Genomic DNA, 56,982 nt, shown 5'->3' with positions numbered 1-56,982 from the left:
CAGGCCGGTATTCTAACCAACTGAACTACCACTCCTGGCAGGAAGCTTTGCTAGCTATTATATAGCATAAAGTGCTTCAAACTTGGCGACCCTACGGGGATTCGAACCCCGGTACTCACCGTGAAAGGGTGATGTCCTAGGCCTCTAGACGATAGGGTCAATTCCTAGAACGATTCAGGTTTGGCAACCCGACGTCTTGTGTTTTGGTGGAGGTAAACGGGATCGAACCGATGACCTCTTGCATGCCATGCAAGCGCTCTCCCAGCTGAGCTATACCCCCGTATCTCAGAGCAGCTTTGCTTAGCAGTGCTGCTCATCGAAGACTTGAATTATAGATTGGATTTCAGCGCTTTTTGAGTCTTTCAATAATTTTTTCACGACCGAGCAATGCCAGCACGGCATCGACCGACGGCGTATGCGCCGTTCCCACCGCCAAAACGCGCACCGGCATGGCCAGCTGAGGCATTTTGATGCCGTGCGCCTTGAGCACTTGTTTGAAGGCGGCGCTGATGGCTTCCTTGCTCCAATCGCCCTGCTCCAGCACTTGCAGCAACTCGTCAATCACCGGCGTGATTTCAGGCGTGACGTGTTGCGCCAGTTCTTCAGCCGTGGGCTGTGGCTCGCGGTAGAACACCTGCGCCCAGTTGGCCAGATCAACCAGCGTATCGCAGCGGTCTTTGAACAGGCCGCAGATACGGGGCAGACGGCCGTCGCACACTGCCTTGGAATCCAGACCCAGCTTTTCCAGGAAGGGCTGCACCATGGCGGCCAGCTCGTCGTCGGCCGTCATCTTCATGTGCTGGGCGTTCACCCAGCGCAACTTGGCGTCGTCAAAACGACCAGCGCTGGCACCCAGGTGGTCCAGATTGAACCATTCCAGGAACTGCTGGCGCGTAAAGATTTCGTCATCGCCGTGGCTCCAGCCCAGGCGTGCCAGGTAGTTCACCATGGCGTCGGGCAGATAGCCTTCATCACGGTACTGCGTCACCGCCTTGGCGCCATGGCGCTTGCTCATCTTCTCGCCCTGCTCGTTCAGCACGGTGGGCAGGTGGGCGAACACCGGCACAGGAGCGCCCAGCGCTTCGAAGATATGGATCTGGCGCGGCGTATTGTTGACATGGTCGTCACCACGGATCACGTGGGTGATGTTCATGTCCATATCGTCCACGCAAACGCAGAAGTTGTAGGTGGGCGTGCCATCGGGGCGGGCGATCACCAGGTCGTCCAGCTCGGAGTTCTGGAACTCGATGTGGCCCTTGCACTTGTCGTCCCAGCCGACCACGCCGGTCAGCGGCGTCTTGAAACGCAGCACCGGCTTCACGCCTTCAGGCACGGGCGGCAGCACTTTGCCCGGCTCAGGGCGCCAGGTGCCGTCGTAGCGGGGCTTTTCCTTGTTGGCCATTTGCTTTTCGCGCAGCGCGTCCAGCTCTTCCATGCTCATATAGCAAGGGTAGACATAGCCTTTTTCTTGCAGCGTGGCCAGCACCTCTTTGTAGCGGTTCATGCGCTGCATCTGGTAGAACGGGCCTTCGTCGGGCGTCAGCTCCAGCCAGGCCATGCCTTCCAAGATAACGTCCACCGAGGCTTGCGTGGAACGCTCCAGATCGGTGTCTTCGATGCGCAGCACAAAATCGCCATGGTTGGCGCGCGCAAAAGCCCAGGGGTAGAGGGCCGAACGGATGTTGCCCAAATGGATAAAGCCCGTCGGCGATGGGGCAAATCGGGTGCGAATCTTATTAGTAGTCATATCAAATTCCTTGTTCGGAAGACTCCATGCCAGCTGGGACCGCGCTTGCAAAACACGGGCCGCGCCGGGGAGGCCCAGCCAGAGCCGCCTCTGAGCGAGAACGCCGCCCTGCGAGAGGACGGCGTGCGGCGGCTCAGCGGGCGGTCACTGGAGGCTGTCCAGTCCGCGGGACAAATCCGCCTTGAGGTCGTCCAAATGTTCGAGCCCCACGGAAATACGAATCAGACCTTGGCCCACGCCAGCGGCCTGGCGTTGCTCTTCGGTCAAACGGCCATGCGAGGTGCTGGCCGGGTGGGTGATGGTGGATTTCACATCGCCCAGGTTAGCAGTGATGCTGCACAACAAGGTGCTGTCGATCACATGGAAAGCATTGGCACGCAATTGCTCGGCGCCCTGCCCCACCACATCAAAAGACAGCACCGCGCCGCCCAAGCCGTTTTGCTGGCGCATGGCCAGCTCGTGCTGCGGGTGGCTCTTGAGGCCGGGGTAATACACGCGCGCCACCTTGGGGTGCGCTTCCAGCCAAGCGGCCAGCTCCAGCGCCGCAGCGCTTTCGGCTTTGACGCGCAGCGCCAAAGTCTCCAGGCCCTTGGTCACCACCCAAGCGTTGAAGGGCGACAGGTTCAGGCCGCCACTGCGCAAGAAGGTGCCCATGACCTTGTCGACCAAGGCGATGGTGCCGCAGACGGCGCCCGCCATCACGCGGCCCTGGCCGTCGAGGAATTTGGTGCCCGAGTGCACCACAATGTCGGCGCCCATTTTGGCGGGCTGCTGCAATACCGGCGTGGCAAAGCTGTTGTCCACGGCCAGCAAGGCGCCGGCTGCGTGGGCCATTTCGGCCAGCGCGGCGATGTCGCACAGGTCGGTCAGCGGGTTGGTGGGCGTTTCAGCAAACAGCAAGCGTGTATTGGGCTTGATGGCAGCCTGCCAGGCGGCCAGGTCGGTTTGCGGCACAAAGCTGGTTTCCACCCCAAAGCGCGCCATTTCCGTGCCCAGCAGCTTGATAGTGGAGCCAAACATGGACTGCGAGCAGATCACGTGGTCACCCGCCTTCAGCGCGGTCAGCGCCACCAGCAAAATGGCCGACATGCCGGTAGAAGTGGCCACCGCGCATTCGGTGCCTTCCATGGCCGCCAGGCGGCGCTCGAAGCTGGTCACCGAAGGGTTGCTGGTGCGCGTGTAGGTGTAGCCCTCTTCCTGCGCAGCAAAACGGCGAGCGGCCGTCTCGGCGCTGGGCTGGACAAAGCTGCTGGTCAGGTACAGGGCTTCGCTGTGTTCGCCCCACTGGCTGCGTTCCACAGCCTCACGGACCGCCAGGGTGTCTGGGTGCAGACCCGGCGGCAATTGCTTGCTAGTCATGAATTTTCCAATACGGCACAAGCCGTTTGATCAGGCCACATCGGCGGCGTTGTGCAAGGACAGGCGCGAGGTGTCGGCGTCGTCTTCTTCGGCCGACACGCGGCCTTCGTTGACTTTGGAGATGCCTTCGGCGGTGATGCCGGTGACGTAGACGCCGTCAAAGCACGAGGCCTCGAAGCCGTTGACGCCGGCATTGAGCTTGCCCACGGCCTTTTTCATGCCATCGACGTCTTGGTAGATCAGGGCGTCGCAGCCGATGTAGGCGCGGATTTCTTCCAGCGTGCGGTCATGCGCAACCAGCTCGCCCGCGGTAGGCATGTCAATGCCATACACGTTGGGGAAGCGCACCGGTGGCGCTGCGCTGGCCAGGTAGACCTTGTTGGCGCCGGCATCGCGGGCCATTTGCACGATTTCTTTCGACGTGGTGCCGCGCACGATCGAGTCGTCCACCAGCAGCACGTTGCGGCCCTTGAACTCGCTGCCGATGGCGTTGAGCTTCTGGCGTACCGATTTCTTGCGCGTGCCTTGGCCGGGCATGATGAAGGTACGGCCCACGTAGCGGTTCTTCACAAAACCTTCGCGGTAAGGTTTGCCCAGCAGTTGCGCCAGCTGCATGGCGCTGGGGCGGCTCGATTCAGGGATCGGGATGACCGCGTCGATCTCGTTAGGCGGCACCATCGAGACCACGCGCTTGGCCAGGGACTCGCCCAGGTTCAAGCGGGCCTGGTAGACCGACATGCCGTCGAGCACCGAATCCGGGCGGGCCAGGTAAACAAATTCAAAAATGCAGGGGTGCAGCTTGGGGTTCTCGGCGCACTGGGCAAAGGTGACCGAGCCGTCGTTGCCGATAAACACTGCTTCGCCGGGCGCAATATCGCGGTCCAGCTGTTGCATGGTGCCTTCGAGCGCTACCGATTCGCTGGCCACCATCACCGTGCCGTCAGCGCCCTTGCCGATGCACAGCGGGCGGATGCCGTTCGGATCGCGGAAAGCCACCACACCGTGGCCGGCGATCAGCGCGATCACGGCGTAGGAGCCCTGGATGCGCTTGTGCACAGCGCGCACGGCGTTGAACACGTCTTCCTTTTGCAGCGGCACACCGTGCGTGGCGCGCTCGAGCTCGTGCGCGAACACGTTCAGCAGCACTTCCGAATCGCTCTCGGTGTTGGTGTGGCGGTGGTCGGTGGAGAACAGCTCCTTGCGCAGCGCCACCGCGTTGGTCAGGTTGCCGTTGTGCACCAGCACAATGCCAAAAGGCGCATTCACGTAGAAAGGCTGTGCCTCTTCTTCGCTGAAAGCGTTGCCGGCCGTCGGGTAGCGCACCTGGCCCAGACCCACATTGCCCGGCAAGGCGCGCATATTGCGGGTACGGAACACGTCCTTGACCATACCCTTGGCCTTGTGCATGAAGAACTTGCGTCCCTGTTGCGTTGCGATGCCAGCCGCATCCTGTCCACGGTGTTGCAGCAGCAACAGCGCGTCATAGATCAACTGATTGACTGGCGTGCTACTGACGACTCCGACGATTCCACACATATTGAGCGTTCCAAAAACGTTAACGCGGCTCTACCGCGATGCGTGCCCCAGCCTCGGTGAGCTGGTCCACCAGTGAAGACCAATGTCTTCCCATTTCTTGCGGCATCCATGGCCGCAAAACTGACACTGCCGACACCAGGTACGGTGCCAGCACCGAAGTGTTCCAGATTTGCGATTCCCGCATCGGCGTCAGCAGAAAAACCAGAGCTAACAGTACAAGTAGTAACAGGCCGCGCAAGGCGCCGAACAGTGCGCCCAGCACCCGGTCAAAAGGCCGCAGCCCGACCGCCTGTATCAGTTTGCCGACCAGCCAGATGGCAATGCCCAGCGCAAACAAAGCAGCTACAAAGGTAATGACAAAGCCGGCGCCAGTGCGTAAGCCTTCGTCTACATCGTGCATCGGCAGCCAAGCACCCACCTGGGCACCCCAAAGCCGGGCAGCAAAAAAAGCCACCACCCAGCTGGCCAGCGACAGCACTTCAAACACCAGGCCGCGCCAGACGCCAATGAGCACCGACGCCACCAACACCACCACAAAAACCCAATCAAGCGCCGTCACAGACTGCCTTTGCCGGGGTTGTGCAGGAATGCATGGCAGCTATTTGGAGCCGGACAGCCACTTTGCAAGCCATGCCCGAGCTTACATGGGCACCAGTGCCGCAGGCAGACCCTGGGCCTTGACCTTGGCGGCAGCGCGGTCCGCCTCTTCCTTGCTGTTGAACGGGCCCACGCGTACGCGGACGCGGTTGCCCGAGCCCGTCTTGACGTTCTGCGTAAAGGCAGCCACGCCGGCCATCTGCAGCTTGGCGCGCACTTCGGAGGCTTTTTCTGCCTCGGCGAAAGCGCCTACCTGGATCATGTAACGCTGCGCGGCGGCGGGCGCCTCGGGCTTGGCGGCGGCTTCGGCCTTGGGCGCAGGTTCGGGTTTCGCAGCGGCAGCCGCGGCTGGGGCGGCGCGGCCTTCCATCATGGCGCGCACGCGCTCGGCCTCTTCGTCGCGCTTGGGCTTGGCCGCTTCCTTGGGTTTTTCTTCCTTTTTGGGCTCAGGCTTGGCGGCCGGCTTGGCTTCGGGCTTGGGCTCGGGTTTTGCTTCTGGCTTGGCCTCGGGTTTGGGCTCAGGCTTGGCCGCCGGTTTGTGCTCTTCCTTGGGCTTGTCTTCTTTTTTGGGCTCTGGTTTCTGCTCCGGTTTCGCCTCAGGTTTGGTTTCGGGCTTGGCCGCTGGCTTGGTTTCCGGTTTGGCAGGCGTAGCAGCGGCGGCTGCAGGCTTGTTGTCTGCGGGCTTGGCCGTGCTGTTGGCAACGCCGGCAACTACGGCGCCTGCAGCCGCAGCTGCGGCGGCCGTACGCGCTGCCGTACTGCCAGAGCTGCTGGAGCCGCCCGACACAATCTCTTCACCCGCCACCAGGCCGTTGTCGCCCGAGGTAGAACGCCCACCAGGCGGCGTGACCGGGGTGCTGCCCGTGGGCGGCACGGCCAGAGCGGCTACCTTCTCGCGGTCAGGAATCTCGATCGACGCGTTCACCGGCACCGGGCGGGGCTGGGTGTCAAACAGCATCGGGAAGCCGATGATGGCCAGCAGCACCAGCACGGTCGCGCCAATCAGGCGGTGGCGTGCCCGCCTGCGCATGGCCTCCACGCTCTCGGCAGGGTTGCTGCGCGGGGCACGGATCACGCGCTCCTGCTGCTCTGGTTCCTGCTTTTTACCGGGCCAACGAAGATTGAGAATTGCCATGGACGATTCGGGGTGGTCGCTGCTGCCGGCCTGCGCCAGCGGCGGTGTTTATTTCAGGTGCTTGGCTTCGAGCCGGGGAACACCGTCTTTCAGCACCCCACCCACCGTATAGAACGAGCCGAAAACCACGATTCTATCAGCGGGTTCTGCAGCTTCGATAGCAGCCTGCAAAGCGGCCATGGGGTCCGGGTGGCAGCTGGTGGTCACATCGTGGCGTTTGTCCGACAGCAGCTGCACCGCGTTCCACTTGGACTGCAGATCGCTCGCCTTCTCAGCCCGGGGCGTGGGCAGGTCGGTGAAGTACCAGCGGTCTACCAGCGGGCCGATCTTGCGCAGCATCGGCGTCAGGTCTTTGTCGTGCATGGCGCCAAAAATGGCGTGCGTGGTGGGGAAGTAGCCCATCGCATCCAGATTGGCTGCCAGCGCCGCAATAGCGTGCGGGTTGTGGCCCACGTCCAGCACCAGCGTGGGCTGGCCAGGCACGATCTGGAAGCGACCCGGCAGCTCTACCATGGCCAACCCGTTGCGCACGGCCTGCGCCGTGACCGGCAAGCGATGGCGCAGCGCCTCGTAGGCGGCCAGCACGCCCGAAGCGTTGACCAGCTGGTTGGCGCCACGCAGCGCCGGGTAAGCCATGCCCGAATAGCGGCGGCCACGGCCGGCCCAACCCCACTGCTGCTTGTCGCCTTCGTAGTTGAAATCGCGGCCAAAGCGCCACAAATCGGCACCGATCGACTCAGCGTAATCCACCACGCTTTGCGGCGGCATCGGATCGCTCACCACGGCGGGCTTGCCGGGGCGCATGATGCCGGCTTTCTCGCGGCCAATGCTTTCGCGGTCGGGGCCGAGCAGCTCCATATGGTCCAGATCGACGCTGGTGATGATGGCGCAGTCGGTGTCGATGATATTGGTGGCATCCAGGCGGCCGCCCAGGCCCACTTCCAAAATCGCCACATCCAGCTTGGCCAGGCTGAGCAGGCGCAAGATCGCCAAGGTGGTGAACTCAAAATACGTCAGCGAGATCTCGGGTGCCTGCAGGCGCGCCGCCTCTACTGCCTCGAAATGCGGCAGCAGATCGGCGGCCGACACAATCTCGCCGCGCACACGGCAGCGCTCTTCGAAATGCACCAGGTGCGGCGAAGTAAAAACACCCGGGCGATAACCGGATTCCAGCGCAATCGCCTCGGCCATGGCACAGGTCGAGCCCTTGCCGTTGGTACCGGCCACGGTGATCACCGGGCAGTCAAAACGCAGTTGCAGGCGCTCGGCCACAGCCTTGACGCGCGTCAGGCCCATGTCGATGCTGCTGGGGTGAATCTGCTCGCAGTGCGCGAGCCATGCCTCTAGGGTAGGGAAAGTGGTTTGCATACTGGCCTCTATTGTGGCCGAGCAGGCTTGCCCACGTGCCACTCAGGCTTGTTGCCGCGGGCGCACCGCCTTCTCTCCCCAAGCTGGGAACTTGCCGGCCTGGGGCTGCTTTTTCAACGCCAGCCGCCCCTGCGTCATGAATGCATGCACAGAGCAAACCCTCACTCGCCCCTGAGCCTGCGCCGCATGTGGCGGCGCTGCCACGCCCAAAACGCTACGCCCGCCCGATAATAAAACCCCGGTCATCAACCAGAAGGCTTTGTCATGAAGGCATTTCAACACTCTGCCGCAGCGTTGGCGTTCGTATGGATTGCAGGATGTGCTTCAAGCCCGTCTTCGACCAGTTTTCCAGATGGCGCCCGTACGCCGACCGCTGCAGAACTGCAGGCCGTGCTGACGGGGAAATCGTTCAGCTTCTCCACGCCACGGGGCAACGTTCGCTCCGACTATGCGGCGCAAGGCAATGGTTTGACCATTTTCTTCCCCGGTGGCTCGGACACTGGAACCTGGCGTACAGAAGACGGCAGAGTCTGCATGGACCTCCGAAAACAAGGGGCCGTCTGCAACGACATCCGCTTGGTTGGCAGCGAGCTGTATCAAAAACGCTCCACCGGCGATGTGGTCAAGAGCACACCAGTCAAATAGAAGCAGGCCGTCTGGCTAGGCGCAAGGCTCGGCGAGCATCGCCATTTTTTGCGGACAGGCAGAACGCGTAGCAAAGCACCCTGCCGCGCCAGCAACCGCGCCCAATAGCCTGCAGATGCAGCAAAAACCAGCTGCATCTGCATTATTTCGCCGTATTGGTTCTACGCCGTAGCGCTTTTGCCAATGGCAAATCAAGCAGTGCAATTGCGCTACATGCGCAGGCGGGTGCGCTGCGGCTGCAGTGCCAACGCCTTTCGCAGCAGCGCAAAGCGCCAGCAACGACCGCGCAGCCGGCGTCACCACTCGGCCACGCTGCCGTCGGCGTGGCGCCAGACCGGGTTGCGCCAGCGATGGCCCTCCTGGGCGCGCTCGGCCACATAGGCTTCGTTCACCTCAATGCCCAGGCCCGGACCGCTCGGCATGGCGACAAAGCCATCCTGGTAGTTGAAGGCTTCGCGGTTGTGCACGTAATCCAGCAAGTCGTTGCTCTGGTTGTAGTGGATGCCCAGGCTTTGCTCCTGGATAAAGGCGTTGTAAGACACCGCATCGATCTGCAAATTGGCCGCCAGCGCAATCGGCCCCAGCGGGCAGTGCAAGGCCAGCGCCACGTCGTGCGCCTCGGCCATGGCGGCGATCTTGCAGGTTTCGGTGATGCCGCCGGCATGCGAGGGATCGGGCTGGATGATATCTACCCCGCCCTGCGCCAGCACGCGCTTGAAATCCCAGCGCGAATACAGACGCTCGCCCAGCGCGATAGGCGCCGCGTTGATGGCCGCCAGCTCGGGAATCACCTCCAGGTACTCGCTCAGCACCGGCTCTTCGATGAACATCAGGTTGAACTCGCGCAGCTCGCGCATCAGCACCTTGGCCATGGGCTTGTGCACACGGCCATGGAAATCGACGCCAATGCCAATATCTTTGCCCACCGCCTCGCGGATCGCGGCCACATTGGCCACCGCTTGCTCCACCTTGGCGTTGCTGTCGATGTACTGCATCTCCTGCGTGCCGTTCATTTTGACGGCGGTAAAACCACGCGCCACGGCCGCTTGCGCCTGGGCAGCCGTATCGGCCGGCCGGTCGCCACCAATCCAGGAATAGACGCGAATGCGCTCGCGCACCGGGCCGCCCAGCAGCTCGTACACGGGCACGCCCAGGGCTTTGCCTTTGATGTCCCACAGCGCCTGGTCCACGCCAGCAATCGCGCTCATCATGACCGGGCCGCCGCGGTAAAAGCCGGCGCGGTACATCACGTTCCACAAATCCTGCACATGGCGCGGATCGCGGCCAATCAGGTAATCGGACAGCTCTTCCACGGCGGCAGCCACGGTCTGCGCCCGCCCTTCCACCACCGGCTCGCCCCAGCCGCAAATGCCGGCATCGGTCTCGATTTTCAGAAAGCACCAGCGCGGCGGCACCAGCCAGGTGCTCAGTTTTGTGATTTTCATAAACGGTTCTCTCCAGCGCCCGTCTCAGGCGTCAAAATTGAGCAAGACTTTCATGGCTTGCGAGCGATCGGCCGCCAGTGCAAAGGCACGCGCCGGATCGCGGAAGGACAAGGTGGCCGAGATCAGCGGCCGCACATCCACCAGGCGCTTGTTTAGCAGCTCCACCGCTATTGCGAACTCCTCGTGGAAGCGGAAAGTGCCGCGCCAGTCAAACTCCTTGGCCACCAGCGTGTTCACGGGCAACGTCATCTCACCAGCCGACAAGCCCAGTTGCACGATCACGCCACGCGGGCGCAGCACCTCAAAAGCACCGGCCAGCGCGGCCTGGTTGCCACTGGCTTCCAGCAACACGTCGAACTGGCCCTTGTCGGCGGCAAAGCGGGCCAGCGCCTGCGGATCGTCTGCCACATTGAGCGCCTCGTCGGCGCCCACCTGCAATGCCTTGGCGAGCGGGTGCGCGGCGCGGTCCGTCGCCACAATGTGCGCAGCACCAGCGCGCCGCGCAGCAATCACGGCCAGCGCACCAATCGGCCCGCAGCCAGTGACTAGCACTTTTTTGCCCAACAGCGGGCCCGCGCGCTGCACACCATGCAGGGCCACGGCCAGCGGCTCGGCCATGGCGCCTTCGGCGTCGCTCACATGGTCTGCCAGCACATGGGCTTGCTCGCGCTTGACCACGATCTGCTGGCGAAACGCGCCCTGCACATGCGGCATGCGCATGGCACTGCCGTAGTAGCGCATGTCCAAGCAATGGTTTTGCAACCCTTGCTGGCAAAACCGGCATGCTCCGCAAGGCCGGCTGGGGCTGATGGCCACGCGCTGGCCCACCATGGCAGCCAGCGCCTGCGAGCCCGCCGCCTCTACCACGCCCGACACCTCGTGGCCCAGCACCATCGGCTCCTGGATACGCACGGTGCCGAAGCCGCCGTGGCTGTAGTAATGCAGATCTGAGCCGCAGATGCCGCCGCAGCGCACCCGCACCAACAGCTCGTCCGGCCCGGCCTCGGGCGTGGGCAGGCTCTGCACCCGCAGATCGCCCGGCGCATGAATGACTAGCGCTTCCATATGGCAAAGATTCCTGTGTTGAATAAATGACAGCCCAACCGGCTCAGCGGGTCATCCACTGCAGCGGCCACATCACGATCTGCGGGAACAGCACCAGCAAAAACATCACGATCGTCTGCGCCACCATGAAGGGCACCACGCCCTTGATGGCGCCGCTCATCGGGATCTTGGCTACGCCGCAAACGACATTGAGTACCGTGCCCACCGGCGGGGTAACCAGGCCGATGGCGTTGTTCATGATGAACAGCACGCCGAAGTACACCGGGTCGATGCCGGCCTGCTTGAGCACGGGCATCAGCACCGGCGTCATGATCAGCACCGTGGGCGTGAAATCCAGCGCCGTGCCCACCAGCAGCACCAGCACCATCAGCGCAAAGGTGAGCAGCATCTTGTTGCCCATCAGCGGCTCCACCAGTTCGGCCAGCTGCTGCGGAATATTGGCCGTGGTGATGAGCCAGGCCGAGACGCCGGCCGCCGACACCAGGAACATGATGATGGCCGTGGTTTCCGCCGCGCGGTAGATCAGCCCGAACAACTGCTTGGGCTTGATTTCGCGGTAGACGAACATGCCCACCAGCAGCGAGTAGACGGCAGCAATCACGGCCGCCTCGGTAGGCGTGAACCAGCCGAATTTCAGGCCACCAATGATCACCAGCGGCAACACCATGGCCCACAGGGCCTGGCGCGTGGCCGTCAAGCGCTCGGCCGTGGTACGCCGGGGTTCGGTGACGATCGGGTCGCGCCCGATGCACCAGCGCCAGGCCACCAGAATCGCCACACCCATCAAGATGCCGGGCACGATGCCGGCGATGAACAGCTTGGTGATGGAGACACCGCCGGTCACGCCATACAAGATCATCGCGATCGATGGCGGGATCACCGGCGCGATGATGCCACCACAGGCGATCAGGCCGCAGGAGCGGTTCACGTCGTAACCGGCGCGCCGCATCATAGGCACCAGCACAGCGGCCAGCGCGGCGGTGTCGGCCACGGCCGAGCCCGAGAGCGAAGCCATGATGACGGCCGCGCCAACAGCCACATAACCTAGGCCGCCGCGGATATGGCCGATCCAGGCCATCGCCATCTGGATGATGCGCCGCGTCATGCCGCCCGCGTTCATGAACTCGCCCGCAAGCATGAAGAAGGGCACGGCCAGCAGCGGGAAGTTGTTGGCGCCGTCCCACATGTTCTGCACCACGATCTGCGGGTCGGTGAAGCCCATGTAGTACATCAGAGCCAGGCCGCAGCCGATCAGGGCAAAGGCCACGGGCATGCCCAAGGCCATGAGGCCGAGCAAGGAGCCGATGAAGATGAAGATGGTCATGCTTGGCCTCCTTGCTTGTGGTGTGCGGGCGTCTGGGTTTGCAGCTCGCGCTCGGCCTCCAGTGCTTCTTCCATGCCCTCTTCCTGCACGTCGATCAGTTCGTTATCGGCTACCTGGCCCAGTGCCAGACGCACCAGGTTCGACAGGCAGATCAGCGCAATCGCCGCGCCAGTGACATAGCTCACGCCATACACCCACAACATGCTCAGCTGCGTGACGGGCGAGGCATTGCCGCGAATGATGTCGTGCTGCAACCAGGTGCCGTAAACGATGTACAGGCAGCACACCAGCATGATGGCCTGGCTGATGCCCCAGCACACTTTGCGCCCGGCCGTTGGCAGCAGTTGCACCACCAGATCCACGCCCAGATGCGCGCGCCGGCGCATGCCAACGATGGCGCCCAAAAAAGTGAGCCAAATAAAGGCGAAGCGCGGTATTTCTTCGGCGAAATCAATGCCGGTGTTCCACACGAGGCGCAGCACCACGTTGGCAAACACCAGCACCAGCATGACCACCATGCAGGCGACCATGAGCCATTCGGTCAGGCGCGTGAGCGCGTCGGCCAGGTTTTTCAACAGTTTTCCCATGGCAACAGTTCTCCCTGCGGCGCTGCAGCGGCCGCATCACACTCAGGTTGGCTTGTCAGAACGCATGAACGCTCTCAGCCCAGGCCAGCGGCAACGCTGCCACCGGCCTGTGCGCCTGGCTTATTTGGCGCGGGCTTTGTCGATCTCGGCGAGGAAGCCCTTGACGAATTCGTCACCGATCTGTGGCGCGAACTTGGCGATCACCGGCTTCACCTTTTCCTGCATGCGTGCCAGTTCGGCCGCTGGCATGGCATCCACCGACACGCCAGCTTTCTTGAAGTTGGCGATAGCCGTTTCGTCCCCCTCATCGAGCAGCTTGCGCTGGTACAGACCGGCCTCGGTGGCAGCCTTTTGCACACCCGCCTGGTCGGCCGGCGAGAGCGAGGTCCAGAACTTCTTCGAGGCCACCAGGGCCGACGGCGTGTAGACGTGGTTGGTGATGGTGATGAACTTCTGCACTTCCTGCATCTTGTTCGCCCACATGTGCTGCAGCGGGTTCTCCTGCCCGTCGAGCGCCTTGATCTCCAGTGCCGGGAAAACCTCGGCAAAAGCCATCGGCGTGGCATTGGCACCCAGCGTCTTCCAGGTGTCGAGCGCCACCGGATTGGTCATGACGCGGATCTTCAGGCCCGACACCTCTTCGGGCTTGGCCACGCGGTGCTTGCTGTTGGAGAGGTTGCGGAAACCCATGCCCGTCCAGGTCAGGCCCACCAGGCCGGCGGGCTCGATTTTCTCGAAGATTTTTTTCGACGAAGCACCGTCGAGCACGGCATAGACCTCGCGCGAATCGCGGAACATGAAGGGCAGATCCCAGACCTGCACTTCCTTGACGCGCGAGGACAACGGCGCCAGCGTGCCGATATACATGTCTTGCGTGCCGGCCTGCACGGCTTGCAGTTGCTTCTCGTCGCTGCCCAGCACGGCGCTGTGGTAGGCCTGTACCTTGACGTTGCCGTTGGTGTAGGTACCCACCAGTTCGGCGAACTTGTTCATGGCCAGGGCCTGCGGGTGGCTCTCGGGCATGGCGTGGCCCACGCGCGCCTTGATCTCAGCGGCCGCCAGGCCCGGGCCCAGCGCCAAAGCCGCCAACAAGGCCATGGCCGAGCGACGCATTACCAATCGGGAAGTGTTTGCCATGTCTGTGTCTCCTTCTGTTGTGAATCGAACCTCAAGGTGTCTGCAAACTGCCGTCGAGCAGGCGCGTCTGCGTCCACCGCGTCACCCCGCTGTCACACGGGTACTTGGCCGCTTCGGCCTCGTTGATGTCCACGCCCAAACCTGGCGAGGCGTTGGCATAGACAAAGCCCTGGCGAAACTCGGGCATGCCGGGGAAAACGTCGAGCAAGGCATCGCGCGGGCCTTTGAGCTCCTGGATGACAAAGTTCGGTGGCTCGGTGCCCGACCACTCCTGCACACCAAAATTGCGCGCCGCCAGATCGAGATGGATATTGGCCGCATGCGCCAGCGGCGACATATCGCCCGGCCCATGCCAGGCGGTGCGCACACCGTATTGCTCGGCAAACAGCTGCAGCTTGCGTGCGGGCGTGATGCCGCCGACTTGGCTGAGGTGCACGCGAATGTAGTCGATCAGCTGCTCGGCGATGAGGCTGCGCCATTCCAGCGGGTGGTTGAACAGCTCACCCTGCGCCAACGGCGTACTGGTTTTCTCGCGCAATTGGCGCAGCCAGGCGCCGTCTTCCAGCGCAATCGCGTCTTCCAGAAAAAACAGCTCGTAAGGCTCCAGCGCTTGCGCCAAGCGGATGGCGTCGATGGGCTTGAGGCGCTCGTGCACGTCGTGGCACAGCTCCACCTCAAAACCCACGCGGCTGCGGATGGCGTCGAACATCTTCAGCGTCTCGCGCATGTAGCGGCGCTGGTCCAGATATATGCCAGGCAAGGCGCCCTGCGGCGCATTCGCGGGCGCCGCGCCAAAACTGCCGCCGCCATAACCACCGCTTTGGCAGCGGATATGGGTGATGCCCTGCTCGCGGTATTTCTGGATGTTGTCGCACAGCTCGGCAATGTCACGCCCATCGGCGTGGCGGTAAATCGGCACTGCCTCGCGCACCTTGCCGCCAAACAGTTGGTAGAGCGGCAGGTTGGCCTGCTTGCCCAGCAAATCCCACAGCGCCATGTCCACGCCCGAAATGGCGTTGTTCTCGATCGGGCCATTGCGCCAGTAGGCGTTCTGGTGCATCAACTGCCACAGCTCTTCGATCCGGTTCGCGTCGCGTCCCAGCAGCAAAGGGCGCAGATATTCCTCCACCAGGCATTTCACCGCCAAATGCCGGTAGGCAAAGGTGGCGCAGCCCAGGCCGTACAGGCCGGGCTGGTTGGTGTCGATGCGCACCACCATCAGGTTGATGCCTTCGGGTGCCGTCAGGATGACTTTGACGTCGGTGATCAGCGTGGCCATATGCTGCTTCTGCCTGTTCTTTTGCTAGAGCACGGCCAACATGCCGCCATCGACATAAATCGTCTGGCCGTTGACGTAGTTCGACGCGGCCGAGGCCAGAAACACGGCGGTGCCGCCCAGCTCCTCGGGCTGGCCCCAGCGGCGGGACGGCGTGCGCGCCTTGACCCAGCCGTCGAAGGCCGGGTTTTGCAGCAGCGCAGTGTTCATCTCGGTAGCCATATAGCCAGGGCCGATGGCGTTCACCTGAATGCCCTGCTCGGCCCATTCCGCCGTCATGGCCTGTGTCAGCGTTTTAATACCGCCCTTGGCCGCCGTATAAGGCGCCACCGTGGCGCGAGCCGCCGCACACATGAGCGAACCGATATTGATAACCTTGCCGCCGCGCTGGCGCGCAATCATGCGGCGCGCCGCTTGCTGGCCCACCAAAAACGCACTCGTCAAATTGGTGTTGAGCACCTGGTTCCACTCAGGTAGCGACAGCTCGACGATGGGCTTGCGCAGCTGAATGCCGGCGTTGTTCACCAGAATGTCGATCTCTACGTTTTGCGCATCCAGGCGGGCAAAAGCCTGGGCCACAGCGGCTTCATCGGTCACATCAAAAGCCTGTTCCAGCACCTGATGGCCTTGCTCGCGCAGGCTTTTCGCCGTTTGCGCCAGGCGCTGGGCATCCACGCCATTCAACACCACCCGGGCGCCAGCTTGGGCCAGCGCCTGGGCAATAGCCAAACCCAGGCCACGCGAAGAACCCGTCACCAAGGCGGTACGGCCAGTCAGATCAAACAGAGGGTGGGACATGTGGGAGCCAACTCAAACAACAAAGGTTGAGCAGCATCATCCCAAATTCATATGATCATTAAATCAGAGTAAACCCGAGAATTCGGGAAATCTCTAAGCCTGCCAACTAGGCCTGCCAGCGCGCAATGGTCTCGGCCAACAAGGCGCGCATCCACAAATCCGCATCGGCCGCACTTTGGCGCCGAATGGCCTGCAACACCTTCTCGTGCATCGGCAAACCGTCGTTGAAACCGCCCGCAGTCTGCGCATTCAAGGTCAGCAGCGACTCCAGCGCCGAAGCCACAATACCGCCCAGCGACACCAAGAGCGGGTTGCCCGAAGCCCGCAAAATGCTTTGGTGAAAGCGCAGGTCTGCCTGCACCCAATCCTGAATATTGGTGGCGGCCGCCATACCGTCATAAGCCTGCTGCAGCGTCTGCATCTGTTCTTCACTGCGCAAACTCGCTGCCAAAGAGGCGGCAGCCGGCTCCAGAATACCGCGCATTACCATCAGGTGGCGGCCCATCTCCCGGTCCACCCCCTGGGCGCAGAGCCAGCGCAACACATCAGCATCAAACAGGCTCCAAGCCTCGCGCGGCTTGATGCGGGTGCCGGTGCGCGGCCGCGTCTCCAGCATGCCTTTGGCGCTGAGCGCCTTGATCGCCTCGCGCACTGCAGTGCGGCTGACGCCCAGTAGCGCACACAGCTCGTCTTCATTGGGCAACTTGGCACCCGGGCCGTAAGCGGGGCTGACCACCAGCAAGCCCAGCTCATCCTGCACACGCTGGTGCTGACTGCTGCCAGTGGAAGAGGCAGCCGAGGCAGATGCAGACAAAACACGATCATTCATCACATGATTAAACCCAAATACGCCGCCCGCAGCAAGCCCGGGCTTTCCGCCAGACTGACCTACACTGCCCGGCATGGCAAGGCTTTTCCTTGCCGCTTATTGTCTGGCATATGAAAAACGCATCCACTCCCATCACCGTCTACGGCATCCCCAATTGCAGCACCGTCAAGAAAGCCCGCGTCTGGCTCGACGAGCACGGCCTGGCCTACCAGTTCCACGATTTCAAGAAAGCTGGCGTGCCCGCCAGCCAAGTGCCCCAGTGGATTGCGCAGGCCAGCTGGGAAAAACTGGTCAACCGCCAAGGCACCACCTGGCGCAAGCTCGATAGCGCTGTGCAACAAGCCGTGGTGGATGCCGCCAGCGCCACTGAGTTGATGCAGAGCAACCCCAGCGTTATCAAGCGCCCGGTGGTGGAATGGGCTGACGGCACGGTCACCGTCGGTTTTGACGAAGCCGTCTGGGCGAAAAAGGCCGGCTGAGCGCGCCTTCCGGGCACGCTGCCCCGGCAATCGGCGCCACCCCAGTCCATTTACCCAGGTTTACCTGCCGCTTACAAATGGGCATGTGCAGCGGCGTAGCATGGGGGTTTGAGCCTGGGTCAGCCACACACTGTCCGCCCCCTGCAAAGCCTTGTAAAGCTTGTCGGCACCACATGGCTCAGGCGCGTTGATCGCTCAGTCCCCTGTTTCGTATTTTTGGAGGCGTGTATGCCACGATTCCTGTCCGCCCTGCTCCCTGCCGCCGTTCTCAGCGCCGCTTGCGCTGGCGCCTGGGCGCAAAACAGCTATTCCTACCCCGCGCAGCCCGACCCGTTTCTGGACCAACCAGCCTCCAGCGGCCAGCCGCCCGTGCCTGCCGGCGAGCAAGCCTATGGCAAAGTGCTCTCGGCTACGCCCGCCTATCGCCAGGTGAGCGTGCCGCAACAAGTGTGCAACGACCAGCAGGTCTACACCGGCCAGCGCACCTCGGGCGCAGGCGCCTTGGCGGGTGCCGTGATCGGCGGCGTGTTGGGTAATGGTATCGGCCATGGCTTTGGCCGCGCTGCAGCCACCGGTGTTGGCGTGGTGGCAGGCTCGGCCATCGGCAACCAGCTGGAAGGCGGCGTGCCCAGCTACCAGAACGTGCGCCAATGCGCCACACAGTACGTAACGCAAGACCAGCCCGACGGCTACAACGTGGAATACGAATACGCCGGCCGCCGCTACCACACCCGAACCGACAGCGCGCCCGGCGCCTGGCTGCCGCTCAATGTGCAAGTGCAGCCCGCCATGGCGCAAGAGCAGTACCCCGCCCAGCCCTACGCCGATTACGCCCCTGGTTATGCCACGCCGCAGCCGGGCGTCGTGGTTGGCGCCATGCCCGCACCGGTTGCGGCACCCGTCATGGCCGCACCTGCCTATTACCCAGCGCCGGTCACCGTGCAACCCGTCATCCAACTAGGCATCGGCGGCTACTGGGGCGGCGGCCGCCGCCATTGGCGCTGAACCGGGCACCGAACCGCTCCCGCCCAACAAAAACAGCTGCACCCGCTTGGGTGCCAGCTGTTTTTTCATCTCCTTCAACCAAGGGCCTGTGCTCAGCCTTCTATATAAACACCGGCCAGCGCCGGGCCGACGCTTGTTTACGCCTGCGCCCCGCTCAACTGCCTTTACCGTATTCGGAATGCTGACAAAGCCCTGACCTACAATGGTGGTTTTCCTTTTTTCACTTCCGACCTCCATGACCACCGAGCGCATCGACGGCGTCAGCCTCACCACCAAGGCCAATGTTTATTTTGATGGCAAGTGCATCAGCCACAGCTACCAGTTGGCCGATGGCACCAAGCAATCGGTGGGTGTGGTGCTGCCCGCCACGCTGACCTTCGGCACGGCTGCGGCCGAGATCATGGAATGTGTTGCCGGCGCTTGCGAGTACAAGCTCGACGGCAGCGACGAGTGGAAAAAGTCCGGCCCGGGCGAGAAGTTCAGCATTCCCGCCAACAGCAAGTTCGACATCCGCGTGAGCGAGGCCTACCACTACATCTGCCACTACGCCTGAGCGGCCACGGCCGTGCTGGCCGGCTGGTAGTGAAATCATTCTTGTCTGCCAACGCCCGCTCCTCCAGCGTTGGCAGCTATTGTTTTTAGAGAATAGAACACCATGGAAACCATTCTGCAACATGTTCCCGTCGGCCAGAAGGTCGGCATCGCCTTCTCCGGCGGCCTGGACACCTCGGCCGCCCTGCGCTGGATGAAGAACAAGGGCGCGCTGCCCTACGCTTACACCGCCAACCTGGGCCAGCCTGACGAAGAAGACTACGATGCGATCCCCCGCAAGGCCATGGAATATGGCGCAGAGAAGGCCCGCCTGATCGACTGCCGCACCCAGCTGGCCAACGAAGGCATTGCCGCCATCCAGGCTGGCGCCTTCCACATCTCCACCGGTGGCATCACCTACTTCAACACCACGCCGCTGGGCCGCGCCGTGACCGGCACCATGCTGGTGGCTGCGATGAAGGAAGACGATGTCAACATCTGGGGCGACGGCTCGACCTTCAAGGGCAACGACATCGAGCGTTTCTACCGCTACGGCTTGCTGACCAACCCACAACTGAAGATCTACAAGCCCTGGCTGGACCAGCAGTTCATCGACGAGCTCGGCGGCCGCACCGAGATGTCCGAGTTCCTGATCAAGGAAGGTTTCGGCTACAAGATGTCGGTCGAAAAGGCCTACTCCACCGACTCCAACATGCTGGGCGCCACGCACGAAGCCAAGGACCTGGAGCACCTGAACAGCGGCATCCGCATTGTCAACCCGATCATGGGCGTGGCTTTCTGGAAGCCTGAGGTCGACGTCAAGGCCGAAGAAGTCTCGGTCACCTTCGAAGAAGGCCGCCCCGTGGCCCTGAACGGCCAGCGCTATGACGATCCCGTGGCCCTGTTCCTCGAAGCCAACCGCATCGGCGGCCGCCACGGCCTGGGCATGAGCGACCAGATCGAGAACCGCATCATCGAAGCCAAGAGCCGCGGCATCTACGAAGCCCCCGGCATGGCCTTGCTGCACATCGCCTACGAGCGCCTGGTGACCGGTATCCACAACGAAGACACGATCGAGCAGTACCGCGTCAACGGCCTGCGCCTGGGCCGCCTGCTGTACCAAGGCCGCTGGTTCGACCCGCAAGCCATCATGCTGCGCGAAACCGCCCAGCGCTGGGTGGCCCGCGCCATCACCGGCACGGTCACGCTGGAGCTGCGCCGTGGCAACGACTACTCGCTGCTGAACACCGAATCGCCCAACCTGACCTACGCGCCCGAGCGCCTGTCGATGGAAAAGGTGGAAGACGCGCCTTTCAGCCCCGCCGACCGCATTGGCCAGCTGACCATGCGCAACCTGGACCTGATGGACACCCGCGACAAGCTGGCCATCTACACCCAGACTGGTCTGTTGACCGCAGGCGGCGTCAACGCCCTGCCCCAACTGGGCGGCAGCAAGAAGTAAGGTTCAACGGGGATCTCCCGGGGCCGCAAGTGCCGTGGCGAAGCCATCGCAACGCATGTGCCGGGAGTCTTCGTTTTGAGGTGGCGATATGAACCCGTATGCTTTGTTGCTGGGGCTTGCCGTACCCAGGTACTGTCTGCACCCCAGACGCCGCGCCTACGGGTCCATTTCGCCATTGGGGCGAGCAATTCCTGCACCCACTTCACTGCATAGTGTCGTTGCTTGAATACCTGCCCGTTAAGGCGTTAAGGTATTGCCTTCCCCGGAAATCCGTTTGGAACCGGAAGTAAGCTGCTGATCTAGCGCAAGCACCCTTTGAAACCGCTGCCCTGGCAGCGGTTTTTTTGTGCCAACCGCAGCCGCCAAGTTCGAATTTGTAGGATAAAAACCTGCTTTCATGCCCGGCGCAACAGCACCTGCAGCTAGCAAAAACGAAGTGTTACCCCTACTGCCGGCATAAGGGCTACAGTGGGGCCTGCATAAAAAACCCTCTCAGGATTTCCCGATGACCCGAATGATGTCTGCCGCCCGCCGCCACGCCGTGCTGGCTTCTGTTTTCGCCGCTGCCAGCCTGTCGGCCGCCCACGCCGCCGACAAGGCCGAAGCAGCTCCTGCTGCGCAGGAAGCCGCGCCCGCCGGCGAGCCGCAAGGCCTGCCAGCGCCCAATGCCGCCGCTGAAAAAGCCCTGGGCCAGCGCTTCCAGGCCCTGTTTGCCGCCTTCGAAGGCAAGAGCGCCATCCCCGACAGCAAAAGCTTCACCGAAGACTTCAACCAGCAAGTGAACGCCGATCAGATGAAGCAGGTGTTCCAGCAAGTGCACCAGCTCGCCGGCAACAACTGCCGTATCGTAGGCCAAGTGCCCAGCCCCGTGTCTTATGCCGGCAGCTACTTGCTGCAGTGCGAAAAGGCCTATGTGCCCATGGACATCTCGGTGGAGGAAAAGGCGCCTTACCGCGTGCAAAGCCTGTTGATTCGCCCTGGCTTTATGAAAAAGTAAGCCCGTCGGTATCACCGCTCATTTCGTCAGATTGCCAAAATAATTTGACGATATAAGCAAATACCTATCGGTAATTTCCCCGGTGGTGCGTAAAAATTGACGCTTTCGCGTTAGTTTTCGCACCACTTGGCCATTTCAGCTGGCAATAATGCGTACACTTTTGCCGCTTTGCTGGCAAATCACAAAAGGCTGTCATCGGGCTGCCACAAGCAACCGTTAAGCCCCTACGCTTGATTGCAAAGCGCCAGCTGGTGCCGCTAGCATGCTAGCCACCTTATCAACTTTTGGATCCAAGGATTCACCCATGCGCAAGACCTTGCTCGCTGTTGCGGTGGCCGCTATCGCTGCCCCCGCTTTCGCTGCCGACCTGAAAGTGGCAGTTGACCCGACCTACGAACCATTCACCTACAAAACCCCGCAAGGCGAGGTCACTGGCTTTGACGTGGATATCGCCAAGGCCGTGTGCGAGCAGATCAAGCGCAAGTGCGTGTTTGTGGAACAAGTCTGGGACAGCATGATCCCCGGCCTGCAAGCCAAGAAGTACGACGTGATCGTGTCGTCGATGTCGATGACCGACGAGCGCCGCCGTGTGGTGGATTTCAGCGACCGCTACTACAAGACGCCCAGCGCCGTGGTGCTGAAGAAATCGGCCGAATACACCGGCCCCGCTTCGGCCAAGGGCCTGAAGATCGGCGTGCTCAAGGGTTCCACCCAAGAGAAGTGGGCCATGGGTGAGCTCAAGCCCGCAGGCGCTACCGTGATTCCTTACGAAGCCCAGGACCAGGTGTATCTGGACATCAAGTCCGGCCGCCTCGACGGCACCGTGGCTGACAAGGTGGAAGTGCATGGCGGCTTCCTGCGCAAGCCCGAAGGCGCTGACTACGGCTACAAAGGCGCTGACCAGTACGAAACCAAGTACTACGGCGACGGCATCGGCATCGCGCTGCGCAAGAACCAGGGCGACCTGAAGAAGCAGATCAACGAAGCCATCAAGACCATCCGCAGCAATGGCACCTACAACACCATTGCCAAGAAGTACTTCGACTTTGATCCCTACGGCAACTGATCACTGCCAGGCCCTGCACGCCACGCGGTGTTGCAGCGGCACTCGTCAGGGGTAACACCATGCGGCGCGGCATTCCAGGCTCTTACACTGGAACGCGCCGCAATTGCATTGCCTGCGAGCCTGCCCCAGGCAGGGCGCAGCCTGTTACCGCACCCGGACGACCCGGCACGGCCAGCGCTACGGCGCCGTGCCCGTGCTGAAGGCAAACAACTATGAGTGAATATTTCCAATCGATCCTGATCGGCTCGCTGCTTACGGTGGCCGTATCACTGGCATCGGTGTTCACAGCCACCATCCTGGGGCTGCTGGGTGCCAGTGCCAAACTCTCGGGCAAGCGGCCGCTGGTATGGCTGGCCACGCTGTACACATCGGTGGTGCGCGGCATCCCCGAGCTGGTGATGATGCTGCTCATCTTCTACGGTGGCGCCATCGGCATCAACACCTTGCTCGAGAAAATGGGCAGCGAGCAAAGCGTCGATCTGAACCCCTTTGTCGCCGGCTCGCTCACCATCGGCTTCATCTACGGCGCCTATATGACGGAGACTTTCCGCGGCGCCATCCTCGCCATCCCCAAGGGCCAGATGGAAGCGGCCTGGGCCTTTGGCATGAGCCCGTTCAAAACCTTTGTGCGCATCACCTTGCCGCAAATGGTGCGCTACGCGCTGCCCGGCTTTACCAATAACTGGCTGGTACTGATCAAGGCCACGGCCCTGGTCAGCCTGATCGGCTTGCAGGACATGACGTATCTGGCCAAGCAGGCCAGCGCCGCTGCCCGCCAGCCCTTTGTCTTCTTCTTGTTTACCGCCGCTCTGTACCTGATCTACACCTCGGCCTCGCTGTGGGCTCTGCGCCGTCTGAACGCGCGCTACAGCCTCGGAACGGAAAAGGTGCAGTTATGAATTGGGAAGTCATCTTTCAGCCAGACACCCTGGCTTTGTACGGCGAAGGTCTGGTCACCACGCTCAAGCTGCTGCTCTCCAGCTTGGCCATTGGCGCCGTGCTCGCCATCTTGGGCGCGCTGGCGCTGGTCAGCCGCTCGTGGCTGCTGCGCAAAGTGGTGGGCGCCTTTACCTATTTCATGCGCGGCACGCCGCTGCTGATTCAGGTCTATCTCATCTACTACGGCTTCTCGCAGCTCGAATGGGTGCAGGCACGCTGGGACGAAATCTGGCCCTGGACCTATTTCAAAGAGCCGTTCTTCTGCGCCTTCCTGGCCTTCACACTGAACACCGCCGCCTACACGGCCGAGATGCTGGCCGGTTCGATCCGCGAAACCAGCAAGGGCGAAGTGGAAGCCGCGCGCGCCATGGGCATGAGCCGCTGGCAGCTGATGCGCCGCATCGTCATGCCCAGCGCCATCCGCCGCACCCTGCCTGCTTACAGCAACGAAGTGGTGATGATGCTGCACTCCACCAGCCTGGCCTCTACCGTGCCTTCGCTGGTCGATCTGACGGGCGCCGCCAGCCGCATCTACTCCGACTACTACCTGCCGTTCGAAGCCTATATCGCCGCTGCCGTGGTGTACCTGTGCATCACCTTCATCCTGATCGGCATCTTCCGCCTGGCAGAGCGCCGCTTCCTCGGCTACCTGGCTCCACGCAAGGCCTAAGACATACGCACAAAAGCATTGAAATGAACGCATCGAACTACAAACTGCAGGCACTCGACATCCACAAAAGCTACGGCAGCAACGCCGTGCTCAAGGGCGTGTCGGTCAGCGCCTGCCCGGGCGACGTGATCAGCATCATCGGCAGCTCCGGCTCGGGCAAATCCACCTTTCTGCGCTGCATCAACCTGCTCGAACACCCGCAGCAAGGCCGCATCATCGTGGCCGGCGAAGAGCTCAAGCTTGCGCCCGCCCGCAACGGCGAGCTGGACGCGGTCGACGCCAAGCAGCTGCAGCGCCTGCGCACCAAGCTGGCCATGGTGTTCCAGCACTTCAACCTGTGGGCGCACATGACGGTGTTGCAAAACATCATCGAAGTGCCCGTCAACGTGCTCGGCATCAGCAAGGACGAGGCCGTGGCCCGCGCCCGCAAGTACCTGCAACTGGTCGGTCTGGAAGGCAAGGAAGACAGCTACCCCAACCACATGAGCGGCGGCCAGCAGCAACGCGTGGCCATCGCCCGCGCGCTCGCCGTTGAGCCCGAGGTGATGCTGTTTGACGAACCCACCTCCGCGCTCGATCCCGAGCTGGTGGGCGAAGTGCTGCGCGTGATGCAGGTGCTGGCCCAGGAAGGCCGCACCATGCTGGTGGTGACGCACGAAATGGGCTTTGCCCGCGAGGTGTCGAACCACGTGGTGTTTCTGCACAAGGGCGTGATCGAAGAGCAAGGCAACCCACGCGAAGTGCTGGCCAACCCCAAGAGCGAACGCCTGGCCCGCTTTCTCTCGGGCAACCTCAAATAAGCGGGGGCACAAGGCTCTGCATTCAGCGCCTTGCGTACCAACCCAAACGCCTCCTCGGAGGCGTTTTTTCATGCCCAGGCACAAAGCGAAATCTGCACCAACTTGGCGGTGCAAATGCGCGGCCTCTGCCCGTAGTTAAGGCAAGCTCTTGCGCAGTTCCGCCACTTCGGCGGGGCTGATCGGGTTGTTGTAGTTGTTGCCAAAATGGGTGCGCACATAGTTCACCACATTGGCCACCTGCTCATCGTCGAGCCGCTCTTGGAAGGGCGGCATGGCGTGCATGCCACGCAGCACCACCACGGCCACATAAGCACTGGCGCTGATGCGCACGCTGTTGGCCAGTGGCGGGTAAAAGCCGGTGCCTGTAGCCCCTTCTCCCTGGGCCATGTGGCAGGCCTGGCAGACAGCGGTGTAAATCTGCGCGCCCTCGCGCGCCGAAAAAACCGAGCGTGATTCCGAGAAGCGCTGCATCAGCTCCCGTGTATGCGCGTCGCTGATGGCCAGCGGCGATTCAGTCGCCTTGGCGCGCTCGGCCGCCAACTGGCTGGCACTCGGGTTTTGCTGCACCGGCGGCGTATAAGGCGGCGCCAGTGGCTGCCGGTTCTGGGCCATGGCGCTGCAGCCCAACAGGCCCAGGCTCAGCGCGGCCAACAGGCGTCGGGGAAGGATGTGGATCAACATGGGTAGGCTCCTCTGTCAGTGGCAGCAGTGCTCGCCCTCAAACCGCCGTGGCCTTGGCTTGCAGGCGCTGGATGGCGTCGAGCGACGACAGCACCGCGCCCTCTTGCCAGCCTTCCACGTAAGAGACATGTTCTCCGGCCAGCACGATGCGGCCGTCGATAGGCGTGAGGTGGTCGTAGTGCTGGCGGCGCATGTCCTCGGCCCAAAAAGCGCGGCAGCCGAGCATCCACGGAATGCGGTGCCAGGCCATCGAGAAGCCGTTGCGAAACTCCTGCTTGTACTGCGGGTGAATCTGCGCGCCATATTCCAGCGCTACGCGCATGCGCTCGCTCGGCGTCATCGAGCTGAAGGTGAAGGCATTGGTGGTGTTGACCGCGTAGGCGCCCAGCAGCACGGCCGGTCCCTTCTTCATGTAGTTGTACGAGGGGTACGAGATCTGCTGGATAGGCAAATCGGTATAGGTCACACCGCCGTAGATGCGCTCATCGTCTTCCCAGAAACGGCGGTTGAACTCCAGCCCCACGCGGAAGGCCGAGGTATACGGCAGGTTGCGCAAAGCCATGCGCATCTGGTTGTTCACCTGGATATCCATCTGCGCCAGGATCGTGGCAGGCAAGGTGCAAACGCACCAATCGGCGCGCACTTCCTGGCTCTTGCCGGGCTCGCGCGTGTCTTCAAAGCGCACGGTAACCGCGCTATCGCTTTGCGCGATCTGCGTCACCCGCGAGTTCAGGCGGATCACGCCGTTCAGCGATTGCCCCATGGCTTCGGTCAGCCTGTCCATGCCACCCTTGGGCACGAACATCACGCTCTGGGTCAGCATTTCGTCGAACACGCCCAGATGCCCCCAGAGCTTGGAGCTGAGCAGATCGGACAGCCCGATGGGCTCCGACGGCTCGGGCTTGGCCATCTGCCCGCCCGCAGGCGACACCGCAAAACCGCGCCGGTTGCTCACCGCCCGGCTCTTGACGTAGCGGTACTGGTTGTCCAGCACACCCCAAGCTTTGAGGTTGGCCAGCAGGCTCTCCTTGTCGGCCACCGTCACCGCCTGGTCCAAAGCACCCTGGCTGGTGGCCTTGGCCAGCAGCTCAGAGACATGGCCGCGCACATCCGACATCACCTCGCGGTAGCGCTTGGGCTTGCCACCAAAGGCCTGGCTGTCGTGCAGATAGGTGTTGTTGTTGAACTGGTTGAAAGGCTCCAGCTCCACGCCGAATTCCCGGTAGTAATCGAGCAGGCCGGCATGGTGGTAAGGCACGCGCCAGGCGCCCACTTCCAGCATGTTGCCGGGCGCGAACTGCACGGTCTGCGTGGTGCCATCCATCTCGGTGATGCGGTCGCCGCCGCGCACCGTCCAGACCCGGCCACCCACGCGGTTCTGGTATTCGAGAATCTGCACCTGGTAGCCAGCTCGGCGCAGCTCGTGCGCAGCGATCATGCCGGCCAGGCCCGCCCCCAAAATGACCACCGACGCACCAGGCTTGGCGCCTTGCAGGCGGATCGGGCCCTGGTAGGTGGACTGGGCGGCCAAACCCATCGACATCATGGCGTGGTACATGGCCGTGCCGCCACCAATCTTGCCGATCATCGACAGCAGCTGGCGCCGGCTGAGCCCGTTTGGGTCTGTAGTGTCCATGAAAGCAACTCCCTAGCGTGTACAAGGACAGTCTAGAAACCTAGGCCCTCACCGAGAAATTGCCAATTTTCTGCACTGCATGTAGGTGCAGCGCCCACGGTCTGTCAGGTTTTCAGAAAGGCCAGAAAATCGGGATGAAATACACGCCCAGCAGCCAGAAAATCAGGTTCAGCGGCAAACCCACCTTGAGAAAATCCGTGAACTTGTAGCCCCCCGCGCTGTAGACCATGGTGTTGGTCTGGTAGCCCACCGGCGTGAGAAAACTGGTGGAGGCCGAGAAGGTGACCGCAATCAAAAACGGCGTCGGGTCCACATCCATCATCTTGGCCGTAGACATGCCAATCGGCGTCAGCAACACGGCGGCGGCCGAGTTGCTCATCAGCTCTGCCAGCAGCAAAGCCATCAGGTACATCACGGCCAGCACCACATGCGGCCCCATATCGCGCACCAGGCCAATCGTGTTGTCGACGATGAACTCCGCCGCGCCCGAGGTACTCATGGCCACGCCCAGCGGCAGCAGGCCAGCCATCAGCATGATGATTTTCCAATCCACCACCTCGTAAGCCTCGTCGGCCTCCACGCAATCGGCCACCACCATGGCCAGCGCGCCCAGCAGCGCGGTGATCGCAATCGGGGCCAGGCCCAGGGCCGATGTGCCAATGACAGCCACCATCACGCCCAGCGCAAAAGGCGCGCGCCAACCCTTGGGCTTGGGCGCATCGCGCTCGGTCAGCACCACCACTTCCTTGCTCTTGCGCAGCCGGCCCATCTCTGACTCGGGCAGCAGCACCAGCAAAATATCGCCCACCGACAAGCGCACCTTGCCAATTTTTTCGCGCAGCACCTGGCCGCGCCGCTGCACGCCCAGCACCACATATTCCTGGTTGCGCCAGCTGCGGTTGATGGCGTTGAGCGTGCTGCCGACGATACGCGAATTGGGCGCAATCATCACCTCGGTCACCACCTGCTCGCCCTTTTCCTCCAGCTCCTTGGCCTTGAACTCGTAGGCCGGGTTGATCTCCAGCCCGGTCTTATTCTTCAAATCGAGCAGATCCGACCAGTCGCCGCGCGCCAGCAGCACATCGCCCTCTTGCAGAATCTGCGCCCGCGGCGAGATGATCATCTCCTTGCCACGCAGCAGCTCCAGCACGTAAACGCCATAGGTCTCGCCCAGCTTGGCATCGCCCACCGAAGTGCCGATCAGAGGCGATTTCTCCATCACCCGCAGCTCGGTCAGATACTTGCCCAGCTCGTAATGCGCCTCAAGCTGGCTGTTGCTGGTATCGGGCAGCAGCCAGCGCCCCATCGTCAGCAAATACACGCAGCCCGCGGCCATGCAGATCACGCCGAGCGCGGTGAACTCGAACATGCTGAAACCGGGGTGGCCCAGGTCTTTGGCGATCGAATTCACAATCAGGTTGGTGGAGGTACCCACCAAGGTACACACGCCGGCCATCTGCGACACGTAAGACAGCGGAATCAGTGCCTTGGAAGCAGCCATGCCCACGCTGGCCGTGGCTGCAATCACGATCGGCATGAACACCGCCACCACCGCCGTGTTGTTGACAAAAGGCGCAATCACCGCCAGTACGGCAAACAAAATCAGCAAAAACTGAAACGGCGATTTCGCCTTTCCGAGCAAGGTGCCTATGCCCGAGAGCGCACCGCTGTTCTGCAAGCCAGCGGCCAGGATGAACATGGCGGCCACCGTCACCGTGGCCGAGTTGCTGAAGCCGCTGAGCGCATCTCCCACACCGACCAGCCCCAGCAGCGTCAGCGAGGTCAGCACCAGAATCGCCACCAAATCCATGCGCAACTTCTCGGTACTGAACAACACCACGGCCACAAAGGCAATCAGCAACACCAACCCGATCTGCAAGCTCATCGCATCCTCACTCTGTTACGGCTTGGGTCAAGCATGCAAGAGCGGGCAAGTGGCCGGTGTAAGAAATATTCTTATCGCCACAGTCGCTCGCACCGACAGCGCCCAGACATGCGCGTGACGCGGTGCTGCCAGCGACTTTCGCTACAGCGCAATGCGCCAGCTGTAGTGCTGCATGTCGAGCATGCGCGCATGGGCCTGTGCCCATGCAGCGCTGCGCTTAGCGGCTGTCGCGCTTGGCTTCGTTCGCACGGGTGCGCGAGCGCGCCGAGGCGTGGATTTTTTTGTTGACCGGCTTGGCCTTGAGCGGGTTCTTGCGGGCTGCCGATGCGGGCATCGAGGTGGGCACCGCGCCCTTGGCCTTGTCGCTGGCCGAGCCACTCACCAGGCTCTTGCCGGCTTTGCCCTTGCTCGCTTTTTTGGGTGCAGCGCTGGTGGCCGATTTTTTGGCCACGGCCTTGCGCACGGCTTTGACCAGGCCAGTCACCGATTTGGTGGCCGGCTTGCTGGCTGCTTTCTTGGCCGCTTTCTTGGCGGCAGACTTGGTGGCTGTTTTGCCTGCTGCCTTGGTTGCGGTTTTGGCAATGGTTTTGGCTGCGGTTTTGGCCGCGGTTTTCTTCACTGCTGTTTTGCTGGCGGTTTTTTTGACGGCCGTCTTGCCGGCTGCAGCGCGGTTGGATTTGGCGCCACGCGCTTGCACGGCGTCCAGCGCCTCATCGGCGGCCGAGCGCTTGGAACGTGCCAACTGGCGCGCCGTGGTGCCCTGGGTGCCACGCATGGCGATGTCTGCACCACCGCTGGCACGCACACTGCCAGTGCGTTTGCTGGCAGCAGCTTTGGCGGGAGCTTTCTTTTTGGCGGGCGCGTTTTGCGCTTTTTCCAGCTGTGCTTCAAAGCGCGACAGCACTTCCTGCATCACCTCGGCCTTGACTTCGGTGCGTGCGTTCTCACCACCCATGGGCTTGCGCGCGGTGGCCGGGCTTGCGCCCGTACGCACCACCTGGCGCTGGTGCAGATCGCGAAACTTGTTGCGCAGCGCACGGGCGCGTTTGATTTTGGCTTCCAACTGGCGCACCGTGAAAGCCTTGATGGCAGTGGCTCGGCTGGCCTGGAACAGCTCCAGCTCGGCCTGGGTCAGCAGACTTTGTACTTGGCGGGTGGTGTAGCTCACGGCATCTCCTTGGTCACAACGGTTGGCAGCAAACCCAGCGGTTGCAAACAAGGTGCGGATGCTTCCGGCCGTGCCTGCGCTGGCAGCTTTGACTTGGCATTTTTCTCCAGCACCCAGCCCACGCCGTGTCAGCCAATACCGCGCATTGCATAGCGCGAATGCTCACAAAATTGAGTTGCAGCATGCCACACCCTTACCGCTCGGTGCGCTGCAACAGAGCAGCACCAAGCCATCACTGAGCCTTCAACGCGCCTGCGTTTGGCGATCCCTGGTGTCGATGTTCGGATAATTCTCAAAAGTCTTTTTCACCCGCTCGCGCAGCCAGATGATGGCCGGATCGTGGTGAAAACGCGGGTGCCAATGCTGGTTCAGCGGAAAAGGCGCAATCGCCACCGGCGGCTCGAACGAGCGCACCACCTGCAATTGCGTATACACATCGGCCAGCGCTTGCGGCACGGTGGCGAGCAGATCGGGGTGGCGGTCCATCAGCAGCGGCACCATCAGAAAGTGCGGAGTGATCACCGAGATATTGCGCCGCACGCCTTGGCTCTCCAGCGCAATGTCGTAGCTTTCGGTGGTGCGGCCGGTGAGCGAAACCACTACGTGCGGCAAGCTCTCGAACAGCTCGCGCGTCATCTCGGTGCCCACTTTGCTGTTGCGCACGCTGGCGATGGTGCGGAACTCGTGCAGAAACAGCCGCTGCTGGTACAGGCCTTTGGGTGCCGCGCGGATGGAGCCCAGCGCCAGATCGGCCTCACCCGTGGCCAGCAGGTTTTCGATCTGCTCTACAGGCACTTGCAAGGTGCGTAGCGTGCATTGCGGCGCCTCGCGTTTGAAGCGCTCCAGCAGCGCGGGCAAAAACACCAGCTCGCCCATGTCCGTCATGCAGATGGTGAAAGTGCGTGTGGCGGCCGCCGGGTCGAAAACCGCACCGGGCAATATGTTGCGGCGCACGCTGGTCACCACATCAACAACGGCCGGGCGCAGGCTGGCCGCTTTGTTGGTGGGCTCCATGCGAGTGCCAACCTTGACAAACAGCGGGTCGTCAAAAAACTGGCGCAGCCGGTTGAGGGCGTGGCTGGTGGCGCTCTGGGTCAGGCCCAGCGCGTCGGCAGCCTTGGTCACGCTGCCTTCGCGCAGCAGCGCATCAAACACCAACAGCAAGTTCAGATCGAGAGGCGGTGCATGCATGGCCTGCATTCTAGGCATGAACTGGCGTTTGTTGATGCATGACAACCCTTGCCCTAGATTGGAGGCATAAGGCCCGCAGAGGCCGGTTCAGACACCAAACAGGAGACCCCACCATGTTCATCAAAAACACCTGGTATGTAGCAGCCTGGGACCACGAAGTCACCAAGGAAGGCATGTTCAACCGCACCATCATCGGCGTGCCCGTGCTGATGTACCGCAAGCAGGACGGCGAGATCATCGCCCTCGAAGACCGCTGCTGCCACCGCGGCGCACCGCTGTCGGTGGGCCGGCGCGAAGGCGATTGCGTGCGCTGCATGTACCACGGCCTGAAGTTCGATGCCAGCGGCCAGTGCGTCGAGGCGCCCGGCCAGACGCGCATCCCCATTCAGGCCAAGGTGCGCACTTTCCCGGTGGTCGAGAGCCACCGCTGGATCTGGATCTGGATGGGCGATCCCGAGCTGGCCGACCCGACCCTCATCCCCGACACGCAGTGGCTCGACCACCCGGACTGGCGCAGTCTGGACGGCTACATCCACTACGACGTGAACTACCTGCTGATCTGCGACAACCTGCTCGATTTCTCGCACCTGCCCTTTGTGCACCCCACCACGCTGGGCGGCGGCGCAGATTACGCGGCCCAGCAGCCCAAGGTGGAGCGCCTGGAGAACGGCGTACGCATCACGCGCTGGGCCATCGGCATCGACCCACCGCCGTTTGCTACAGCGGTCAAAGACTGGGCCGGCAAGGTGGACCGCTGGAACATTTACAACTTCACCCTGCCCGCAACACTGCTGATGGATTCGGGCATGGCGCCCACCGGCCAGGGCGCGCAAGAAGGCAACCGCGAAGGCGGTATCGAGTTCCGTGGCTGCCAGGCGATCACGCCCGAAACCGAAAATTCCACCCACTACTTCTTCGCCCACCCGCACAACTTCGCCATCGACAAGCCCGAGGTCACCCAATCCGTGCACCAGGCCGTGGTGGATGCGTTTGACGAAGACCGCGACATCATCACCGCGCAGCAAAAAAGCCTGGCGCTGGCCCCCGATTTCAAGATGGTGGCCTTTGGCATTGACTCGGCGCTGAACCAGTTCCGCTGGATTGTCTCGCGCCGCATCGAGCAGGAAGCAGCCGAAGCCGCCCTGAAAAAAGCCGCCGCTGCGCCCGCCGCCGCCACTGCCAACCCACAAACTGCGGGGTAAACCATGCAAGTCCAAGTTGCCCGCCTCTTGCACGAGGCGCAGGATGTCGTCGGCCTGGAACTGCGCGCCATCGACGGCGGCGAGCTGCCGGCTTTCAGCAGCGGCTCGCACATCGATGTGTTCTTGCCCAATGGCATTTGCCGCCAATACTCACTGGCCAACTGCCCGTCCGAGCGCCACCGCTACGTGATCGGCGTGGGCCTGGCAGCCAACTCACGCGGCGGCTCCAGCTATGTACACCAACAGCTGCAAGTGGGTCAGCAACTGGAGATCAGCGCGCCGCGCAGCCTGTTTGGCCTGGGCGAAGCGGCCAGCGAACACTGCTTTATTGCCGGCGGCATTGGCATCACGCCCATCATGAGCATGATCCGCCACTGCGAAGCCACGGGCCAGCCCTGGCGCCTGCTGTACTGCGTGCGCAGCCGCAGCCGCGCGGCCTTTGCCTGGACGCTGGCTGGTTTTGGCGGCCGAGTGCAGCTGTTTGTCGACGAAGAGGCAGACGGCCAGCGCTGCGACCTGCAGCAATGGCTGGCAGCCACGCCCGCTGGAGCCCATGTGTACTGCTGCGGCCCCGAAGGGTTGATGAACGCAGTAGAAGCCGCAGCACAAATACAAGGCTTGCCCAAAGCCGCCGTGCACTTTGAGCGCTTTGCTCCACCCGAGGCCGCCGCCGCACAAAACGCCGCCAACGCAGCCAATGCCGGCGAATTCACCGTGGTGCTGCACCGCAGCGGCGAACGCATCACTGTGGGCGCCCAGCAAAGCTTGCTCGAAGCACTGGAATGCTCGGGCCAGAGCCTGCCCTTCTCTTGCCGCGAAGGCATGTGCCGCAGCTGCGAAATCCCCCTGGTGAGCGGCGAAGCCGACCACCGCGACTATGTGCTCAGCGACGAAGAGCGCGCCGCCCACCAATGCATTCTGCCCTGCGTATCGCGGGCTCGCAGCGCCGAGCTGGTGCTGGATCTTTGATTCCCCACAACCCAAAAAAACGGAGACAACAATGATCAAACAACTGGCACTGGGCAGCCTGGCCCTGGGCATGGCGCTGTCCGCCTCGGCCATCGACAGCAACTACCCCACGCGACCGATCCGCGTGGTGGTGCCGTATGCCGCCGGTGGCGCTACCGATTTCATCGCCCGCACACTGGGCGAGCGCCTGGGCAAAACCTTGGGCCAGCCGGTGGTGGTGGACAACAAAACCGGCGCGGCCGGCGCCATTGGCGCAGGCGAAGTGGCCCGCGCCAAGGCCGACGGCCACACCTTGCTGCTCACCATTACCGATTCGCAGATCAACAACACCGCACTCTATAAAACCCTGGCCTACAACCCGGAGAAAGACTTTGTCGGCATCTCACAGATCGTGCGCAGCCCGGCACTCATCTCTACCCACCCTGCCACCGGCATCAAAAGCCTGGCCGACCTCAAAGCCAAGCTCGCCAGCGGCGCCAAGCTCAGCTACGGCAGCTGGGGCATTGGCGGCCTGGGCCACCTGGCCGGCGAAACCCTGAGCCGCGACTTGAACGCCGAGATGGTGCATGTGCCCCAGCGCGGCGAAGGCCCGGTGGTGACCGATCTGCTCTCGGGCACGGTCGATGTCGGCCTGTCCTCGGTAGCCAGCGCCATGCAACATGTGCCCGGCGGCAAAGTCGTGCCCCTGGCCGTGCTGGGCCGCCAGCGCTCCACCACCTTGCCGCAGGTGCCCACCATGGCCGAGCTGGGCTTCAAAGACCCGCTCTACGACAGCAACGTCTGGATCGCCATCCTCGCGCCCGCCAAAACCCCGCCCGCCATCGTCGAGCGCCTGGCCAAGGAAGTGCGCGCCGCCGTGGCCACGCCCGAGGTCAGCCAGCTCTTCGTCTCACGCGGCTTTGAGCTGATGAACACCACGCCGCAGCAGTTCGCCGCCAACTACCAGGCCGAGTTCGGCGTCATCACCCAGCGCATCCGCGATCTGAAGATCGAGCCACGCTGAAGCTTGGGCGCTAGCGCTGCCATCCGTACTGGCAGCGCTGCGCGTGCAGGCTGCCAGCCGCCGCACACGTACCACAAGCGCCGGGTATTTCTTTGTTAATACGAAACCGAGGACAGGGCGCGGTTAAAGCGCTTTGCGCAACACTTCCTGGGTGTGCTCAATATGCTCCTGCAGCAAGGCCACCGCATGCGCCGCATCTTTTGCTCGGCACGCTGCGATGATGGCGCGGTGCTCGTCTTGCGGTGCCTTCAGTCCCACGCGGTGCGATTGGCGTGTGCGCAATTGAATATCCACGCCACGCACCAGGTCCTCGATCATTTGCAGTAATTTGGGCCGACCGCAGGGTGCATACAAGCGCAAATGAAACTGCAGATTCAACTCGGACCAATCTGCAGGCGACTGACTGGCCTCATAGGCTTTTAGAATTTTCTCCAATGCACTGAAATCCGCGCGTTTCATGGCGGGAATGGCCAGTTGCAGGGCGCGCGTTTCCAGCCCAATGCGGATGTCCAATGTTTCCAACAAGTCGCCAACGCTTTTGCTAGCCACGACCGAGCCCGTGTAAGGCACATGCTGCACCAGCCCTTCGCTTTGCAAGCGCTTCAAGGCCTGGTTTACCGGCAGGCGGCTGACGCCAAAGCGCTGCGCCAGCGCCTCTTGCTTGAGCTGCACACCCACAGCCAAACTGCCATCCAAAATCATCTGGCGGAGCGCATCAGTCACGCGGTCAACAGCAAGTACAGGGGGCGAGTTCTCGGTCATGGATCAAAAGCAAATGGCTGCGCGAATTGTAGAGGCCCGGCGTACCAGCCAACCAGGGCCTTCCAGAGCCGCTCATGTCTGGGGCAACACCTGCTCAGAGTTGACGCCCAAGAAACGACCGCCAATCACCCAGTTTTGCGCATCTATGTCGCAAAAGACAATCTGCACCGACTCAAGCGTACAGCCGCTGTACTGCACCATAGCCTCGGTAATGGCCTGCGCCAACTGCGCTTTTTGTCCCTGGCTGCGGCCAGCAGTCATTTCCACATGAATCGTGGGCATCGCTCAAATTCCCTTGTCCGTTGGGTTGGCGTACAAGGCCTTGGTCGCCTCCGTCATTGGGAAATTCAGGTTCAGATGACGGGGCGGGATCGGCGAGTTGAACCACTTGGCATACAACGCATGGATTTTTCCGCTAGCCATCAAACCGTGGACCGCCTGGTCGACCAAAGCTTTGAAAGCCGTGTCATCCTTGCGAAACATGATTCCATAGGGCTCTTCGCGCAGAGTTTCCGGCAAGATGGTGTACTCGGCGGGACTGTTGGAAGCCGCAATCTGGCCGGCCAATAACACGTCATCCATCACGAAAGCACTAGCTCGGCCAGACTCCAGCAACAAGAACGCATCGGCATGGTCCTTGCCAAGAATTTCAGATACTTTGATGCTCTCGGTCTTTTGGTAACTGCGCAGCAAAGGGATGGATGTGGTGCCAGTCGTGGTGGCAATGGTCTTGCCATTCAGATCGGCTAGGCTGTTAATGCCTGCGTTCTTTTTAACGGCGGCCCGCACACCCACCATGATGTAGTTGGGACCGAAAGCGACCTGCTGCTGGCGAGCCATGGAGTTGGTAGTGGAGCCGCATTCCATATCCACCGTTCCATTGACCACCAGCGGAATGCGATTTTGCGAAGTAACTGATTGGTATTTGACGCTCAGCTGAGGCAAGGCCAGTTGCTTTTTGATGGCATCGACCACGACCAAGCAAATGTCATTGGCGAAGCCGATCGGCTCCGCACCCGCACTGGTGACATAGGAAAAAGGAATCGACGACTCTCGATGACCAATCGTCACGCTGCCGCTGTTGCGGATTTTGTCCAGCGTTGAAACGCCAGTCTGAGCACTCGCCAGCTGCGAGCCCAGCAACAGGCAGGCGGTCATGGTTTTTACCAATAATTTCATAGGTGAGTCCTTAAAAAATTGCCAATCACTATGCATTGACACCGACACATTGGATACAATATTGGATACATTGTCAACGCGGTAAACCGCAGTACCTAGGAGTGAGCAACCATGCAGGCAAAAGAATCCGGATCGTTTGACGTTGTCGTCATGGGGGGAGGCATCATTGGCTCGGCCATCGCCTATTTCCTGCTAAAGGAGTCGCCCGGCTTGTCCGTGGCCGTCGTGGAGCCAGATTCCAGCTACGAGTTTGCGTCTGCACTACGTGCCTCCGGCGGCTGCCGTGTGCAATTCACATGTCCTGAAAATATTGAGATGTCGAAATTCAGCATCGACTTCATCAAGAACTTCGACAACACCATGGGCACTGCCAAACACTCCGCCCACGTCAGCTGGGTAGAGGGTGGCTATCTGTTCATCGTGCCGCCGGAAGATGTCAAAAACCTGGAGCGCAACGCCAAGATTCAGCAAGCACACGGCTGCATCGCCGAGCTGCTGACACCGGCTGAACTCAAGCAGCGATTTCCGTCCATGCAAGTGAACGACTTGGGAGCAGGCGTTCACACACCTCACGATGGATGGTGCGATCCCAACGGTCTGCTCTGGGGTTTCCGCCGCAAAGCGGTAGAGTTGGGCGCGGTCTATATCAGCGGACGAGTGCAATCGGCCCAAGTGGATACGATCAAGGCCCAATCCATCACGCTCGACAATGGCCAAGTGCTGCAGGCTGAGGCATTTGTCAATGCCACTGGTGCCTGGTCCGAAGGCACAGCGGCACTTTTTGGCATGCATTTGCCTATTTCACCCATGCGCCGATTCGAACACTATTTCACCGCAGGTTCGCCAGTCGAGCACCTGCCCTATGTGAAAGACACTGCCCGGCTGGCGTTCCGCTCCGAAGGCAATGGCTTCTCTGGCGGCTTGGTTGATGGCAGCGAACAGCGTGGTTTCAACTTCGATATCGACCACGATTATTTCGAGCGCGTGGTCTGGCCCGCTGTTGCACATCGATTCCCAGCGTTCGAAGCCGCCAAGTGCCATCGCACCTGGTCTGGTTTGTACGAAGTCAACGAGCTGGACGGCAATCCAGTCATTGGCAGCTGGACCGGCGGCCTGCCCAACCTGTACACCGCCGCCGGCTTTTCTGGCCACGGCATGATGCACGCACCCGCGGCCGGACGAGCCATTGCCGAATTGGTGGTGCATGGCCGCTACCAAACCCTGGATCTTGAGCGGATGGGCTACCAACGCGTAGCAAGCAACACGCCTTATGCCGAGGCGGGCATTCTGTAGCCCTACAACCCCACCCATCCGTTTTAGCAACGCCTCCTTCGGGAGGCGTCATGCGTTTTGATGACTGCAATCGAGCTCTCGCAAAGGGCCTGTCACACCTTCAACAGCACCGGTTATGCAGCCGCTATAAACTATCAAATCAATAGCTGCCAGCGCATGCTGCATGGCAGCTATTGTAGATAACCAGCTATAGCTCTGCGCATGCCCTCCCCCTTGCCACCCAGCCCCGAAGCCGCTGATTTTTCTCTCCTGAAGATTGCAGTGCCGGCGTTTGGGCCTTCGCTGTTATTTGGTTTGGGCGAAGGCGCAGTGCTGCCGGTGATTGCGCTGGTAGCGCGTGATCTGGGTGCATCCGTCTCGGTCGCGGCGCTGATCGTGGGGCTGATCGGCATAGGCTCGCTGCTCAGCAATATTCCGGCTTCGCTGTTCACCGTGCGCTTTGGCGAGCGCTGGGCGATTGTGGCCGCCGGGCTGTGGAGCGCGCTGGGCATGGCGGTCTGCGTGTGGACAAGCCAGCTGTGGCTGTTTGCGCTGGGTTGCCTGATGGTGGGCATGTCGCAAGCCGTCTACAACCTGGCACGGCAAAGCTATATGACCGAAGCCGTGCCCGTCGCCTACCGCGCGCGGGCGCTTTCCACGCTGGGCGGTGTCATGCGCATCGGCATGTTCATCGGCCCGTTTCTGGGCGCCTGGGCCATGCACCAATGGGGTTTGTATGCTGCCTTTGGCATTGGCATTGCTGGCGTGCTCTGCGCTGCTGCGGTGGGCCTGCGCGTACCTGATCTGGTAGCGCCGCCGCTGCCTGCAGGCCAGACGGCGCCTGCCGAGCCTCCGTCCATTCGCTCCATCTTGCGCGAGCATCGGCGCGTGTTCCTCACGCTCGGCCTGGGCATTTTGCTGGTGAGCGCCGTGCGCGCTTCGCGCCAGGTGGTGATCCCGCTCTGGGCCGACCATCTGGCTCTGGCACCGGCGGCCGCCTCATTGATCTACGGGCTGGCCGGTGGCATCGACATGCTGGTCTTCTACCCCGCCGGCAAGCTGATGGACCTGAAAGGCCGGCGCTGGGTGGCCGTGCCTTCCATGCTGGTCATGGGCGCCGCCATGCTGCTGATGCCGCTGAGCACCGGCTTTGTCACGCTACTGTTGGTGGCCTTGGCGCTGGGTTTTGGCAACGGCATTGGCTCGGGCCTGATCATGACCTTGGGCGCCGACCACGCACCGCGCCACGGGCGCGCGCATTTTTTGGGCGTTTGGCGCCTGGCGGCAGACATTGGCTCGTCGCTCGGCCCCGCCCTGCTCTCGCTGCTGGCTGCGAGCCTGTCGCTCGCCAGCGGCATTGTCTGCACCGGCCTGCTCGCCTTTGGCGCGGCGGCAGCGCTGGCGCGCTGGATTCCGGCGCGGCCGAAAGCGCCATAGCGACGTTCAGTGGGACGATGGTTTCTTATCAGCTTGGCCGTAATACATTTGTAACCCGTGCGGCAGCCAACATACACAATATGCGCCTTTCCACACCCTAGTTCCGCCAAAAATGCGTCCATCCTTCATGGCACGCTCGCCCAGCGGATCGCTGTACAGGTTTGATTTTTCAGCTTTTATGACAAGCGCTGTGGTTTTTCGGAGCTAGCAGACGCTCATGGCTTTTGCTACATTGTCGATTGATTAAACCAATCAACAATCAATTAATGAATGCCATGAGCTATTCAAAACCCGCTTACTCTGCCCTGCTCCGCCTCTGGCTACGCCTGTCCGCCCTGGTTCTGGTGCTGGTGGCAGCGCCCAGTTGGGCGCAGACCTCAGCCCAAATCTTGGTGCTGACCACCCATGAGGGAACGCCTACCCAAGCACCTTATAAAGACGATGGCCTCTGGGCATCTAATGGTCTGGCCCGCGCATTTGGCTATACCGATGCAGTTGACGCTGTGCCCACTATCACTCCATCAGCCCCGGGCAATGTCTATCTGCGCAGCACGCCCAAGGTGGTGTACAAGTACGGCGCACTCTCAATCCGCGCCAAGAAAACCAGTGATGTCGTCATTGCCGGGGGCACGGCTGGCAGCAAGAATCTGGTCCGGGTCACCAACTCTGCCAACCCCGCTGCTGAAGAAGTAGTGGAGGTGGATGACAGCAACGTCTTCCTGGACCCCAACGATCTCAGCCTGTTCAAGCCCGCCAATGCCGAGCGCTATGACCTGGTGGTGGTGGGCAGCACCTATTTCAAAGTGGTGGATGAAGCGTATGCAACGCTCGCTACGCTGATGAAAGACCCGGCGCGCAAGCCCGGGGCGATTTTGTATTTTGTCGATTCGTGCTGCGACTCTGCGGTTTCCCACTCCAGCAACGTGGCACGCTTCAACAGCGAAATTCTGAAACCGGCCACCGGCCTCAGCACCAGCTTGGACAGCTACAACGGCAACACCGCTGTTGGCATGCTCAACAACACGACTGCGGCTGCGGAATACACCCGGTCGTTCAAAAACAACAGCAGCAACAGCATCGTCAACCTGGAAACCTTGCAAGGCGGCTACTACCAGTGGTTGCTTGGTATTCCCGCCGTCAACCAACTGTTCCGGCTGGATGGCGCAACCGATGGCAATGTTTATGGTGCCTTTTTCCCCACCAAAGATATTTTCAAGACCGAGCCCAACGGCGGCACCTGTACCTTCGCCGTCGTCGACATCTCGCCCTTCGACAACAACAACTTCGCCAGCAATGTTCAAACATCCGCCACGCAAGGCACGCGCAATGTAGGACAGGCCTTTATCGACGCCGCCTTGGGCGGTGGCTCTTGCGGTGGCATGGCATCCATTGCGGCCACACCTGCCAGCCAGAACCTGACGCTCAAGCCACCTGCTACGCCGAACACCATGGTGCTGACCATCACCAACAAATCCCTGGTGGCGGGCACAGCCATCAGTGGGGGCACGGTCAAAGCCAGTCTGCCCGCGAATCTGGCGTTCGCCGGCACGCCTGCCTCAACCTGCACCAACGGCACCAACTCCACACCGCTGGCGGTGACGGTCAACGGCACGGCTTTTGAGATTTCGGGCATCGGCATCCCTTTTGGCCAAAACTGCAGCATCACGCTGCCTGTGCAGTGGAGCGACACCAGCGACCCTGCTACCAATGCCTGCATCAAAGCCGCCTCAAACACCAGCCAGCTGACCATCACACCTGGCGCCACCACGGGTAACAGCTTCAGCACCACCCAAGGCCAGACCAACGATTTGGCCCAATCAGCCGTGGTATGCAGCGCGCCCGAGCTGCTGCTGGAGCAAAGCGGCTTCCCCACCAGCGCGCTCAAGGCAGGCGATACCGTGAACTACACGGTCACCGTGAGCAACCTCAGCGAAAGCGCAGCGGTGGACAGCGCCCTGCTCAACAATGTGCTGCCTGCCGGTGTAGACCCAGCCACCGCCACCATCACCGCTGCCGCAAGCAACCCGCTGGGCTGCGTCTCCACCGGTGCTTGCAGCCTGGCGGCCAAAGACCCGGCCAATACCACGGCACCGCAGGCCAGCTTTACGGTCAGCTTTGTTGTGCCCACGGGCATGGGCCAGCTGTCACTGAGCGCCAATGCACGCCTGTCCGCCAACCAGGCCAGCACACAGGCCGAGGTTACGCTGGCCAACAACGACCTGGCCTTGTCTGCGCCCGTACAAAAGACGGTGACCGTGCGCGCCATCCTCAATGGTGGCAATGGCGAGTTCCCTGCACAATCGCTGGCCTACAGCCTCACAGGCTGCACCGCCAGCCCGGCGCCAAGCCCGGCTGCGCTGAACTTTGACAGCCACACCGCAGGCAACGACCACACCGTCAGCGCCAGCGAAACCTGCAGCGCCAGCTTCAGCGCCAAGCCCGGCCCGACACCCAGCGCCGGCGGGTACACGCTGGCATCGGACACCCCGGCCATCAGCACCACCACCGACCCGGCAACCGGCAACCAGGTGATTGAGGCCGTGTGGACAGCTGCTGCACCAGGCACGGCCAGCGTCAAAGGCTCGATCGTCCACGGCGCCAGCGCCCTGCCCGCAGGCCTCGCCGGACAAAGCCTGAACTACAACCTGGTGTGCTCGCCCAGCGCCGCCTTGCCAACAGCCAGTGGCGTGCTGACGGTAGACGCCAATGGCCTGCTGAGCAGCCCGGACAAACAGGTAGCCGCCGGCTCCTCGTGCAGCTTGCAACTGAGCTCCAGCCTGACGCCCCCGGCCGGCTACCGCCTGGAGGCGCCTGTGCAAACGCAAATGGGCAACAACTTTGTCGTAAGCATCCAACTGGTGCCGACGCTGAGCATTGCTGCCCGCATCGACACGCCTGCTGGTAGCACGGCCGATTTCTCGGCACTGCTGCAGCCCCTGGCCTATACCGTGACAGCTTGCCAGGCCACGCCTGCTGCTGGCGCGGCCGTTCCCAAGCTCAATGCCAACGGTGAAGTACAAACCCACAGCATTGCCGAAGGCACGCAGTGCGAGTTCGACTTTGCCGGCGGCCCCAACGCCAGCCTGCTGCCCGCAGGCTATACCCTGGCATCGAGCACGCCCACCATCACCCGCAGCAAGTCGACGCAAGCCAAAGCGGCGGCATCGGGCCCGCAATCGGTGGTGGTGACCTGGACCGTGTTGGCGCCTGGCGCCGCCGCGGTGAGCGGCAGCATCACCGGCATGCCCGCCGGCTTTGCCGCCACCCTGGCTGGCAAAACCCTGGGCTTTGCGCTCAGCTGCAGCCCCAGCGCCGCCAGCCCCGCGGCCGGCACGCTGACGGTAGACGCCAACGGCGCCCTGAGCACCAGCACCAGCCCCACGGTTGCCGCTGGCAGCACCTGCACGCTGGGCCTGAGCAGCGACCCTTCCACCCTGCCTTTGCCAGCCGGTTATGAATGGGCTGCGCCCGTTATCAGCAGCCCCAGCAGCAATGTGTTTGTGGTGACCTTGGCCATGCAAGCCAAAGCCACGGCCGGCACACCTACCCCGGTGCCCAGTCTGCAAAACGGGGCCTTGACGGCCCTTGTGTTGCTGATGGCCTTGGCCGGCCTGCGCCGCAGCCGGCAAGCCCAGCGCTAAAAACCCAAGCGCTGCGCGCTGCCCCCCCAGCCCAGGCACTGACCTGGGCTTTTTTGCGCCTGCACGTGCCAGCTCAACCTCCGCCGGGTGGCACACGAAAGCGCTCGGTCACGCAGCGCTCGGCGCGCTCCAGGGCAGCGAGCAGGCGTTGCCGCCACGGTGGGCGCTCGCCTTGCGTGCCGTTGTGCAGCAAAGCGGCTGGCAGAGTCGGCAAAGCATCAGCTTCTTCAGGCCAGGCAACGGCGGCGTCGCGGCGATGTGCGCTTGGGTGACGGGTGCTTGGAGTCGGGTTTGTCATAGCCAGCCATGCTCGGCCTGCGGCTAACATCTGTAAAGTTGAATTAACTGACGACTCAATTTATAAAAGCTGATGCGTAATCTCAACCTCGACCAGCTGCAAACCCTGGTCGCCATTGCCGATCTGGGCACCTTTGCCGCCGCTGCGCAGGCCTTGCATCTGGCGCCGCCCACCGTCAGCCTGCACATCAAAGAGCTGGAGTCGCGCCTGGAAGCCACGCTGGTGGTACGCGGCCGGCGCCAGGCAGAGCTGACGCCCGCCGGCCAGGTGCTGGTGCAAGAGGGCCGCAAGCTGCTGGCTGCCAGCGACGACCTGGTCGAGCTGGTGCAGCGCCGCGCCAGTGGTCGCGAAGGCATGGTGCGCATTGGCGTATCGGCCGGCGTCAGCACCCGGCTGCTGCCCCTGATGCTGGAGGCGCTGAGCGAGCGCAGCCCCGGCGTGGAAGTACGGCTGGAAGCGGTAGGCTCCAGCCTGGCCATGCAGCGCTTGCAAGCGGGCAGCCTGGACATTGCCATCGTCGCCAGCCCACAAGCGCCGAGCATCGACGTGCGCCTGACACCTTGGCGCAACGACGCCATGGTGGCCTTGCTGCCCGGCAGCTGGGAGGCGCCCGATGTGGTGACACCGGGGTGGCTGGCCGAGCGGCGCTGGGCATCGTTTGCGCCCGCTACGCAAATGCATGGGCTGGTGTCTTCCTGGTTTCACCAAGCCGGCTACCGCCCGCGCCCTTTTTTGATGCTCAGCTACCAAGGCGCGCTCAAAAGCCTGGCGGCCGCCAGCCAGTGCGCGGCGCTCTTGCCGCTGGAAGAAGTGGCCGACCAGTTGGACAAGCCCGATGTGCAGATGCGCCACCTCTCGCCGCCGTTGATGCGCCCCATGGCCGTAGCGCAGCGCGTGCTGAACACGCCGCAGCCGGCCGTGGAAGCGGTGTTGGAAGTACTGGCCAAGTTCGCCAGCGAGTAAACCCGCACCTGCAACAGGCCAGCAGGCGACAGTGCCGCTGCACCAGCGCATGGACAATGCCTGCAACTCCCCAACTTGCCTACCGATGGACACCCGCCAATCTCTGGATGCCCGCGCCATTGCGCTGATGGTTTTGCTCAGCCTGGTCTGGAGCGGCCAGCAAATCGTACTCAAAGTCACCGCGCAAGACGCATCGCCCATGATGCAAATTGGCCTGCGCTCAGGCGCAGCTGCCGTGCTGGTGTGGCTGTGGATGCGTTGGCGCGGCCAGCGCCTGCAGTTTGCCGATGGCAGTTGGCGCCCCGGCCTGGTAGTAGGCGCCCTCTTTGCCGCTGAGTTTGTGCTGGTGGGCGAGAGCCTGCGCCACACCAGTGCAGCGCACCTCGTGGTGCTGCTCTACACGGCGCCCATCTGGGCCGCCTTGGGCTTGCATGCCAAGCTGCCATCAGAGCGACTGGCGCCCCTGCAGTGGCTGGGCATTGCGCTGGCCTTTGTCGGCATTGCGATTGCGTTTTTGTGGCGCAGCGGCAGCACCGCGGGCGGCAGCGCCAGCCACACGGCCAGCACGCTCTGGGGTGATCTGCTGGCTTTGCTGGCCGGCATGTTTTGGGGTGCCACCACGGTCGGCATCCGCACCACACGCCTGTCCAACCTGCCGGCATCGCAAACCCTGTGGTACCAGCTAGTCGTGGGCTTTGTGGTACTGGTGGTGGTGGCCAGCGCCAGCGGCCAAGGCCACATCAGCCCCACGCCCGCTTTCTGGGCCAGCATGGCCTTCAACATTCTGCCCATGGCCTTTGCCAGCCTGCTCACCTGGTTCTGGCTACTGCGCCAGTACCTGGCTTCGCAACTGGGCGTGCTGACGTTCTTGACGCCCATCTTCGGCGTCATACTCGGCGCCTGGCTGCTGAACGAACCCATCACGCCCGGCTTTGTGCTCGGCGCCCTGGTGGCCTTGGTGGGCGTGGTGCTGGTCAGCGGCCACGGTTGGCTGGCAGGGCGGCGTGTAGCGACGTAATGACTATCAGATCGAAAACTTCTAACGCTCTGCGCTCGCACGCCATCAGCTAAAAAGGCTCTAAGCCACATCCACCGGGAAGCCCATCGTCTCTGCGTAACTGAGCGCATCGGCATGCGGCTCGACGATCTGCCCCATAGGCACGCGCTTGAAAGGCTGAAAGCAACCATCCTCCGCCTCAAAGTACGGCTCGCGCTTGATGGCCCATTGGTTCACCCACTTGCGTGGCTCGACCGGATAGCTGTTCTGGCCTATCACCAGAAAATCCTCGCCATCCCACATCCCGATATCGCCATTGCGCCCCTTGCCCAGGTACCACGCGCCTTTGACGAGCTTTTTGCGGGGGATCTGGGTGAGGATCTGAAGCAGGGTTGGCTCAGGCGCCTGATCGTCGCTCATTGCGCCGCCTTGCTGTCGATCAACGCGACAAACTGGTCGCCACGAATCCAGTTGGAGAGGACTTTGCCACTGAGATTGGCGATGTCGTCCACCTTGAAGCTGCGATTTTGCAGGGCAGGCAGATCGGTGTTTTGCAGCTTGTTCGAGCCTCCCATAAAACCGACCAACTTGGAGGCACCTTGCTGACGGCACACCTTCAACAGATCGGCATAGTCCAACAGCTCGAGGTAGTTCTTGCGGCTACCTCCGGCCTGCGTGCCGTTACGGGCATGGCGGTCCATGGCATCCAGCATCAGCAGTTGTTTGTGCAATGCTGGCCATTGGTCTGCGTAGGCGCCCTCTGCCAGGGTTCCAGGCAGATCACCAAAGCTCAGCCACTGCCAGTTGTCACGCCCCACCGTCCAGCTGTCCGGGCGGCTCATGACCTTGGGTGCCAGGTAAATCACTTGGCTGCTGCGGCACGCACGCAGCTTGGCACTCAGTTGCTCCTCGTCTTGCACGCCATAGGCTTCAATCATTAGTTGTCGAACCCTTTGGTACTTACCGCGCTCCTGTGACGCGTTGCCAATCTCCATCAGTTCGGTCAATAAAAACTCCGCACTCTCCGCTTGAATCCGCGCCTGCAGCTCTTCATAAATAGCCGCCTGCTCGGCTCGGAAAGTGGTGTCCGTCGTTTTCAACTCGACCAACAGCAACTCGTTGGTCGTCAAATTCAGCATCAACCAGTCGATATTGGTGGACTGCATATTGCCCAGCTTACGGATCGGGAACTCCGGGCTGAGCATCACGACCGAGCCGTTGTCCAGCAACGTCGTCAAGACATCGGCCATAAAAAAGCCCAGCACCGGCCCGATGGAGCGCTCTACTTGCACCTTGGGGATCATGGCGCCGTCGATCAAATGCGCGACCAATGCCTCAAAAAAAGGCAGGTCGGGTTGAGAATGGGGCTGCGAATTGCTGTGGTCTAACATGGGATTCCTCAATGAAAAAAGCGCACCCTCTCTATTCTTTTGAGAAGGCGATTTGTTTAGCGGTTTTCTAAGAATTTACTAAGGGTTTGTACTGATTCGTGAAGTTTCCGAGTGCTGTGCATCGAAGGAATGCGCAAATCTTTCACAAGCCACCCAAAAGTCGATATACAGACCACCGCACCAACGCTGCCACCGGCAGAGTATAAAAACAGAATTATTTGGTTACAAACAGCCGCCAATTCTCACCCATGCTGAGTCAGACTGCTGTCACTTGTGCCGTTATTTGGAGCGCCATCGCTCCGCATGCTGCAGCACTACCCATTTAATAACTGCGCGCGTACCAGTTGCGTTTTTTAAAAGTGCATTGGCCCATGGGCGGCACCTCCCCACCTGTCACCACCGGGCATGGCGAGCGCCTGTGGCTGGTGCATGATCAAAACGCCATGCCACAGCCAACACACTCCATGCCGCCATCCGAAGCGCCAGCCAGCCCCCCTATCCGCCACCCGGTTGCCATTGCCCTGGCCTTATCGCTGGGCGCCGCAGTGGCGCTGGGGATTTCGCGCTTTTCGTATGGCTTGCTGTTGCCGCCGATGCGGGCCGATCTGGGCTGGTCGTACCTGGTGGCGGGCAGCATGAACACGGCCAACGCCGTGGGCTACTTTGCCGGCGCCTTGGTGACGCCGTGGCTCATGCGTCGCTTGGGCGCCTGGCGTTTGCTGATGGCGGGCGCGGTGCTGGCAGGTGTTTTCATGCTGGCCTCGGGCGCCATTACTGCCACCGCAGCGCTGATGCTACAGCGCGTGCTGGCGGGCGCGGCCAGTGCGCTGGTGTTTATCGCCGGCGGCGTGCTGGCGGCGCGTTTGGGCTCGCTTTACCCGCGCAATGCCGGTTTTCTGATCGGGCTGTATTACGGCGGTACCGGCATTGGCATTGCGCTGTCGGCCTTGCTGGTGCCTGCGGCTTTGGACGCAGCGCAGGCGCAAGGCGTGGCGCACGGCTGGCAGTGGCCGTGGCTCGGCCTGGGTCTGGCCTGTTTTGTGGCGGCTGCTGCCATGGCTTGGCCCGCACGCCAGATTGGCGAGCCGGCACGCGCTGCCGCCGGTACGGGCCAGTTCACGCTGCGCGATTTTGGTTTTGGCCTGGGCGGCTATTTCATGTTTGGCGCAGGCTATATCGGCTACATGACTTTTGTGGTGGCGCTGCTGCAGCAGCAAGGCATGTCGCCCGGCCGCATCACCACTTTTTACGCGCTGCTGGGCCTGGCGGTGTTGGCCAGCTCGCGCATCTGGGCGCGCATGCTCGATTACTTCAAAGGCGGCGAGTCACTCGCCATCTTGAACCTGGTGCTGGCCGTGGTCACCGCCCTGCCCGCGCTCACCTCGGAGGTGCCGGTAGTGTTTGTCTCGGGCATGGTGTTTGGCGCGGTGTTTCTGTCGGTCGTGGCATCCACCACCGCCTTGGTGCGCCACAACCTGCCGCCCAGCGCCTGGCCGGCCGGCATCAGCGCTTTCACCACCGTGTTTGCGCTGGGCCAGATCGTCGGCCCCACCTTGGTCGGCTGGGTGGCCGATGGCGCGGGTGGCCTGGAGCGCGGCCTGGTGGTATCCGCCGCTTGCTTGCTGCTGGGCGCGGGCTTGGCCTGGCGGCAAAAGGCTTTGGCGCAGCAGACTCACTGATGACTCGCAGCCCGAACTGCTTGTCCGCCATCTAACCGTTGGAGTGTGTAGCAGGCGCCCAAGCTCCGGCCAAGGCTTTGTACAGGCCGATGCTGGAGCGCACCGCGTTGATCTGGCTTTGCGCCTTGGCGTCTTGCGCTGCCAGTTGTTCACGCTGCGCATCCAGCACTTCAAACAGGCTCAAACTGCCGCCCTGGTACATGCGCTGGGCCAGTTGTGCGGATTGGTCCCGCTGCGTGGCAGCTTCATCCAGCGCCGCCCACTCTTCGCTGTTGCGCTGTACTTGCACGAGTGCGTTTTCTGTTTCCTCCAAGGCCAGCAGCACACTTTGCTGGTATTGCGCGAGCGCTTGCGCAGCGCCCGCCTCGCTGGCCGCAATGCGCGCCCGCACCCGGCCCACGTCCAAAAACGACCAGTCGATGCCCAGAAACAAGCTGGCGTTGGCCGCTCTGCCAGTGAAAAGGTCGTTACCTGCCAGCGTGAAGCTGCCCAGCAAGGCGCCCAAGGACAGCTGTGGAAACAGGTCCGCCGTTGCCACGCCAATGCGCGCAGTGGCCGAGTGCAGGCGCGCTTCTGCTGCGGCGATGTCTGGCCTTCGGCGCAGCATGTCTGCCGGGCTGCCCGGGTCCAGCATGGGCGGTATGGCGGGTAGCGGGCTGGCGGTTGCCAATGCGGCGATCAGGCTGTCCGGGCTCTGGCCCGCCAGCACCGCAAGCCGATGCTGCTGCGCTGCGATTTGTGTTTGCAGCCCGGGAATGCGCGCTTGCGTGGTTTGCAGTTGCGCACGCGCCCGGCTCAGGTCAAGGTCCGTAGCGCTGCCCGCCTGCAAACGCCGCTCGACCAATTGCCAGGTGTCGCGCTGGTTTTGCTCTGCCGCTTGGGCCAGTTGCAGGCGCGTTTGCGCGCCCCGCAATTGCACGTAGGCGTCTGCCACCTGCGCAGCAATCACGATTTGCAGCGCCTCCAGGTCGGCCTGTGATGCGCTCACCTGCGCTGCGTCAGACTCCACCGAACGGCGTACGCGCCCCAGCCAGTCCAGCTCCCAGCTCGCAGCCATGCCTGCGCTGTAGGAGCGTGTGGATCGCGCCTGCCCAGGGCTGGTCTCGTCGGTGCTGAGCTTTTGCTGCGTAGCCCTGCCGCTCATGGTTGCAGTGGGGAAGCGGTCCATCTGCGTGTGCGTCAGCATGGCTTGGGCCGATTGCAGTCTTGCCACAGCCGCGCCCAGCTCGTGGTTGCGCTCCAGCGCCTGTTGCACCAATTGCGTGAGCTGCGCATCACCAAACTGGCTCCAGAACGCTGGGTCACGCACATCGCGACGGCTCAGCATCGTGAGATGGACGCCGCCATCCGCTTGCTGGCGCGCAAACTGCGCCGGCACCGCGCCTTCGGTGGTGGGCGCATGGAAGTCCGGCCCGAGCGCCGCACAGCCCGACAACACCAGGCAACAGGCCAGGGCCATGCTGCTGAGAGGACAAGGTTTAAGCATGGGAATTCTCCTCGGCAGTGGATGCGGGCAGGACCGGCTTGCCCGGCTCAGCGGCCTGGCCGTGCGGGTGGAGTTGCTGGCCGCTCAGTTTTCGCAAGCTGACGTAGAACACCGGCGTGAGGAAGAGCCCGAAGATGGTCACGCCCAACATGCCCGAGAACACGGTGACGCCCGTGGCGGCGCGCACTTCCGCACCTGCGCCATGGCCTACCAGCAGCGGAATGGCGCCCGCGATAAAGGCGATGGAGGTCATCACAATGGGGCGCAGCCGCAGGCGGCAGGCTTCGCGCGCCGCGTCCCAGGTGTTGGCGCCTTGCATCTCCAGCTCGCGCGCAAATTCCACAATCAAGATCGCGTTCTTGCAGGCCAGCCCCATGAGCACTACCAGCCCCACTTGCACGAAGACGTTGTTGTCCCCGCCCGAGAGCCACACGCCAAACAGCGCCGCGCAAATGCATACCGGCACGATCAGAATCACCGCCAGCGGCATGGTCCAGCTTTCATACAGCGCCGCGAGCACCAGAAACACCAGCATCACCGCCAATGCAAATACGACGACGGCGGCGTGGCTTTGCTCCACCTGCTGGTAGCTCATATCAGTCCAGGCCAGCTCAATGCCGGGCGGCAGGGTCTGGTCTGCAAGCTCGCGCAGCTTGGCCAGTGTTTCCGACGATGACAGCACCCGCGGGTCGGCATCGCCAATCAGATCGGCCGCCGGGAAACCGTTGTAGCGCAGCACGGGATCGGGCCCGTAGCTGGGCACGACGCTCACCATCGCATCCAGCGGCACCATGTCGCCGTTGCTGTTGCGGGTTTGCAGCCGGCCAATGTCTTCTGCGGTCTGGCGGTAATCCGCATCGGCTTGCAGCATGACGCGGTAGACGCGGCCAAAGGCATTGAAGTCGTTCACATACACCGACCCGAGGTAGGCCTGCAGCGTCTGAAACACATCGTTCAAAGCCACCCCTTGCGCCTTGGCCTTGGTGCGGTCTACCTTGACTTCCAGCTGCGGAATATTGGACTGGTAGGCGCTCACGGGGTAATGCATGCCAGGGGTTTTGGCAATCGCCGCCTGGAATGCGCCCAAGGCCTGTTGCAGCGCGGCGTAGCCCAGGCCGGCACGGTCTTCCAGAAACAAGGAGTAGCCCGAGCCATTGCCCAGTCCTTGGATGGGCGGCGGCATCAGCGCATAGCCAAAGCCGCCGTCCATGGCTGCCAGCTTGGCGTTGAGTTCTGCGCTGATTTCGGTGGCGCTGCGCTGGCGTTGCGAGAAGGGTTTGAGAATCACATACGCGCTGGTGAGGTTGGGCGTGTTGGTGCCTTGCAGCGCGTTCATTCCGGCAAATGCGGGGACGGACTCTATGCCCTCCACCGCCAGGGCGTGGCGCGTCATCTCGCGGGTCGCTTCGTGGGTGCGTTGCAGCGATGCGCCTTCGGGCAGTTTGGCGCCGGCAAACAGGTAGAGCTTGTCTTGCATGGGAATAAAGCCGCCGGGCACGTTGTTGAACAGCAAGGCGGCTGCGCCCAGCAGCGCCAGGTACACCACAAACACCAGGCCACGCAGTTTGAAGGAGCGCGCCACCGCGCTTTCGTAACGCTGGCCGCTGCGATCGAACAGGCGGTTGAAGCGCTGGAAGAACCAGCCTAGGCTTGCATCCATGCCACGTGCCAGCCAATCCTTGCGCGTGCCATGGGCTTGCAACAGCTTGGCAGCCAAAGCGGGCGACAAGGTGAGCGAGTTGATGGCCGAGATGACGGTGGAGATGGCAATCGTCACCGCGAACTGCTTGTAGAACTGGCCGGTGATGCCATCCAGAAACGCCATGGGCACGAACACCGCGCACAACACCAGCGCAATGGCAATGATGGGCCCCGATACTTCTTGCATGGCAAGGTGCGCCGCCTCGCGCGGGCTATGGCCTTTTTCGATATAGCGCTCGACGTTCTCCACCACCACGATCGCATCGTCCACCACGATGCCGATGGCCAGCACCAGGCCGAACAGCGTCAAGGTGTTGATCGAGTAGCCCAGCAGATACAGCCACGCAAACGTGCCCACGATGGACACCGGCACGGCCAGCAGCGGAATGATGGATGCGCGCCAGGTCTGCAAAAACACGATCACCACCAACACCACCAGCACCACCGCCTCGATCAGCGTGTGCTGCACCGCCTTGATGGAGTCGCGCACAAACACGGTCGGGTCCCACAGGTACTGAAACTCCGCGCCCGGCGGCAAAGTTTTGGAGAGGCGCTCCAGCGTCTTGTACACCTGGTCGGCCACACCCAGCGCATTGGCGCCTGGCGTCAGATAAATGCCGATGGCCGCCATGTTCTTGCTGTTGAGCGATGCGCGCAGCGTGTAATCGCTGGCACCCAGTTCCAGGCGAGCCACATCCGACAGATACACCAGCTGCCCGTCTGCCCCCGTTTTGAGCACGATGCGGCCAAATTCCTCAGGGCTTTGCAGGCGGCCTTGGACATTGATCGACAACAGCTTGTCCGTGCCTTTCCTACTGGGCTCGGCGCCCAATTGGCCGGCAGAGACCTGCACGTTCTGCTCGCGTATGGCGGCAATCACCTGGTTGGCCGTCAACTGCCGGGCGGCAACCTTCGCCGGGTCCAGCCAGATGCGCATGGCGTAGTCGCCCGAACCGTACACCCCCACATCACCAATGCCGGGAATGCGCGCCAGCTCATCCTTGACCCGCAAAGTAGCGTAGTTGCGCAGGTACAAGGTGTCGAGCTTGCCGTCTGACGAGGCCATGCCCACATACATCAGCGAGGTGGCCGATCGCTTCTGCGTGGTAATGCCGTACTGGCGCACTTCCTCGGGCAAGCGGCTCTGCGCCTGACTGACGCGGTTTTGCACGCGCACGGCAGCGGCATCGGGATCGGTGCCCGGGCGGAAGGTGGAGACCACTTGCAAGCTGCCATCCGATGCGGCGACCGACTTCATGTACATCAGCCCTTCAACACCGTTGATGGCCTCTTCCAGCGGCACCGCCACCGACTCGGCAATCTCCTTGGGATTGGCACCGGGGTACGTGGCGCGCACCACCACGCTGGGGGGCACCACCTCGGGGTACTCGCCCGATGGCAGCTGGGGAATGGCGATCACGCCGACAGCCAGCGTGATGATGGACAGCACAATCGCGAAGATGGGCCGGTCGATGAAAAATTTGGAAAAATCCATGCCGTTCCCCGTTTATTGCTTGCCCGGCTGCGCGGTTTTTTGCGGCGCCGCTGGTGCCGGTTTTTCGCCCACCTCATGCACCACGGTGGGCGCCAATGGCATGCCGGGGAAATGGATGCGCTGCATGCCTGCCACCACCAATTGCTCGCCCGCTTGCAGGCCGGACTCCACGATGCGCAAGCCGCCAGCCATGCGTCCCAATCGGACTTCGCGCCGCTCTGCCCGGTTGTCTGGGCCCACCAGGTAAACGTATTTGCGATCCTGATCGGTGAGCACCGCCTTGTCGTCAATCAGCACGGCAGAGAAATCGGCGCGGCCCTGCATCTGCACGCGGGCAAACATGCCCGGCGTGAACAGACCGTGGTCGTTGTTCAACGTGGCTCGCACACTGATCGTTCCGGTTTGCGGGTCCAGGCGGTTGTTGGTAAAGCCGATCTGGCCGGTATGCGGAAAGCCTTCGTCGCTGAGCAGGCCAATGCGCACCGCTGCCGGGCCGGCCTGCGCATCGGCCTCCCTGCCCAACAGCTTGCTGCGCAACAGACTTTGCTCATCGGCATCAAAGTACACATACACCGGGTTCTGCGAGACCACCGTGAGCAGAACGCTTTGATCGGCCTGCGCAAGGTTGCCCACGGTCAGCATCGCCCTGCCTGCCACGCCGGTGATGGGCGCTCTCACCTGGGTAAAACCAAGCTCCAGCTGCGCCGTGGCCACTGCCGCCTCCGCCGCGCTGACGCTGGCTACCGCTTGCGCCAGGGTGCCTGCGCGGTTGTCCGCCTCTTCAGCGGAGATGGCCCGGTCGACCAGCAAAGTCTGCGCACGTTTGTCTTGCGTCCGGGCCAGTGCGGCGGCCGCTTTGGCGCGTTGCAACTGGGCCTGGGCGCTGGCCAGCGCGGCTTTATAAGTGCGGGCGTCAATGCTGAACAGCACCTGGCCCTTGCGCACCAACTGCCCTTCACGGAAATGCAGGCTGTCGATGTAGCCGCTCACCCTTGGACGGATATCTACCGTGTCTTGCGCGGCAATACGGCCATTGAAGCTGTCCCACTGCTGCACTTGCTGCGCTTGCACCACCGCGACACTGACCGGCGCTGGCGGCGGCCCGCCCGAGGCGGCCTGCGCCTTCTCCGCCTTACCCGGCCCGCAGGCCGATATGGCCACGCACAGCGCGCCTACTGCCATGGCCGAACCCAGGCGCGCTGCGCCGCGCAAGCTGATTGCTGATGTCATGTAACAAGCCCTTTTCTCTGATGTCTGTCGCCTGGCCCGCCCGCGGTCGACCATGGGGGAACGGGCGTGGCCTCAATGGCCACACGGGACACAAACCCGCTTTTGCCCATTGCCGACAGCCATTCTTCAAGCTAAAGTGCACTTTAAGTCAAGAGAAATGAGGTACCACCATGGCTTTTGGGGATGATGAGCTGCTGCCTATTGGCACCATTGCCAAGCGCAGCGGTGTCAACGCATCGGCATTGCGCTACTACGAGTCGCTGGGGTTGATCGAATCCGTGCGCAGCGGCGCCGGGCATCGCCGCTACCACCGCTCGGTCTTGCGCCGTGTGGCCTATATCGTGTTCGCGCAGCGGCTGGGCTTTCAGCTCGAAGAAATTACCGGCCAACTCAATGGCTTGCCCAAGCACCATGCGCCCAGCGGCGAAGAGTGGAACACCCTCTCTCAAACCTGGATCAGCCGGGTCGACGAGCGAATTGGGGAGCTGATGCAGTTGCGCAGAAGTCTGGAGAACTGCATAGGCTGCGGTTGTTTGTCGATGAAGGTCTGCAATGTCTTCAACCGTGCCGACTGCATCAGCGAAAAAGGCGCAGGCCCCAGGCTGTGGCTGGGCGACAAGCTCACGCCCGTAGCCGACGGCGAATAAGGCACGCTCCCAGCCGCCCGCTTTGACCCGCCCCCAAAAAACGAAACGCGCCGCAAAAACGGCGCGTTGGTCATCGGCTAACGCTGCTCTTTAGCGCTGCTTACTTGGCATACCAGGCCAGGCCGTTGTCTTGGAACACGCCTGGGTTGGCTTGCATGGCGGCGATCTCTTGGACGTTGGCGCTGTAGACGTGGGTGCCAGTCTGCCAGTTGTAGAAGCGGTAGAAGGCGTTCAGGCCGGCACCTGCTTGCTGGTAAGCCTGGAAGGCCACGCCTTCGTAGCGGAAATTGGGCAACACGGCGATCACCATATCGCGCTCAGCCACGCTGGCGGTGTAGAAGTGGGCGCCGGTGGCGGTGTTGAGAAAGCCGTACACATCGACAGCAGCGGGGGCAGCCACTTCGGGGTAGAGCCACTGCTTGACGGCGGGAAACACCTTGTCGAAACGCGAGTAGTTGTTGGTGCCGCCGGTGTTGCTGCAAGAGGCTGAGCCGTTGGAGAGCATGCCGGTAACCACGCCGTTCACAAACAGGGCCGAGCCGCTGCTGCCGCCTTCGGTGGTGCCTTGGCTCCACTGCACACGGTAGAAGTTGTCGTTCATCTCGTTGCTGGCGCGGCAGCTGTAGTAACCATTGCCAGGCGTGCAGGCCGAGCTGCCGACAATGCTGCCGAAGCTGATTTTTTGCAGATCGCCGCGGGGATGGTGGATGCCCACCACCGCTGCGCCCTTGGCCACCGGGTTGGCGTCCCAGCCGGCAAAAACAGCACCTGCGGGTGGCGCATCGTTGAGCAGCAGCAAGCTGGCATCGGGCGAAGCCGAGGTGTAGAGCAGTTGCGCGCCGCCCTTGAGCGTTTTGCTGGCCGACGACAGCAGGCGGCTGTTGCAGCTGGGCGTGCGGTAGAACCAGAAGGTTTGCAGCGACGAGGCCACGGTTTGCGTGCTGATGCAGTGGTTGGCCGTCATGAAGAAAGGCTTGCCGCTGCCGGCGCGGTCGTTGAGCAAGGTGCCGGTGCACAGGTAAGCGCCCTGCTCGGTAACGTAGTGCATGCGGGCCACGGCATCGCGCTGGGCGGCGTAGGCGTCGTAGCAGGTCGAATCCAGCGTGCAGGCAGCGGCGTTGTTGATCTTGGCTTCCATGTGGCTGCCGTCGTCAATCAGCTTGAAGATGTTTTCGTAGATATGCACAACCTGGGGCGCAGCCACTTGCACGCCGGCGCTGGCCACGCCAGCAGGCAGCTCGATCTCGACCGTCAGCTCATCGCCGTCGACAGCCGGCGTCCACCAGGTGCGGCCGGCCACCGAGTTGTCGCCCGCCTTGGCATTGTTTTGCAGAGCCTGGGCAATGCGCTCGCCCGTGGTTTCGCTGGCCTGGTCGCGCCAGTCAGGGGCATAGACACGCACGATGGCATTGGCCGGCAGCGCTTGCACCAGCAGGCCCACGCGCAGACCGAAAGCCTCGTTGGAGACAAAACTTAGCGCCGCCACCTGGCCACCGCTGGCCGTTGCTTGCCAGCGCAGCGCTGCTTGCGTGGCCGCTACCGTGCCGGTGGCACTGCTGGCGCGAGGGGCGCCAATGCGCACGCCGTCGTTGCTATCTGCCGCGGCTGCCTTGGGCTGCACCCAGGCACCCAGCTCCACCAAGGTAGGCGCTACCGGGGCCAAACGGGCGCTTTTCATCGCCATCGCCACCGGAGTCTGGCTGGCTGGCTGCACACGCGCCGCCACGTTTTGCGCCAGAGCCGAACCCGCCACCAGGCACAAAGCCAGGGCCGAGCCAGCGACACGAACCGTTTGCAGCGAAGTATTGAGCCAGCGAATCATTTTTAATCTCCTGATAGCCAAATCTTTGATGGAGTCAATGGTATCAATAGATTTTTCAAAACACATCATCGAAATCGATTCATTGACATTTGTTTGAAGATATTTTGTGTGAATAGATTTTGTTAATTTTGAAATCAAATGCTTCATGCGCAACCAGTTCCAAGTGAATCGGAAACTGGATCAGTGCTGGCTTTATGAATTTCGCAAGCAGTTGCTCACATGTGCTTACGAGTGCAGATAGATGGAAGCGTTGGCTAGGCCCGCCGGTTGCGACAGAAACGGGTGACAAAGTGGCGGATCTGGTGCGCAGGGGCTGGCACGGAGCCTTCACACGCCCTCTCGCGGGAGCCTCATAGAAGACGCAGCTCTTGCAGGCTGTTGGCTGTTGGCTGTTGGCTGTTGGCTGTTGGCTGTTGGCTGTTGGCTGTTGGCTGTTGGCTGTTGGCTGTT

50 protein-coding genes and 3 tRNA genes (1 of these 53 only partly in view) are annotated in these 56,982 nt (G+C 62.2%); 20 read left to right on the top strand and 33 right to left on the bottom strand.

The annotated features are described in order from the left end of the window. The 9 genes from ACFIQF_RS18735 to folC form a co-directional block, all read right to left on the bottom strand. Positions 1-35 (bottom strand) — tRNA-Asp (locus tag ACFIQF_RS18735) (it extends 42 nt beyond the left edge of the window). Between the two features lie 48 nt (positions 36-83). After that, positions 84-159, bottom strand: a tRNA-Glu gene (locus ACFIQF_RS18730). 45 nt (positions 160-204) lie between these two features. Continuing rightward, positions 205-280: transfer RNA gene (locus ACFIQF_RS18725), tRNA-Ala, on the bottom strand. Positions 281-343: 63 nt separating this feature from the next. Beyond that, positions 344-1,747 (bottom strand): glutamate--tRNA ligase, encoded by a 1,404-nt coding sequence (gene gltX / locus ACFIQF_RS18720; protein WP_393945162.1) that lies wholly within the window; start codon positions 1,745-1,747, stop codon positions 344-346. A gap of 144 nt (positions 1,748-1,891) precedes the next feature. After that, positions 1,892-3,106, bottom strand: a complete 1,215-nt coding sequence (locus tag ACFIQF_RS18715; protein WP_393945161.1) for an O-succinylhomoserine sulfhydrylase — start codon at positions 3,104-3,106, stop codon at positions 1,892-1,894. Between the two features lie 30 nt (positions 3,107-3,136). Next, complete coding sequence (gene purF / locus ACFIQF_RS18710) at positions 3,137-4,642, bottom strand: amidophosphoribosyltransferase (protein WP_393945160.1); 1,506 nt, start codon at positions 4,640-4,642, stop codon at positions 3,137-3,139. A gap of 19 nt (positions 4,643-4,661) precedes the next feature. Next, complete coding sequence (locus tag ACFIQF_RS18705; protein WP_393945159.1) at positions 4,662-5,201, bottom strand: CvpA family protein; 540 nt, start codon at positions 5,199-5,201, stop codon at positions 4,662-4,664. An 81-nt stretch (positions 5,202-5,282) separates the two neighbouring features. Further along, positions 5,283-6,374, bottom strand: a complete 1,092-nt coding sequence (locus tag ACFIQF_RS18700; RefSeq protein WP_393945158.1) for an SPOR domain-containing protein — start codon at positions 6,372-6,374, stop codon at positions 5,283-5,285. Between the two features lie 48 nt (positions 6,375-6,422). Next, positions 6,423-7,742, bottom strand: a complete 1,320-nt coding sequence (gene folC, locus ACFIQF_RS18695) for a bifunctional tetrahydrofolate synthase/dihydrofolate synthase (RefSeq protein ID WP_393945157.1) — start codon at positions 7,740-7,742, stop codon at positions 6,423-6,425. A gap of 264 nt (positions 7,743-8,006) precedes the next feature. Here folC and ACFIQF_RS18690 point away from each other — a divergent pair, with 264 nt between their 5' ends. Further along, entirely contained in the window at positions 8,007-8,387 is a 381-nt protein-coding gene (locus tag ACFIQF_RS18690) for a hypothetical protein (protein ID WP_393945156.1), read from the top strand. Positions 8,388-8,683: 296 nt separating this feature from the next. On the opposite strand, the gene dgoD is transcribed toward ACFIQF_RS18690, so the two are convergent. The 8 genes from dgoD to ACFIQF_RS18650 all read right to left on the bottom strand — a co-directional run bounded on the left by dgoD (position 8,684) and on the right by ACFIQF_RS18650 (position 16,833). Beyond that, positions 8,684-9,832: a galactonate dehydratase gene (dgoD, locus tag ACFIQF_RS18685; protein WP_393945155.1), complete on the bottom strand. Its 1,149-nt coding sequence runs from the start codon at positions 9,830-9,832 to the stop codon at positions 8,684-8,686. A 24-nt stretch (positions 9,833-9,856) separates the two neighbouring features. Continuing rightward, complete coding sequence (locus ACFIQF_RS18680) at positions 9,857-10,897, bottom strand: L-idonate 5-dehydrogenase (RefSeq protein ID WP_393945154.1); 1,041 nt, start codon at positions 10,895-10,897, stop codon at positions 9,857-9,859. Positions 10,898-10,940: 43 nt separating this feature from the next. Continuing rightward, positions 10,941-12,221 carry a TRAP transporter large permease gene (locus tag ACFIQF_RS18675; protein WP_393945153.1) on the bottom strand — a complete coding sequence of 427 codons (1,281 nt, stop codon included), beginning with the start codon at positions 12,219-12,221 and terminating at the stop codon, positions 10,941-10,943. Next, the gene (locus ACFIQF_RS18670; protein ID WP_393945152.1) at positions 12,218-12,808 is read right to left on the bottom strand and encodes a TRAP transporter small permease; all 591 of its coding nucleotides are present in this window, start codon (positions 12,806-12,808) and stop codon (positions 12,218-12,220) included. The genes ACFIQF_RS18675 and ACFIQF_RS18670 overlap by 4 nt, the downstream gene beginning before the upstream one ends. A 120-nt stretch (positions 12,809-12,928) precedes the next feature. Next, entirely contained in the window at positions 12,929-13,945 is a 1,017-nt protein-coding gene (locus tag ACFIQF_RS18665; RefSeq protein WP_393945151.1) for a TRAP transporter substrate-binding protein, read from the bottom strand. Between the two features lie 31 nt (positions 13,946-13,976). Then, positions 13,977-15,224 (bottom strand): enolase C-terminal domain-like protein, encoded by a 1,248-nt coding sequence (locus ACFIQF_RS18660; protein WP_393945150.1) that lies wholly within the window; start codon positions 15,222-15,224, stop codon positions 13,977-13,979. 24 nt (positions 15,225-15,248) lie between these two features. Further along, positions 15,249-16,019: an SDR family oxidoreductase gene (locus ACFIQF_RS18655; RefSeq protein WP_393945149.1), complete on the bottom strand. Its 771-nt coding sequence runs from the start codon at positions 16,017-16,019 to the stop codon at positions 15,249-15,251. Between the two features lie 106 nt (positions 16,020-16,125). Further along, on the bottom strand, positions 16,126-16,833 hold the full coding sequence (locus tag ACFIQF_RS18650; RefSeq protein ID WP_393945148.1) for a FadR/GntR family transcriptional regulator: 708 nt from the start codon (positions 16,831-16,833) through the stop codon (positions 16,126-16,128). Between the two features lie 125 nt (positions 16,834-16,958). Here ACFIQF_RS18650 and ACFIQF_RS18645 point away from each other — a divergent pair, with 125 nt between their 5' ends. The 9 genes from ACFIQF_RS18645 (at position 16,959) to ACFIQF_RS18605 (ending at position 24,797) form a co-directional block, all read left to right on the top strand. After that, on the top strand, positions 16,959-17,327 hold the full coding sequence (locus tag ACFIQF_RS18645; RefSeq protein ID WP_393945147.1) for an ArsC family reductase: 369 nt from the start codon (positions 16,959-16,961) through the stop codon (positions 17,325-17,327). A gap of 228 nt (positions 17,328-17,555) precedes the next feature. Next, the gene (locus tag ACFIQF_RS18640) at positions 17,556-18,332 is read left to right on the top strand and encodes a glycine zipper 2TM domain-containing protein (RefSeq protein WP_393945146.1); all 777 of its coding nucleotides are present in this window, start codon (positions 17,556-17,558) and stop codon (positions 18,330-18,332) included. Positions 18,333-18,567: 235 nt separating this feature from the next. Next, positions 18,568-18,885, top strand: a complete 318-nt coding sequence (gene ppnP / locus ACFIQF_RS18635) for a pyrimidine/purine nucleoside phosphorylase (RefSeq protein WP_393945145.1) — start codon at positions 18,568-18,570, stop codon at positions 18,883-18,885. 102 nt (positions 18,886-18,987) lie between these two features. After that, positions 18,988-20,325, top strand: a complete 1,338-nt coding sequence (gene argG, locus ACFIQF_RS18630; protein ID WP_393945144.1) for an argininosuccinate synthase — start codon at positions 18,988-18,990, stop codon at positions 20,323-20,325. A gap of 505 nt (positions 20,326-20,830) precedes the next feature. Next, positions 20,831-21,322 carry a hypothetical protein gene (locus ACFIQF_RS18625; protein WP_393945143.1) on the top strand — a complete coding sequence of 164 codons (492 nt, stop codon included), beginning with the start codon at positions 20,831-20,833 and terminating at the stop codon, positions 21,320-21,322. Positions 21,323-21,626: 304 nt separating this feature from the next. After that, entirely contained in the window at positions 21,627-22,388 is a 762-nt protein-coding gene (locus tag ACFIQF_RS18620) for a transporter substrate-binding domain-containing protein (protein ID WP_393945142.1), read from the top strand. 212 nt (positions 22,389-22,600) lie between these two features. Continuing rightward, a complete protein-coding gene (locus ACFIQF_RS18615; RefSeq protein ID WP_393945141.1) occupies positions 22,601-23,287 on the top strand; it encodes an ABC transporter permease in 687 nt (228 codons plus the stop codon). Continuing rightward, positions 23,284-23,997 (top strand): ABC transporter permease, encoded by a 714-nt coding sequence (locus ACFIQF_RS18610; RefSeq protein ID WP_393945140.1) that lies wholly within the window; start codon positions 23,284-23,286, stop codon positions 23,995-23,997. The genes ACFIQF_RS18615 and ACFIQF_RS18610 overlap by 4 nt, the downstream gene beginning before the upstream one ends. 23 nt (positions 23,998-24,020) lie before the next feature. Then, complete coding sequence (locus ACFIQF_RS18605; protein WP_393945139.1) at positions 24,021-24,797, top strand: ABC transporter ATP-binding protein; 777 nt, start codon at positions 24,021-24,023, stop codon at positions 24,795-24,797. 135 nt (positions 24,798-24,932) lie between these two features. Here the strand turns inward: ACFIQF_RS18605 and ACFIQF_RS18600 are convergent, their stop codons facing one another. The 5 genes from ACFIQF_RS18600 to ACFIQF_RS18580 form a co-directional block, all read right to left on the bottom strand. Further along, the gene (locus tag ACFIQF_RS18600) at positions 24,933-25,478 is read right to left on the bottom strand and encodes a c-type cytochrome (protein WP_393945138.1); all 546 of its coding nucleotides are present in this window, start codon (positions 25,476-25,478) and stop codon (positions 24,933-24,935) included. Positions 25,479-25,515: 37 nt separating this feature from the next. Then, a complete protein-coding gene (locus ACFIQF_RS18595) occupies positions 25,516-27,114 on the bottom strand; it encodes a flavin monoamine oxidase family protein (protein WP_393945137.1) in 1,599 nt (532 codons plus the stop codon). 112 nt (positions 27,115-27,226) lie between these two features. Further along, positions 27,227-28,999, bottom strand: a complete 1,773-nt coding sequence (locus ACFIQF_RS18590) for an SLC13 family permease (protein WP_393945136.1) — start codon at positions 28,997-28,999, stop codon at positions 27,227-27,229. A gap of 217 nt (positions 29,000-29,216) precedes the next feature. Next, positions 29,217-30,167 (bottom strand): hypothetical protein, encoded by a 951-nt coding sequence (locus ACFIQF_RS18585; RefSeq protein WP_393945135.1) that lies wholly within the window; start codon positions 30,165-30,167, stop codon positions 29,217-29,219. Between the two features lie 243 nt (positions 30,168-30,410). Continuing rightward, positions 30,411-31,358, bottom strand: a complete 948-nt coding sequence (locus ACFIQF_RS18580; RefSeq protein ID WP_393945134.1) for a LysR family transcriptional regulator — start codon at positions 31,356-31,358, stop codon at positions 30,411-30,413. Positions 31,359-31,471: 113 nt separating this feature from the next. On the opposite strand from ACFIQF_RS18580, the gene ACFIQF_RS18575 reads away from it, so the two are divergent. Genes ACFIQF_RS18575 through ACFIQF_RS18565 form a run of 3 tightly spaced genes read left to right on the top strand, consistent with a single transcriptional unit; the run spans position 31,472 to position 34,532 of the window. After that, entirely contained in the window at positions 31,472-32,560 is a 1,089-nt protein-coding gene (locus tag ACFIQF_RS18575; RefSeq protein ID WP_393945133.1) for an aromatic ring-hydroxylating dioxygenase subunit alpha, read from the top strand. A 3-nt stretch (positions 32,561-32,563) separates the two neighbouring features. After that, on the top strand, positions 32,564-33,529 hold the full coding sequence (locus ACFIQF_RS18570) for a PDR/VanB family oxidoreductase (protein WP_393945132.1): 966 nt from the start codon (positions 32,564-32,566) through the stop codon (positions 33,527-33,529). A 31-nt stretch (positions 33,530-33,560) separates the two neighbouring features. Continuing rightward, complete coding sequence (locus ACFIQF_RS18565) at positions 33,561-34,532, top strand: Bug family tripartite tricarboxylate transporter substrate binding protein (RefSeq protein ID WP_393945131.1); 972 nt, start codon at positions 33,561-33,563, stop codon at positions 34,530-34,532. 123 nt (positions 34,533-34,655) lie between these two features. On the opposite strand, the gene ACFIQF_RS18560 is transcribed toward ACFIQF_RS18565, so the two are convergent. The 3 genes from ACFIQF_RS18560 to ACFIQF_RS18550 form a co-directional block, all read right to left on the bottom strand. Then, a complete protein-coding gene (locus tag ACFIQF_RS18560) occupies positions 34,656-35,255 on the bottom strand; it encodes a GntR family transcriptional regulator (RefSeq protein ID WP_393945130.1) in 600 nt (199 codons plus the stop codon). A gap of 111 nt (positions 35,256-35,366) precedes the next feature. Further along, entirely contained in the window at positions 35,367-35,576 is a 210-nt protein-coding gene (locus ACFIQF_RS18555) for a tautomerase family protein (protein ID WP_393945129.1), read from the bottom strand. Between the two features lie 3 nt (positions 35,577-35,579). Continuing rightward, entirely contained in the window at positions 35,580-36,473 is an 894-nt protein-coding gene (locus tag ACFIQF_RS18550) for a transporter substrate-binding domain-containing protein (protein ID WP_393945128.1), read from the bottom strand. Positions 36,474-36,584: 111 nt separating this feature from the next. On the opposite strand from ACFIQF_RS18550, the gene ACFIQF_RS18545 reads away from it, so the two are divergent. From ACFIQF_RS18545 to ACFIQF_RS18535, 3 genes are all read left to right on the top strand, one after another. After that, positions 36,585-37,766, top strand: a complete 1,182-nt coding sequence (locus ACFIQF_RS18545; protein ID WP_393945127.1) for an NAD(P)/FAD-dependent oxidoreductase — start codon at positions 36,585-36,587, stop codon at positions 37,764-37,766. 201 nt (positions 37,767-37,967) lie between these two features. After that, complete coding sequence (locus ACFIQF_RS18540; protein WP_393945126.1) at positions 37,968-39,182, top strand: MFS transporter; 1,215 nt, start codon at positions 37,968-37,970, stop codon at positions 39,180-39,182. A 275-nt stretch (positions 39,183-39,457) separates the two neighbouring features. Beyond that, positions 39,458-42,823 carry a DUF5979 domain-containing protein gene (locus ACFIQF_RS18535; RefSeq protein WP_393945125.1) on the top strand — a complete coding sequence of 1,122 codons (3,366 nt, stop codon included), beginning with the start codon at positions 39,458-39,460 and terminating at the stop codon, positions 42,821-42,823. A gap of 73 nt (positions 42,824-42,896) precedes the next feature. Here ACFIQF_RS18535 and ACFIQF_RS18530 read toward each other — a convergent pair whose 3' ends face one another. Beyond that, positions 42,897-43,121, bottom strand: a complete 225-nt coding sequence (locus ACFIQF_RS18530; RefSeq protein ID WP_393945124.1) for a hypothetical protein — start codon at positions 43,119-43,121, stop codon at positions 42,897-42,899. Between the two features lie 72 nt (positions 43,122-43,193). Here ACFIQF_RS18530 and ACFIQF_RS18525 point away from each other — a divergent pair, with 72 nt between their 5' ends. Both ACFIQF_RS18525 and ACFIQF_RS18520 read left to right on the top strand, forming a co-directional pair. After that, entirely contained in the window at positions 43,194-44,084 is an 891-nt protein-coding gene (locus ACFIQF_RS18525) for a LysR family transcriptional regulator (protein WP_393945123.1), read from the top strand. An 85-nt stretch (positions 44,085-44,169) separates the two neighbouring features. After that, positions 44,170-45,102, top strand: coding sequence for a DMT family transporter (locus ACFIQF_RS18520; RefSeq protein ID WP_393945122.1), 933 nt, complete (start codon positions 44,170-44,172; stop codon positions 45,100-45,102). A gap of 60 nt (positions 45,103-45,162) precedes the next feature. Here ACFIQF_RS18520 and ACFIQF_RS18515 read toward each other — a convergent pair whose 3' ends face one another. Both ACFIQF_RS18515 and ACFIQF_RS18510 read right to left on the bottom strand, forming a co-directional pair. Beyond that, complete coding sequence (locus ACFIQF_RS18515; protein WP_393945121.1) at positions 45,163-45,501, bottom strand: hypothetical protein; 339 nt, start codon at positions 45,499-45,501, stop codon at positions 45,163-45,165. Continuing rightward, entirely contained in the window at positions 45,498-46,472 is a 975-nt protein-coding gene (locus ACFIQF_RS18510; protein ID WP_393945120.1) for a hypothetical protein, read from the bottom strand. The genes ACFIQF_RS18515 and ACFIQF_RS18510 overlap by 4 nt, the downstream gene beginning before the upstream one ends. A gap of 464 nt (positions 46,473-46,936) precedes the next feature. On the opposite strand from ACFIQF_RS18510, the gene ACFIQF_RS18505 reads away from it, so the two are divergent. Next, complete coding sequence (locus ACFIQF_RS18505; protein ID WP_393945203.1) at positions 46,937-48,151, top strand: YbfB/YjiJ family MFS transporter; 1,215 nt, start codon at positions 46,937-46,939, stop codon at positions 48,149-48,151. Positions 48,152-48,182: 31 nt separating this feature from the next. On the opposite strand, the gene ACFIQF_RS18500 is transcribed toward ACFIQF_RS18505, so the two are convergent. The 3 genes from ACFIQF_RS18500 to ACFIQF_RS18490 are packed head-to-tail and all read right to left on the bottom strand — an operon-like array spanning position 48,183 to position 54,015. After that, entirely contained in the window at positions 48,183-49,637 is a 1,455-nt protein-coding gene (locus ACFIQF_RS18500) for an efflux transporter outer membrane subunit (protein ID WP_393945119.1), read from the bottom strand. Beyond that, a complete protein-coding gene (locus ACFIQF_RS18495) occupies positions 49,630-52,833 on the bottom strand; it encodes an efflux RND transporter permease subunit (protein ID WP_393945118.1) in 3,204 nt (1,067 codons plus the stop codon). Before ACFIQF_RS18495 ends, ACFIQF_RS18500 begins: the two co-directional genes overlap by 8 nt. Before the next feature lie 12 nt (positions 52,834-52,845). Next, entirely contained in the window at positions 52,846-54,015 is a 1,170-nt protein-coding gene (locus ACFIQF_RS18490) for an efflux RND transporter periplasmic adaptor subunit (protein ID WP_393945202.1), read from the bottom strand. 218 nt (positions 54,016-54,233) lie between these two features. On the opposite strand from ACFIQF_RS18490, the gene soxR reads away from it, so the two are divergent. Continuing rightward, the gene (soxR, locus tag ACFIQF_RS18485) at positions 54,234-54,710 is read left to right on the top strand and encodes a redox-sensitive transcriptional activator SoxR (protein WP_393945117.1); all 477 of its coding nucleotides are present in this window, start codon (positions 54,234-54,236) and stop codon (positions 54,708-54,710) included. A gap of 100 nt (positions 54,711-54,810) precedes the next feature. On the opposite strand, the gene ACFIQF_RS18480 is transcribed toward soxR, so the two are convergent. Both ACFIQF_RS18480 and ACFIQF_RS18475 read right to left on the bottom strand, forming a co-directional pair. After that, positions 54,811-56,532, bottom strand: a complete 1,722-nt coding sequence (locus ACFIQF_RS18480; RefSeq protein WP_393945116.1) for a trypsin-like peptidase domain-containing protein — start codon at positions 56,530-56,532, stop codon at positions 54,811-54,813. Positions 56,533-56,611: 79 nt separating this feature from the next. Continuing rightward, the coding region (locus ACFIQF_RS18475; protein WP_393945115.1) for a hypothetical protein at positions 56,612-56,982 on the bottom strand (371 nt) is incomplete at its 5' end.

Origin of the sequence: Comamonas trifloxystrobinivorans (genome assembly GCF_043359985.1) — a bacterium.
GTDB lineage: Bacteria > Pseudomonadota > Gammaproteobacteria > Burkholderiales > Burkholderiaceae_C > Comamonas > Comamonas trifloxystrobinivorans.
The sequence above is the reverse complement of the archived record's forward strand: the minus strand, read 5'-3'. Positions and strand labels throughout refer to the sequence as shown.

Bases quoted from the DNA above. Each gene is read 5' to 3' on its own strand.
- gltX (WP_393945162.1), bottom strand. From the start codon at position 1,747: ATGACTACTAATAAGATTCGCACCCGATTTGCCCCATCGCCGACGGGC.
- ACFIQF_RS18715 (WP_393945161.1), bottom strand. From the start codon at position 3,106: ATGACTAGCAAGCAATTGCCGCCGGGTCTGCACCCAGACACCCTGGCG.
- purF (WP_393945160.1), bottom strand. From the start codon at position 4,642: ATGTGTGGAATCGTCGGAGTCGTCAGTAGCACGCCAGTCAATCAGTTG.
- ACFIQF_RS18700 (WP_393945158.1), bottom strand. From the start codon at position 6,374: ATGGCAATTCTCAATCTTCGTTGGCCCGGTAAAAAGCAGGAACCAGAG.
- folC (WP_393945157.1), bottom strand. From the start codon at position 7,742: ATGCAAACCACTTTCCCTACCCTAGAGGCATGGCTCGCGCACTGCGAG.
- ACFIQF_RS18690 (WP_393945156.1), top strand. From the start codon at position 8,007: ATGAAGGCATTTCAACACTCTGCCGCAGCGTTGGCGTTCGTATGGATT.
- dgoD (WP_393945155.1), bottom strand. From the start codon at position 9,832: ATGAAAATCACAAAACTGAGCACCTGGCTGGTGCCGCCGCGCTGGTGC.
- ACFIQF_RS18680 (WP_393945154.1), bottom strand. From the start codon at position 10,897: ATGGAAGCGCTAGTCATTCATGCGCCGGGCGATCTGCGGGTGCAGAGC.
- ACFIQF_RS18675 (WP_393945153.1), bottom strand. From the start codon at position 12,221: ATGACCATCTTCATCTTCATCGGCTCCTTGCTCGGCCTCATGGCCTTG.
- ACFIQF_RS18670 (WP_393945152.1), bottom strand. From the start codon at position 12,808: ATGGGAAAACTGTTGAAAAACCTGGCCGACGCGCTCACGCGCCTGACC.
- ACFIQF_RS18665 (WP_393945151.1), bottom strand. From the start codon at position 13,945: ATGGCAAACACTTCCCGATTGGTAATGCGTCGCTCGGCCATGGCCTTG.
- ACFIQF_RS18660 (WP_393945150.1), bottom strand. From the start codon at position 15,224: ATGGCCACGCTGATCACCGACGTCAAAGTCATCCTGACGGCACCCGAA.
- ACFIQF_RS18655 (WP_393945149.1), bottom strand. From the start codon at position 16,019: ATGTCCCACCCTCTGTTTGATCTGACTGGCCGTACCGCCTTGGTGACG.
- ACFIQF_RS18645 (WP_393945147.1), top strand. From the start codon at position 16,959: ATGAAAAACGCATCCACTCCCATCACCGTCTACGGCATCCCCAATTGC.
- ACFIQF_RS18640 (WP_393945146.1), top strand. From the start codon at position 17,556: ATGCCACGATTCCTGTCCGCCCTGCTCCCTGCCGCCGTTCTCAGCGCC.
- ppnP (WP_393945145.1), top strand. From the start codon at position 18,568: ATGACCACCGAGCGCATCGACGGCGTCAGCCTCACCACCAAGGCCAAT.
- argG (WP_393945144.1), top strand. From the start codon at position 18,988: ATGGAAACCATTCTGCAACATGTTCCCGTCGGCCAGAAGGTCGGCATC.
- ACFIQF_RS18625 (WP_393945143.1), top strand. From the start codon at position 20,831: ATGACCCGAATGATGTCTGCCGCCCGCCGCCACGCCGTGCTGGCTTCT.
- ACFIQF_RS18620 (WP_393945142.1), top strand. From the start codon at position 21,627: ATGCGCAAGACCTTGCTCGCTGTTGCGGTGGCCGCTATCGCTGCCCCC.
- ACFIQF_RS18615 (WP_393945141.1), top strand. From the start codon at position 22,601: ATGAGTGAATATTTCCAATCGATCCTGATCGGCTCGCTGCTTACGGTG.
- ACFIQF_RS18610 (WP_393945140.1), top strand. From the start codon at position 23,284: ATGAATTGGGAAGTCATCTTTCAGCCAGACACCCTGGCTTTGTACGGC.
- ACFIQF_RS18605 (WP_393945139.1), top strand. From the start codon at position 24,021: ATGAACGCATCGAACTACAAACTGCAGGCACTCGACATCCACAAAAGC.
- ACFIQF_RS18600 (WP_393945138.1), bottom strand. From the start codon at position 25,478: ATGTTGATCCACATCCTTCCCCGACGCCTGTTGGCCGCGCTGAGCCTG.
- ACFIQF_RS18595 (WP_393945137.1), bottom strand. From the start codon at position 27,114: ATGGACACTACAGACCCAAACGGGCTCAGCCGGCGCCAGCTGCTGTCG.
- ACFIQF_RS18590 (WP_393945136.1), bottom strand. From the start codon at position 28,999: ATGAGCTTGCAGATCGGGTTGGTGTTGCTGATTGCCTTTGTGGCCGTG.
- ACFIQF_RS18580 (WP_393945134.1), bottom strand. From the start codon at position 31,358: ATGCATGCACCGCCTCTCGATCTGAACTTGCTGTTGGTGTTTGATGCG.
- ACFIQF_RS18575 (WP_393945133.1), top strand. From the start codon at position 31,472: ATGTTCATCAAAAACACCTGGTATGTAGCAGCCTGGGACCACGAAGTC.
- ACFIQF_RS18570 (WP_393945132.1), top strand. From the start codon at position 32,564: ATGCAAGTCCAAGTTGCCCGCCTCTTGCACGAGGCGCAGGATGTCGTC.
- ACFIQF_RS18565 (WP_393945131.1), top strand. From the start codon at position 33,561: ATGATCAAACAACTGGCACTGGGCAGCCTGGCCCTGGGCATGGCGCTG.
- ACFIQF_RS18555 (WP_393945129.1), bottom strand. From the start codon at position 35,576: ATGCCCACGATTCATGTGGAAATGACTGCTGGCCGCAGCCAGGGACAA.
- ACFIQF_RS18550 (WP_393945128.1), bottom strand. From the start codon at position 36,473: ATGAAATTATTGGTAAAAACCATGACCGCCTGCCTGTTGCTGGGCTCG.
- ACFIQF_RS18545 (WP_393945127.1), top strand. From the start codon at position 36,585: ATGCAGGCAAAAGAATCCGGATCGTTTGACGTTGTCGTCATGGGGGGA.
- ACFIQF_RS18540 (WP_393945126.1), top strand. From the start codon at position 37,968: ATGCCCTCCCCCTTGCCACCCAGCCCCGAAGCCGCTGATTTTTCTCTC.
- ACFIQF_RS18535 (WP_393945125.1), top strand. From the start codon at position 39,458: ATGAGCTATTCAAAACCCGCTTACTCTGCCCTGCTCCGCCTCTGGCTA.
- ACFIQF_RS18530 (WP_393945124.1), bottom strand. From the start codon at position 43,121: ATGACAAACCCGACTCCAAGCACCCGTCACCCAAGCGCACATCGCCGC.
- ACFIQF_RS18525 (WP_393945123.1), top strand. From the start codon at position 43,194: ATGCGTAATCTCAACCTCGACCAGCTGCAAACCCTGGTCGCCATTGCC.
- ACFIQF_RS18520 (WP_393945122.1), top strand. From the start codon at position 44,170: ATGGACACCCGCCAATCTCTGGATGCCCGCGCCATTGCGCTGATGGTT.
- ACFIQF_RS18515 (WP_393945121.1), bottom strand. From the start codon at position 45,501: ATGAGCGACGATCAGGCGCCTGAGCCAACCCTGCTTCAGATCCTCACC.
- ACFIQF_RS18510 (WP_393945120.1), bottom strand. From the start codon at position 46,472: ATGTTAGACCACAGCAATTCGCAGCCCCATTCTCAACCCGACCTGCCT.
- ACFIQF_RS18505 (WP_393945203.1), top strand. From the start codon at position 46,937: ATGCCGCCATCCGAAGCGCCAGCCAGCCCCCCTATCCGCCACCCGGTT.
- ACFIQF_RS18500 (WP_393945119.1), bottom strand. From the start codon at position 49,637: ATGCTTAAACCTTGTCCTCTCAGCAGCATGGCCCTGGCCTGTTGCCTG.
- ACFIQF_RS18495 (WP_393945118.1), bottom strand. From the start codon at position 52,833: ATGGATTTTTCCAAATTTTTCATCGACCGGCCCATCTTCGCGATTGTG.
- ACFIQF_RS18490 (WP_393945202.1), bottom strand. From the start codon at position 54,015: ATGGCAGTAGGCGCGCTGTGCGTGGCCATATCGGCCTGCGGGCCGGGT.
- soxR (WP_393945117.1), top strand. From the start codon at position 54,234: ATGGCTTTTGGGGATGATGAGCTGCTGCCTATTGGCACCATTGCCAAG.
- ACFIQF_RS18480 (WP_393945116.1), bottom strand. From the start codon at position 56,532: ATGATTCGCTGGCTCAATACTTCGCTGCAAACGGTTCGTGTCGCTGGC.